The sequence below is a fragment of the Streptomyces sp. NBC_01808 genome, assembly GCF_035917395.1.
Classification (GTDB): Bacteria; Actinomycetota; Actinomycetes; order Streptomycetales; family Streptomycetaceae; genus Streptomyces.
The window spans coordinates 2,778,034-2,831,543 of the sequence record NZ_CP109072.1 but is presented as its reverse complement, the minus strand read 5'-3'; the positions used below and the strand labels follow the sequence as shown (position 1 = coordinate 2,831,543).

The window sequence follows — 53,510 nt, the reverse complement described above, 5'->3', positions numbered from 1 at the left end:
CCATGGTCTCCTCGTAGCCCTTCTGGTGGGCCTTCGCGCTCTTCTTGCCGCTGAGCCGCTTGCCGTCCTCGACGACCGTCTTGACGTCCTGCGTGCCCGTGATGATCAGGTCCGGTTTCTCGTCCTCGATCCGCTCCAGGGCGTTGTCGCGCCACTCGTCGCACTCGGTGTACGTGCGCTGGAGCTGGTTGTTGAAGACCGTGACCTGGGCCGGGGTACAGGCCGACTTCGTCAGGGTGACCAGCCGCAGGCCGCGCCGCTCGGTGATCTTCTCCAGCGCGGGCGCGTACTGGATGGCGTGCGAGTCGCCGAAGAGGACGACGGTGTCGCCGCCGCCCTTGTCGCCGTACGCGCAGTCCCCCGACTCCGTCTCCTGCTGCCCTGCCAGGCAGCCGTCGTCGTGGACCCTGCCGCGGTCGTCGGTGGCCTTCTCCGGGAGCGGGCGCAGCGCCTTCGCGGACTTCTGCGGCTGGTCCTCGTCGGCGAGGGCGGCGGCGCCGCGGGCCTGTTCCGCGGAGGCCAGCGCGATCGTCGGGGCGGAGATCCAGGAGCCGGCCGCGACGAGCACCGTGGCGGCCGTGCAGGCGGCGCCGACGGCCAGGGCGCGGGGGGTGGCCAACAGGACGCGGGCGCGGCGTACGGGCTCCTCCACGAGCAGGTGCGTGAGCGCCGCGGGCAGCGCGGCGGCGGCGACCACGACGAGCATCCAGCGCACGGACAGCTCGCGGTCGAGGGCGAGGGGCACGAAGACGACGGCGGGCCAGTGCCACAGGTACCAGGAGTACGAGATCCGCCCCGCGTACCGCAGCGGCGGTACCGACAGCAGCCGGCCCACGGGGTGGGCGGCGAGCCCGCATCCTGCGGCGATGACGGCCGCCGTGCCCAGCACCGGCAGCAGGCCCCACGGGCCCGGGAAGCGGGTGGCGTCGTCGAACCGCAGCCCGGCGTACGCGACCGCCGCAAGACCCGCCACCGCCAGCGCACCGGCGGCGAGCGCACCCCGCCGGGCGCCGGGACCGGCGGCGGGCAGGGCGCGGCGCCAGGCGGCGGCGGGGACCAGGGCGAGGAGCCCGCCGACGGCCAGCTCCCAGCCGCGGGTGAACGTCGAGAAGTACGCGACCCCGCCCTCCTCGGCGCTCAGCCGCACGGCGTGCACGAAGGACACCGCGGCCAGCGCCCCCAGCACCACCGCCAGCCGCGCCCGCAGCCCGCAGCGGCCCAGGAGCGGCGTACGGCCGGTGGCGCCCGCAGCCCGCAGCTCCTCACCCCCGCCCCGTACCTTCCGGAACGTCCACAGCACCGCCAGCACCAGCAGCGGCCACGCCAGATAGAACTGCTCCTCCACCGCCAGCGACCAGTAGTGCTGGAGCGGGCTCGCCTCCGCGTCCGCCGCCGAGTAGTCGACCGCCCGCCCCGCCTGCTGCCAGTTCGTCGCGTACAGCGCCGCGCCCACCGCGTCCGCCGCGACGTTCCGCCGCTCCAGCGGCGGCATCCACTGCACCGCCGCCAGGCACACCGCCAGCACCACGACCGCCGCCGCGGGCAGCAGCCGGCGCGCCCGGCGGCCGTAGAAGCGCAGCAGCGACACCTTGCCGTGCCGCTCCGCCTCGCGCAGCAGCAGGCCGGTGATGAGGAAGCCGGAGACGACGAAGAAGACGTCCACGCCGACGTATCCGCCGGGGAACCAGGGGACGCCCGCGTGATAGAGCAGGACAAGACCGAGCGCCACCGCCCGGAGCCCCTCCACGTCGGGGCGGAACGCCGGGCGGCGCCGCTCGTCTCGCTCGTCGTCTCGCGCAGCCTCCTGCTGCTCCCGCTCGATACGCATCACAATTGCGTATCATCCCTGTCGCGGAACGGCCAAGCCGGGGTGGGAAAACCGAGAGGGATGAGGCGGGAGTCACGCGCGGCTCAGAGGTTGCCGCGCTTGTCCTGTTCGCGCTCGATGGCCTCGAACAGGGCCTTGAAGTTGCCCTTTCCGAAGCCCATCGAGCCGTGCCGCTCGATGATCTCGAAGAACACCGTGGGCCGGTCCTGCACCGGCTTGGTGAAGATCTGCAGCAGGTAGCCGTCCTCGTCGCGGTCGGCGAGGATCTTCAACTCCCGCAGCTCGTCGATCGGTACGCGGGTGTCGCCGACCCACTCGCCGAGGGTGTCGTAGTACGCGTCCGGCACGCCGAGGAACGCGACGCCGGCCGCGCGCATGGTCCGTACCGTGCCGACGATGTCGTTGGTGGCCAGCGCGATGTGCTGCACGCCGGGGGAGTTGTAGAACTCCAGGTACTCGTCGATCTGCGACTTCTTCTTGCCCGGTGCCGGCTCGTTGATCGGGAACTTGACCTTCAGCGTGCCGTCCGCGACGACCTTGGACATGAGCGCGGAGTACTCGGTGGCGATGTCGTCGCCCACGAACTCCTTCATGTTCGTGAAGCCCATGACCTTGTTGTAGAAGGCCACCCACTCGTCCATCTTGCCGAGTTCGACGTTCCCGACGCAGTGGTCGACGGCCTGGAACGTGCGCCGCGCGGGCGGCGCGACCAGCGGCTCCGCGGCGGCGTAGCCGGGCAGGTACGGGCCGTCGTAGCCGGTGCGCTCGACGAGGGTGTGGCGGGTCTGGCCGTACGTCGCGATGGCGGCGAGCACCACGGTGCCGTGCTCGTCCTTCAGCTCGTACGGCTCCTGGAGGCCGGTGGCGCCCTGCGCGACGGCGTGCGCGTACGCGGCGCGGGCGTCGGGGACCTCCAGGGCGAGGTCGACCACGCCGTCGCCGTGCTCGGCGACGTGCGCGTCGAGGAGCCGGCCGCGGTCGGTGGCGGCCTTGATGACGGAGGTGAAGACGAAACGGGCGGAGCCGTTCTCCAGGACGTAACTGGCGGTCTCGCGGCTGCCGTTCTCCGGTCCGGAGTACGCGACCAGCTTCATGCCGAACGCCGTGGAGTAGTAGTGGGCGGCCTGTTTGGCGTTGCCGACCGCGAACACCACGGCGTCCATCCCCTTCACCGGGAAGGGGTCGTCCTGCCGGATCTGCGGAGCGGGCTGATCAAGGGTCTCGGTCATGCTCAAAAGGGTCTCTCTGGTTGGCAAGGTGTGCAATAGTTGCCGAAATCACTGGACAGAATGACCGGTGAGGCGCGGTTCGGTCCGGGCTATCTGTGCAAGCTGACCAACGAGGAGCGTGCGAGATGATCGATCAGCTCGACGGCCGGCTGCTGGAGCTGCTCGCGAACGAGCCGCGCATCGGCGTGCTGGAGGCGAGCCGCCGCCTCGGCGTCGCCCGCGGCACCACGCAGGCCCGGCTCGACCGGCTGCGCTCCGGCGGCGTCATCCGCGGCTTCGGCCCGGACGTCGACCCGGCGGCCCTGGGGTACCCGGTGACGGCGTTCGCCACCCTGGAGATCAAGCAGGGGCAGGGCACGGACGTCCGCAGCCACCTGGCGCGGGTCCCCGAGGTGCTGGAGCTGCACACGATCACGGGGCACGGCGACATGCTGTGCCGGCTGGTGGCGCGGTCGAACGCCGATCTGCAGCGGGTGATCGACCTGGTGGTGGGGTTCGACGGGATCGTGCGGGCGTCGACGGCGATCGTGATGGAGAACCCGGTGCCGCTGCGGATCGTCCCGCTGGTACGGCAGGCGGCGGGCGGCTCTGCGGGGGGCGGTGCTACGACGGGCGGTGCTACGGAGCGGCCGGGGCGGTGACCTTCGTCACGAAGTCCTCCAGGTTGCCCCACATGCGCGCGATCCGCTCGGCCTCGGTCAGCGACTCCTCCTGCGGCACGGTACGCAGCTTCGGCTGCCGCTTGCCGCGCAGATAGAGCGAGCAGGCGAGGTCGGCGCACACGTACACGCCGACCGTGTTCCCCTGCCGCCCGCGCGGGCCCGCCAGCGGGGCGGCGAGCAGCCGGACGCCGGAGGCGGAGTGGGCGGTCAGGCAGAGCTGGCACATGCGGGAGCGCACGGCGCTGGCGCGGCCGGCGGCCGGGACGCGCAGGGTGATCCCGAGGGGCCCGTCCGGGCGCGGGACGACGAGGTGGGCGCGGAGCGGGGCGCCGGGGTCCACCCAGCCGAGGAAGTCCAGATCCGGCCAGGGCAGGTCGGCGAAGTCGAGCGGCAGCTTGAGCCGGCCCGCGTCGCCTTTGGTGGCGTTCACGAAGGATGCGCGGATCTGTTTCTCACTGAGCGGTTCCACGCCGGTCGAGGTTACGGAGATCGCGTACGGACCGCACACGAATTCCGGGGCGGGCGGTGCGGGCCGTACGGGGAGCGCGTCAGCAGCTCGGTACGTCGCCGCCCGACTCCAGCGCCTTCAGCGACGTCACCGCGTCGGACAGCTTCTCCACCGGCACCAGCCGCAGCCCCTCCGGCAGCTCCGACTGCGCGTCGGCGCACTCCGCCTTCGGCACCAGGAACACCGTCGCGCCGTCCCGCTTGGCCGCCTGCGTCTTCAGCGGTACGCCGCCGACCGCGCCGACGGTGCCGTCCCGCGCGATCGTGCCCGTACCGGCGACGACCCGGCCGCCGGTCAGGTCGTCGGGGCCGAGCTTGTCGACGATCCCCAGGGCGAAGAAGAGCCCGGCGCTGGGCCCGCCGACGTCGGTGAGGCGCAGCTCGACGTCGACGCTGCCGGGCTTGCGGCCGAGGTGGTTCAGGGCGGCGGTGACGGCGGTGTTCTGGGACTCGCGCATCTGCTCCGCGTTGTACTCGCGGATCTCCTTGCGGGAGTCGCCCACCGGATACACCGCGTCCTTGGGCATCACGGCCTCGTCGGTGGCGAACCAGCCGGAGGCGATGTCCGCGAGCCGCAGGTCGACCTCGGGGCCGGTCGCGGCGATCGTCGTCATCCGCAACTCGCCGTCGGTGGCGTGCTGTTCCGCCCCGGAGACGGTGATGACGGGGCTGCCCTGGTGGTCGCCGAGGACGTCGGCGGTCATCCCGGGCTTGGCCAGCGAGAACGGCAGCGGAGCGAACGCCGCGGCGGCGATCAGCCCGGCAACGGGCGCGGCACAGAGCGCGAGGGTCACACGACGAGGTGGCACGCCCCCAATCTAAGGCCAGGGGACACCCGGCGTCGTACGGCCTCCCGGCTCGTACCGGCTACCGCAGCGCCTGGGCGACCTCGCGGGCCGCCGAGACCACGCGGGAGCCCACCTCGCCCGGGACGATCTCGTGCAGCATCACCACGCCCACGCTGCCCTCTATCCCCGACACCCCCAGCAGCGGGGCCGCCGCGCCGCTCGCGCCCGCCTCCAGCTCGCCGTGCGTCAGGGCCAGCGCCAGCTCCGCGTCCGTCTCGCACGCGCCCGGGCCGAGGCCGCGGCCCCTGAGTATCGCCCGGCCCGCCGCGCCCTGGTCCAGGGCGTGCCGGAAGCCGGCGCGGTAGGCGACGTGGTAGTCGGTCCAGCTCGGTTCGACGACCGCGACGGCCAGCGCCTCGCTGCCGTCGACCAGGGTCAGGTGCGCCGTCGCGCCGACGTCCTCGGCGAGCGCGCGCAGCGCCGGCAGTGCCGCCTCCCGTACCAGCGGGTGCACCTGCCGGCCCAGCCGCAGCACCCCGAGCCCGACGCGCGCGCGGCCCCCGAGGTCGCGGCGGACGAGGGCGTGCTGTTCCAGGGTCGCGAGCAGGCGGTACACCACGGTGCGGTTGACGCCCAGTTTGTGCGACAACTCGGTGACGGTCAGGCCGTGGTCGGTGTCGGCGAGCAGCTTGAGCACGCGGAGTCCACGGTCGAGGGTCTGGGAGGTCTCTGCGGGCACGCCGCCTCCTCAAGTGATGTGCGGCCCTTCCCGCGCCGGCGCACCCGTCCCTTGCAGCGCCGGCGTCTGGAGCCGCCGGCCGCAGGTGGCACCGGCTTGTGTCCGCGGCGGCTGTGCCGCGGATCTCGGAGCCCCGCCTCCGCCTGCTCGGCGGGGGTGTGCGGAAACCTAGCGAGCGGCACCGCTCAGCGGAAGACCCCGTCCAGAATCCGGTCAGGATCTTGCACGTCCGTCGCTTTCCGTGATCGTTGCGCCTGGCGCAATGCCCGTGAATGGCCGGATTAAGCGCACATGAAAGAATCGTGCCATGACCGGCTCCGCAGAGACTTCCCCCACCGGACCGCACCGCGTCGCCGTCCTCGTCCGGGACGGCGTGATGCCCCTCGAACTCGGCCTCGTCCACCAGATGTTCGGCTCCGCTGAGGCCGGGGGGCGGCGGCTGTACGAGGTCGTCACCTGCGCGCTGCGGCCGGGCCCGGTGCGTACCGACGCGGACTTCCCGGTGCTCGTCGAGCGCGGCCCGGAGGCGCTGGACGGGGCCGGGACCGTCGTGGTGCCCGCGTCGCACGCCGCAGACGCAGTCGAGAGCGCGGTCGAGAGCACGGGGGAGGGCGCGGGGGAGGGCCCAGTCGAGGGCGCCGGGTACGGGGAGCCGTCGGCCGCGCTGCGGGCGGCCCTCGGGCGGGTGCGGCCCGACGCGCGCGTGGCGTCCGTCTGCACCGGCGCGTTCGTGCTCGCCGCCGTGGGCCTGCTCGACGGGCGCCGCGCCACGACGCACTGGAAGTCCGCCGAACTGTTCCGCCGCCGCTTCCCCGCCGTACGGCTCCAGCCGGACGTGCTCTACACCGAGGACCGGGGTGTCCTCACCTCCGCGGGCGAGGCCGCGGGCATCGACCTGTGCCTGCACATGATCCGCGCCGACCACGGCGCCGCCGTCGCCAACGACGTCGCCCGCCGCACCGTCGTGCCCCCGCACCGCGACGGAGGGCAGGCGCAGTACGTGCCCCGGCCGGTGGCCGAGCCGGAGTTGGGCACCACCGGCCGCGCCCGCGCCTGGGCACTGGCGCACCTCGACCGCCCCATCGCCCTGCGGGAGCTGGCCGCGCAGGAGTCGATGAGCGTACGGACCTTCAGCCGCCGGTTCCGCGAGGAGACCGGCGTGACGCCGCTGCAATGGCTGACCCGGCAGCGCGTCGAGCGGGCGCGGCACCTGCTGGAGGAGACCGACCGCAGCGTCGACCGGGTGGCGGCGGACGCCGGGTTCGGCACGGCGGCGTCGCTGCGGCAGCACATGCAGGCGGCGCTGGGCGTCTCGCCGACCGCGTACCGGGGCACGTTCCGCGGGCCCGGCCAGCTTCCTGCGGGCGCGGCGGCGTAGCGCCGAACGGGGGCGGGGCGCCGCACGGTTGCGCGGGAGGGCGCGGGGGCGCGCGGTGGGGCGTGCGGGCGCTCACGTATCGCCGGACTCGTCCGACGGCCACGGGTCGCTCAGCCACAACTCGTCCCGCGTCGCGGGCCCCAGCAGTTCCGCCAGCCCCTCGTCCAGGCCGAGCCGCGCCACCTCAGAACCCGGGGGCACGGCCCGTAGCGTGCGCTCCAGCCAGGTGGAGACCGCGGCGCTCGGCGCCTCGATGAGCGCGTCCCCGTCCGAGGACGTCAGCGCCAGGCGGATGACGCTCCCCGACCCGGACTTCGTCGGCCAGACGCGCACGTCGCCGTGGCCGCACGGCCGGAACACCCCCTCCACCAGCAGCTCCCGGGCGAACGACCATCTGACCGGCGCCGCCCAGCCGATGTGGAAACTGATGTGGACGGCGTACGGGTCCGACGACCGGTATGTCAGTCTGGAGGGAACCGGAACGCTTCTCTCCGGCGACAGCACGAGCCGCAGCTCCAGTTCGCGTTCCACCACGGTCTGCATGGTGTGGCACCTCTCTTTCGAACGTCACGCAGGTCCGACGGGCCTGCCGGGGAAGAGAGGGCCAAACCGGCGCGCTCTTACGCGACTTCCGCAGACTTCCTCCCATCGTTCGACAAGTCACTTAAGGCGGAACGGGGGTGAGGCGGACCCGGCTGTCCGCCGGTTCTGGTAGATGTGGACCCCATGAGCGCCCCGACACCACCCTCCGGAGGCGGGATCCCCGGCCCCGGCTACTATCCCGACCCCTCCATCCCGGGCTACGTCCGGTACTGGAACGGTGCGGCGTGGGTCCCCGGCACCAGCCGCCGTGCCCAAGAGGGCGAGGAGCAGCCGGCCGCGGACGCGCAGGAGACCGCCGACGCGGAGCCCGCGAGCGCGGGCGGCGCGGAGAGCCCCGCGGACGCCGCGCCCGCGGAGCCCGCCGCCGCCTCAGGGCCGTCGCTGAGCGAGACCGGTCCGGTGTTCCTCGACGAGGAGGAGCCGCGGGACTCCGTGCCCGCCCCCCGCGGGCGGCACGCGCGCGGGAGCGACGACGCGGACGACGTACGGGACGCCACCGAGCGGGCGTGGTCCGGCGAGCCGTCGGCGTCCGCCGAGGAGCCGGCGGACGCGCAGGGCGCGTGGCAGGCGGTCGACGTCGTGGACGTGGCGGACCGGGCCGACAGCCGCGTCGCCTGGGGCGCGCAGGACCCGCCGGCGCTCACGGTGCCGGCCGAGCTGGACGGCGGCGCGCCGGAGCCGGGCCGCACCGAGGAGGAGCCCCGGCTGCCGGCCGCGCGCCGGGCGGAGGATGACGGGGCCGCGGACGGCGGCGCCGGGCAGGAGGGCGGACAGGCCGCGCCCGGGACGTACGAGCAGGACCGGCCGGGCGTGCCGCTCGGGCGCGACCCCCGCGTCGGGGGCGGCTCGTGGGGCGAGCAGGTGCGGCGGCTGTCGGGGCCCGCGCCCGTACCGGCACCCGGGACGCCGGAGGAGACGCGCGAGGAGGCCGACTCGGGGTCCGGGTCCGGATCCGGTGTGGGCTCCGGGGCTGCTGCCGCCTCCGGGTTCGGGCAGGGGGCCGCCGGGTCCGGGGCCGCGGATCCGCGGCAGGCCGCGGGGGCCTACGTGCCCGCGCCCACCACGCCCGGGGGACCGAGCGCCCTTCCCGCGCCCACCACCCCCGACCTGCCGCAGGCGCGGCCGGCGCCCACGACCCCGGACGTACCGGTGGCCCCGCCGACGCCGACGACGCCCGAACTGCCGCAGCCCCGCCCCGCGCAGCCGCAGCTCGCGCCGCAGGGCGGCCACGCGGCGCCGCCGCTGACCCCCGCCGCGCGCACGGCACCGCCCCCCACCCCGCAGCAGCCGCCCGCCGCGCAGCTCCCCGAGCGGCCCGCGGCCCGCGCCGAGCTGCCGCAGGGCGGAGCGGGCAGCGAGCCGCCCGTCGTGCCCTGGCGGCCGCCGGCCAGCGACCCCTTCCTCAGCGCCGCGCAGGGCACCGCGCCGCCCGCCGGGCTCGGCCGCAGGCTCGGCGCCCGGTTCGTGGACGCGCTGCTGGTCGGCGGTGTGCTCGCGGCGGTCGCGGTGCCGCTGGTGAGCAAGTCCGTGGACCACGTACAGGACAAGATCGACGCCGCCGAGGCGTCCGGCAAGACCGTGACGGTCTGGCTCATCGACGGCACCACGGGCCCCTATCTCGCGCTCGTCCTCGGCCTCTTCCTCGTGCTCGGCCTCGTCGTGGAGGCGCTGCCCACCGCGAAGTGGGGGCGTACGCCCGGGAAGAGGCTGTTCGGCGTACGGGTGCTGGACATCGAGTCGCAGGACCCGCCGGCGACCGGCTCGGCGCTGCGGCGGTGGCTGACGTACGCGGTGTTCCTGCTGCTGCCGCTGATCGGGCTGCTGAACGTCGTCTGGTGCGCCTTCGACAAGCCGTGGCGGCAGTGCTGGCACGACAAGGCGGGGCGCACGTACGTGGCGCGCGGCTGAGCCGTTCGGCGGCCCCCGGGATGCGGGGCGGTAGCCCCAGCGGTCGACTCGGTGCATGAGCTCCGACCACGGCGAGGGCGCCGACCCGCACCGCAGCAGGCCCACGCGCTCGCAGCCGCCGCAGAACGGCGCGCCTCCCGGCGGAACGCGGGGGCAGGAGGGGGAGGCAGAGTCGCCGCCGGGTGAGGAGCGCGGGTCTCAGGGGGCGCACGGGAGCGGCTCGACGGGGCCGGTGGCCAGCCCGACGACGCCGGAGGGGCACGGGGCTCCGCCCCCGCCGCCACCGCCCACGGAGGGCTCGGGCACACCGCCGCACGGCAGCGGGGGAGCGGAGCACGACGGCCTCCCGTCGAACGGAGACAGCGGCGGCGGGCAGCAACAGCCCGGCGCCGCACCGGACTCCGGCCAGGGCACCCCGGGCGCCACCCCGCCGCCCGGCTCCGGGCCCGGCTCCGGCGGTCCGCCGCACGGCTACGGCCCGCCGCCCCCCGGCGCCGGCTCTCCGTACGACCAGCCGCCCGGCGCCATGCCCCCACCCCCGCCGACGTACGGCGTCGACGACTCGGGCGGTACCGGCCACACCGGCTCGGCCTACGGCGCCCCCGATCCCCGGCTCGCCGGGATGCCCCCGCTCGGCGGCCTCGGCCGCCGGCTGCTGGCCCGCATCATCGACGGCCTGATCGTCTACATCCCGGTGTCGCTCTTCCTCACCCTCATCGGCCGCATCGACGAGTTCGCCGACTCCGACAACACCGGCACCCAGTACGCCTGGGGCATCTTCGGCATCCTCGTCTACCTCGTGTACGAGGGCCTGATGCTCACCCGCAGCGGGCAGACCGTCGGCAAGAAGCTCATGGGCATCCGCGTCGGCATGCTGGAGAACGGTGCCGTCCCCGCCGGAGGTCCGGGCTGGATCCGCGCCGCCGTCTACTCGCTGCCGGCGATCGCGCCGTGCATCGGCACCCTGTTCTGGCTCTACAACGTGCTGTCGTGCACCTGGGACAGGCCGTACCGCCAGTGCGTGCACGACAAGGCGGCCAAGACCGTCGTGGTCTCGACCGAGGGCCAGCGCTACACCCCCTGACCACCGCCTCCCGCCCCGCCCCGGGGACCGGCACACCGAAGCGGCCGGCGACCACGTGGTCGCCGGCCGCTTTCTGTTCGGTAGTGCCTCGGCCGTCCCCCGTAGGCGTCCTGGCGGGCGCCCCGTGCCGTCTCAGTGCGGCGCGGACTGCGCGCCGACCGGCCGCCGGTCCGCCGCGGGTGCGGCGATACCGTCCGGCCGCGCCGCCACCACGTGCTCCGCCGTCAAGGCGGGAGCGCGGCGGGAGCGCGGTACGGGAGCGGTCAGTGCGACGAGCACTCCGAGCGCCAGGGCGGTGACGCAGATCGCCACGAGGGCGATGGCTGCGCCTGCCTGCGAGAGCAGCAGCATGGCTGCGGCTGAGGCGATGACTGTGGCCGACCCGTACAGGATTTGGGTGAGAGTCGGACGCGGCATGGCAGCCCCCCTGGTGGGCTCAGCATCGGTGCGGACGGGTGAACGTGCCGAAGGGCGGCCCCGTGCGTGCAGCCGCCCCCCATTACCCAAGGCGTTGCCCGCCCGGGGATGCAAGTAAGCGTGACCTTACCCACTCGGAGGGTGCACGAGGGGGCGCACGGTGTCATGCCGGGGTGGGCAACGCCGTCACCAGGGGCTCCGGTGCCGTAGCCCTCTGAAGTGTCCAAGTCAAGACTGTCATTTCTTTGCTCACTCCGGTCGAATGCTGGCACACCTATTCGTGCGGCGACGCGGGAGGGACAGCTCAAACGTGAAGAGCAGGCAAAGAAAGTTGTCAAAAACTGCCGTTACCACGGTGGTTGCAGCCGCACTCGGGGCGGCTCTGCTCCCCCTGGGGCAGGCGGCCGCCGACCCCGGCGACGGCGCGGCCCAGATCGAACGCCGTGACCCGGCGCGGGCGCCGAAGCATCAGGAGCACGATCTCGACGGTCCGTTCAGCAAGGAGCAGGAGGCGCGCCAGGAGGCCGCGCTCCAGCAGTTGCTCTCCGGCGAGACCGAGGCGCAGCCGCGGGCGAAGAAGGACGGCTCGACCGTCGTCAAGCTCGACGACGGCAAGTTCGCCGAGCTGGGCCGGGGCGCGAAGACCGACAAGATCTTCACCGTGCTGGTCGAGTTCGGCGACGACGTCGACAACGAGACCATGTACGACCCGGACGGCCCCGAGGGCCCGAAGCCGCCCGTCGTCAAGTACGGCGGCGACGCCGGCCCGGCGCACAACCAGATAGCCGAGCCGGACCGGGCGGTGGACAACTCCACCGACTGGAAGGCCGACTACGACCGCCAGCACTACCAGGACCTCTACTTCTCCAAGGACGCGGACAAGGAGTCCGTGGCGAAGTACTACGAGAAGCAGTCCTCCGGGAAGTACACGGTGGACGGCGAGGTCAGCGACTGGGTCTCGGTGAAGTGGAACGAGGCCCGCTACGGCTCCAACTACTGCGGCGACTCCACCTGCGCCTCCGTCTGGGACCTGGTGCGCGACGCGACCGCCCAGTGGGCCGAGGACCAGAAGGCCGCCGGCAAGACCGACGCCGAGATCAAGGCGCAGCTCGCCGAGTACGACGTCTGGGACCGCTACGACTTCGACGGCGACGGCAACTTCGACGAGCCCGACGGCTACATCGACCACTTCCAGCTCGTGCACGCGGGCGAGGACGAGTCCGCAGGCGGCGGCGTCCAGGGCGAGGACGCCATCTGGGCGCACCGCTGGTACGCCTACGGCACCGACGCGGGCAGCGCGGGCCCCGGCGAGAACAAGGCCGGCGGCACCCAGATCGGCGACACCGGTGTGTGGGTCGGCGACTACACCGTCCAGCCGGAGAACGGCGGACTCGGCGTCTTCGCCCACGAGTACGGCCACGACCTCGGCCTGCCCGACCTGTACGACACCGCGGGCGGCGAGAACTCCACCGCCTTCTGGACGCTCATGTCCTCCGGCTCCTGGCTCGGCCGCGGCAAGGACGCCATCGGCGACCTGCCCGGCGACATGACCGCCTGGGACAAGCTCCAACTCGGCTGGCTGGACTACGAGACGGCCAAGGCGGCGACCCGCTCCAAGCACACCCTCGGCCGCGCCGAGGAGCAGGTGGACGGCAAGCCGCAGGCGCTCGTCGTCGAGCTGCCGGAGAAGGCCGTCACCACCACCATCACCGCGCCCGCCGAGGGCACCAAGCAGTGGTGGAGCGGCATGGGCGACGACCTGTCCAACTCCCTGACCCGTACGGTCGACCTGACCGGCAAGTCCAGCGCCTCGCTGGGCCTCGCGGGCTGGTGGGACATCGAGGAGAACTACGACTTCCTCTACGCCGAGGTCTCCACGGACGGCGGCGCCAGCTTCACCCCGCTCGACGGCACCGCGGACGGCGCGCAGATCCCGCGCGACGGCGGCGACCGGCCCGCGCTGACCGGCGTCTCCGGCGAGTACCGCGACCTGGAGTACTCCCTCGACGCCTACGCGGGCCAGGAGGTCCAGCTCCGCTTCCGCTACCAGACCGACGGCGGGGTGGCGCAGAAGGGCTTCGCCGCCGACGCGTTGACGATCACGGCGGACGGCGCGGAGGTCTTCGCGGACGGCGCCGAGGGCGACGACGCGGGCTGGACGGCGGACGGCTTCTCGCGCGTCGAGGAGTCCTTCACCAAGGACTACCCGCAGTACTACATCGCCGAGAACCGGCAGTACGTGTCGTACGACAAGACGCTCAAGAGCGGCCCGTACAACTTCGGTTGGGTCACGGACAAGCCGGACTGGGTCGAGCACTTCCCGTACCAGAACGGCCTGGCCGTGTGGCTGTGGGACACCTCGCAGCTCGACAACAACACCAGCGGCCACCCCGGCGAGGGTCTGGTGCTGCCGGTCGACGCGCACCCGAAGCCGGAGAAGTGGGCGGACGGCTCGGTGATGCGGAACCGCATCCAGGCGTACGACGCCACCTTCAGCACCCAGCGGACCGACGGCTTCACCCTGCACAAGGACGGGAAGCCGGCGAAGATCACGTCGAAGCAGGGCGTTTCGGTCTTCGACGACCACAAGGGATCGTACTGGGATGAAGGGAACCCGGGCGGCAGCGTGAAGGTGCCGGACACCAACACCAGGATCTCCATCGTCCAGGAGCCCGATCATGGCCGGACCATGACAATCCAGGTGGCGCCCTCCGTCAGGTGATTCGGTAGAACCGCAGGTCAGAGACGTATCGGCCGCTGCCCCTGGCGGGGCGGCGGCCGATCGCGTAAAGATGGCGTGAGTAGGCTGGCCGACGGACGACCACGTGAGGAGCGCCATGGGCGGAGGAGGATTCACCAAGCTGCCGGACGGCAGCATGGTGGTCGCCGTCTCCCTGCCGGCCCCCGTGGAGGGCCGGCGGATACGTGTGCTCGTCCACGCCGCGAACCGCGCCAGGGCCCTGACGCGGCTGCGGAACCTGGGCCTGCGCTCCGTCTACCTCCGCGGCAACGCGCACCCGCCCACGCCCGACGAGGTGACCGCCGTGCTGTGCCATCCGGACGGCCTGGTCTGGCGCGGCTCGCTCGACGACGATACGGAGCCCTGGCGCCCGATAGCGGCGCTGTTCCGGCTGGCGACGTAGGCGTACGGGCGGACGCCGCGGCGGGCCCGAGGGACCCGGGGCGCCGCCTGAGGGATGCGCGGGCTCCGGGGGGCCCGCGACGGCCCGCAGACCGCCGCGGGCGGGCCTGAGGTGCCCCTCGGGCCCCGTCGCGGAAGCGCCCGCGGGTGGCTTGCGGACGCCCGGACGTGCGCCGGGGCCGCCGCTGACGGCGCCGTCGGCGCAGCGCCGCGACCGCTGGCGGGCCGCCCCCGCGGTACGGCGTCGCGCCGGCCGGCAGGCCGCTCCTGCGGTCACCAGCCCTCCGCAGACGGCCGCACACGGCTCCGCAGCCCGCGCCGGCGGCGGTCCGCGTCAGCCGACGACCGGCTTGCCCGTCAGCTCCACGCCCGCCTCCGCCAGCTCCCCCAGCGCCCGCTGGGTGCTGTCCTCGGCCACCCCCGCCGTCAGGTCCAGCAGCACCTGGGTGCGGAAGCCCTCCGCCGCCGCGTCCAGCGCCGTCGCCTTCACGCAGTGGTCGGTGGCGATGCCCACCACGTCGACCTCCGTGACCTCCCGGGCGCGCAGCCAGTCCGCCAGCGGCACGCCGTTCTCGTCCGCCCCCTGGAAGCCGCTGTACGCCGCCGCGTACGCGCCCTTGTCGAAGACCGCCGAGATCGCGCCGGAGGCGACGGTCGGGGCGAAGTTCGGGTGGAAGCCGACGCCCTCCGTGCCGGCCACGCAGTGCCGCGGCCAGGAGTGCACGAAGTCCGGGTGCGCCGCGAAGTGGTCGCCCGGCTCGATGTGGTGGTCGCGGGTGGCGACGACGTGCTGGTAGCCGGCGGTGGACCGGCCGATCAGGTCCGTGATCGCGGCGGCGACGTCCGCGCCCCCGGTCACCCCCATGCTGCCGCCCTCGCAGAAGTCGTTCTGCACGTCAACGACGATCAGTGCACGATGCATGGTGCGATGCCCTTCGTGAGTCGGCGTCGGACGGGCGGACCGCTGGGGAGCCAAGCCGCCGCGCGTCCCGGATCTCTGCCCGCTGGGCCGGGCGTCATACGTACTCCGTCGGCAGGACCGGCTCGCCCCTGGAGAGCTGGGTGGCGGACAGCGGCAGCCCGTCCCTGGCCACGACGTGCCGGGCCCTGGCGTCGTCCATGGGCTCCCGGCCCACGATCTTCCCGCCGCGCACCAGCGGGACCAGCAGCTCCCGGCCCGCCAGCTCCGCCGGCACCTCCCCGGTGCCGACGACCTCGGCCTCCGCGACCCCGTACGCGTCCAGCCGCCGGGCCGCCCACTTCCGTCCGCCGATCGACGTCTTCCCGCCCGTCGACCGCTTCGCCACCGGCACCAGCGGGGCGTCCGGGGCGCCGGAGGCGGCGCGGGCGACCAGCTTGTAGACCATCGAGCACGTCGGGTGCCCGCTGCCGGTGACCAGCCGGGTGCCCACGCCGTACGCGTCCACGGGGGCGGCGGCGAGCGAGGCGATGGCGTACTCGTCGAGGTCGCTGGTGACGATGATCCGGGTGCGCTCCGCGCCCAGCTCGTCGAGCTGCTGGCGCACCCGGTGCGCGACCAGCAGCAGGTCGCCGGAGTCGATGCGCACCGCGCCCAGCTCCGGGCCCGCGACCTCCACGGCGGTACGGACGGCGGCGGCCACGTCGTACGTGTCGACCAGCAGCGTCGTCCCCACGCCCATGGACTCCACCTGCGCGGTGAACGCCTCGCGCTCGCTGTCGTGCAGCAGCGTGAAGGCGTGCGCGGCGGTGCCGACGGTGGGGATGGCGTAGCGGAAGCCGGCGGCCAGGTCGGAGGTGGAGGCGAAGCCGCCGACGTACGCGGCCCGGGAGGCGGCCACCGCGGACAGCTCGTGCGTGCGCCGGGCGCCCATCTCGATCAGCGGCCGGCCGCGGGCGGCGACGGCCATCCGGGAGGCCGCGGCGGCGATGGCGGAGTCGTGGTTGAGGATCGACAGCACCACCGTCTCCAGCAGCACGCACTCGGCGAAGCTCCCCTCGACGCGGAGCACGGGGGAGCCGGGGAAGTACACCTCGCCCTCGGGGTAGCCCCAGATGTCGCCGGTGAACCGGAAGTCCGCGAGCCAGTCCAGCGTCGGGGCGTCGACCACGTCGTGCGCGCGCAGGAAGCGCAGCACCTCGGGCTCGAAGCGGAAGCTCTCCAGCGCGTCCAGGACGCGTCCTGTGCCGGCGACGACGCCGTAGCGGCGGCCCTCGGGCAGCCGGCGGGTGAAGGTCTCGAAGACCGAGCGCCGGCCGGCGGTGCCGGCGTGCAACGCGGCCTGGACCATGGTCAGCTCGTAGTGATCGGTGAAGAGGGCCGTCGAGGGGACGGTGACCGGCAGCTTCAGTTCCGACATGCACCTGATCCTACGCCCATACTCGTCACTCTGACGATTTCCGGTGTCCGAATGGCTGCGGCACCGCCTCGGGTGGCAGCATGGGGACCGTCAGGGCTGCGATCGCAGCCGGAGCTATCGAGGAGTTGCCGCCAACCGTGAGCGTCGCACCCACGGAGATCGAGCGCCCGGAGACCGTCGAGTCCCAGTCACCCGCGGCGGTGCCTGAACCGGACGTCCCCTGGGTGACGATCGTCCACAACGACCCGGTGAACCTCATGAGCTACGTGACGTACGTCTTCCAGGCGTACTTCGGATATCCGAGGGAGAAGGCCCGCAAGCTCATGATGGACGTACACACCAAGGGGAGGGCCATCGTCTCCAGCGGAAGCCGCGAGGAGATGGAGCGGGACGTGCAGGCGATGCACGGCTACGGCCTGTGGGCCACCCTCCAGCAGGACCGCTGATGGCAGGGCACTTCGAAGCGGTTCCGGGCGGCGGCGCGGCCGTCGCGCTGGACGAGCTGGAGATCTCCATCCTGCGCACCCTGACCGTGCAGTTGCTGGAGCTGATCGGCCCCGGCGACGCCCCCGCGGACGCCCCGCCGCCCGCCGACCCGCTGGACGCGCTCTTCGCCGAGGGCCCCAGCAAGCCGCCGTCCGACCCGGCGCTGGCGCGGCTCTTCCCCGACGCGTACGGCGAGCCGGGCAAGGGCCCGGACGACGAGGAGCGGGCCCGCTCGGCGGAGTTCCGCCGCTACACCGAGCCGGAGCTGCGGGAGAGCAAGCGGGAGAACGCGCTGGCGGTCGTCCGCGGGCTGGACCTGCTCTCCGTGCAGGGCGAGGGCGGCGCGGTGCTCAAGGTCGGCCCGGAGGAGTCGCGGCAGTGGCTCGCGACGCTGAACGACCTGCGGCTGGCCATAGGCGCGCGGCTCGACATCCGGGACGACGACGACGGCGAGGTGCTGTTCCGGCTGCCGGACGAGGACGAGCGCAAGCCGATGGTGATGGCGTACCTCTGGCTGGGCGGGCTCCAGGAGACCCTGATCGAGACGCTGATGGGCTAGGCCCGCGGGCCCCTGTCAGGGCCCGTTCGGGTGAATGTGTACATAATCACCCTTTTCCCGTGGTAAAGCTGCAGACGGGGGACTGCACGGGAAAGGGCACAACTCCACATGACCACTGCGAAGGTGCCGGAGGGCGGCGGCGCGGCTCCGTCCTCCGAGGAGGGCTACGAGCGCGGGCTCGGCAGCCGCCAGATCCAGATGATCGCCATCGGCGGCGCCATCGGGGTGGGCCTCTTCCTGGGCGCCGGCAAGATCATCGAGAAGGCGGGGCCCAGCCTCATCTTCCTGTACGCGCTCGCCGGCGTCGTCATCTTCTTCATCATGCGGGCCCTGGGCGAACTGCTGCTCTACCGCCCCGTCTCCGGCAGCTTCGCCGAGTACGCCCGCGAGTTCCTCGGCCCCTACTTCGGCTACGTCACGGGCTGGACGTACTGGCTGATGTGGGCCGTCACCGGCATGACCGAGCTGACCGCCGCCGCCATCTACATCAACTACTGGTGGCCGGCCATCCCGCAGTGGGTCAGCGCGCTCGGCTTCCTCGTGCTCCTCTTCGGCGTCAACCTGATCTCGGTGAAGATCTTCGGCGAGCTGGAGTTCTGGTTCTCGATGGTCAAGGTCACCGCGATCATCGGCATGATCGTCATCGGCGTCGGCGTCCTCACCCTCGGCTTCTCCGCCGCCGGCAACACCGCCACCACCACGAACCTCTGGAACCACGGCGGCTTCTTCCCCAACGGCATCGGCGACAGCCTCATGACCCTCCAGGGCGTGATGTTCGCCTACCTCGCCGTCGAACTCGTCGGCGTCACCGCGGGCGAGAGCGCGAACCCCGAGAAGACCCTGCCCAAGGCGATCAACACGCTGCCCTGGCGGATCGTCATCTTCTACGTCGGCTCGCTGATCGTCATCCTGTCGGTGGTCCGGTGGACGGAGTTCAGCGAGGGCATCAGCCCGTTCGTCGCCGCCTTCGGCAAGATCGGCATCCCCCTGGCCGCCGGCATCGTCAACTTCGTCGTGCTCACCGCGGCCCTGTCGTCGTGCAACTCCGGCATGTACTCCACCGGCCGGATGCTGCGCGCCCTGGCCGCCAACTCCGAGGCGCCCAAGGTCTTCGGCCGGCTCAGCCCGCGCCGGGTGCCGGCCGCGGGCATCGCCATGTCGGTCGTGGTCATGTCCGTCGGCGTGGTGCTCAACTACCTCGTGCCGGAGAAGGCGTTCGGGTACGTCATGTCCGTGGCCACCGCCGCCGGCATCTGGACCTGGGCGATGATCCTCGTCAGCCACATCCGCTACCGCCGGCGGGTCGCCGCGGGACACCTGCCCGCCTCGTCGTTCCCGGCGCCCGGCGGGGTGGTGTGCAGCTGGCTGGCGCTGGTGTTCCTCGCCTTCGTCACCGTGCTCACCGCCCTCGACGCCGACGCCCGCGTCTCGCTGTACGTGGGCGCGGGATGGGCGGTGCTGCTGTCGGGCGGCTGGGCGGTGAGCCGGCGGCGGGCCGCGGCCCGGGAGGCGGCACCGGAGTACGTCGCGGGGGCGCAGTAGCCGGCCGCGCCCCCGTTCCCGCCGCGCGCCCGGCGCCTACGCCCAGAGCTGGCCGTGCAGCGCGGCGACGGCCTCTTCCGTGGTCTCCGCGGTGTAGATGCCCGTCGACAGGTACTTCCAGCCGCCGTCCGCGACGAGGAACGCGATGTCCGCGCTCTCCCCGGCCCGTACCGCCTTGCGGCCCACGCCGATCGCGGCGTGCAGCGAGGCGCCGGTGGAGACGCCCGCGAAGATGCCCTCCTCGCGGAGCAGTTCGCGGGTCCGGGTCACGGCGTCCTCGGAGCCGACGGAGTAGCGGGTGGTGAGCACCGACTCGTCGTACAGCTCGGGGACGAAGCCCTCGTCGAGATTGCGCAGCCCGTAGACGAGGTCGTCGTAGCGCGGCTCGGCGGCCACGATCTGCACGCCGGGGCGGTGCTCGCGCAGGAACCGGCCGGCGCCCATGAGCGTGCCCGTGGTGCCGAGGCCGGCCACGAAGTGGGTGATGGACGGCAGGTCGGCGAGGATCTCGGGGCCGGTGGTGGCGTAGTGCGCGCCGGCGTTGTCGGGGTTGCCGTACTGGTAGAGCATCACCCAGTCCGGGTGCTCGGCGGCCAGCTCCTTGGCGACCCGTACGGCCGTGTTGGAGCCGCCGGCCGCGGGCGAGGAGATGATCTCGGCGCCCCACATGGCGAGCAGTTGGCGGCGCTCCGCGCTGGTGTTCTCCGGCATCACGCAGACGATGCGGTAGCCCTTGAGCCTGGCCGCCATGGCCAGCGAGATGCCGGTGTTGCCGGAGGTGGGCTCCAGGATCGTGCAGCCGGGGGTGAGCCGGCCGTCCTTCTCCGCCTGCTCGACCATGAAGAGCGCCGGGCGGTCCTTCACGGAGCCGGTGGGGTTGCGGTCCTCCAGCTTCGCCCAGATCCGCACGTCGGGGGCGGGGGAGAGGCGGGGCAGGTGGACCAGGGGCGTGTCGCCGACGGCCGCGAGGGTGCTCTCGTAGCGCATCAGACCGAGCCGCCGGCGACCGCGGGCAGGATCGTCACGCTGTCGCCGTCGGTGAGCTTGGTGGCGATGCCGTCGAGGAAGCGGACGTCCTCGTCGTTGAGATAGACGTTGACGAAGCGGCGCAGGTCGTCGCCGTCGACCAGGCGTGCGCGGATCCCGGTGTGCCGGGACTCCAGGTCGTCGATCAGCTCGGCCAGCGTGGTGCCGTCGCCCTCGACGGCCTTCTCGCCGTCGGTGTAGCTGCGGAGGATGGTCGGGATGCGGACCTCGATGGCCATTTCGGGGCTCCTGTGGGATGCGGGGAGTCGGGCTGCGGGCGCTTGCGGAGCGGGCCGGCCGCGCCGCAGGCGGGCGGGGACGTACGCGGCCGGGGGCCGCCGGACACCGGGGCCGGCGACTCCCCCACAGCGCTTACGCGCGTGGGCGGTGCCCCCAGGCGCGGCCGGCCGCGCGGGGTGGCGCGGGCCGACAGGCGGCGCTGGCGAGACGGCAGAGGTCGACGTGCAGACGGGCGACGAGCAGCACCTGCCCGCCCGGGGGCTTCCGGGTCACGTCGTGGACAACCATGGGCTCATCGTATCGATTCCCCGTCCGCCTGCCGGATCGCCGTTTCATGATGCGGACCGGGGTCTCAGCCCGCGGGGGCGTCGTCGTACGAGGCGATCACGGTGACGTCCTCCTCGGTGATCACACCGTCCACGATGCGGAACGAGCGGAAGGAGACCGGCCCTTCGTCGTTGCCGGACTCGGCGGTGGAGACCAGGACGTAGTGGGCGCCGGGCTCGTTGGCGTAGGAGACGTCGGTGCGGGAGGGGTACGCCTCGGTGGCGGTGTGCGAATGGTAGATCACCACCGGCTCCTCGTCGCGGTCGTCCATCTCCCGGTAGAGCCGGAGCAGGTCCTGCGAGTCGAACTCGTAGAACGTGGGGGAGCGGGCGGCGTTGAGCATGGGGATGAAGCGCTGCGGCCGGCCGTCGGCGGGCGCCGGCGCCGGGCCCGCGACCACGCCGCACGCCTCGTCGGGGTGGTCCTTGCGGGCGTGGGCGACGATCTGCTCGTACAGCTCCTCCGTGATGGTCAGCATGGGGGAAGGATGGCACGGCCGCGGCGGGCCCACCTCGTACGGTCCGAACACCGAGACGAATCCGCTCGGATGCCGGGCAGGGTGTCCGGGAGGTTCGGGGACATCAGATGTCGGACAGGTGGCGGACTTGGTCCCACACCGCCGGGTCCACGGGACCGGCGCTGCGGCGGAGGTCCCGGAGGGCGACCTCGTGCAGCTCGTCCGTCTCCAGGATCGCCGGGCGGTCCTCCCCGGCGCCGGCGGAGCCGGGCGGCAGCGGGATCCGGTCCGGCCGGCCGCCGTCCTCCCGGGCCGTGATCCAGGCCACCGTCACCGTCTCGCCCGCGGTCTTCAGCACCAGGCAGGGGCGCTCCTCGCCGTCCGCCGTCCCGGCGTTCCCGTACGGCACGAGGGCCCACCACACCTCGCCGGGCTCCGGCCCGGCCGGGCGCCGGTGCGCGCGCCGCACCCGGCCGAAGCTGTCGACGAGCCCGGCGATCACGGCCAGCACCACCACGGCCACGATGGCCGGCCACCACGAGGCGTCCATGCGCCCGATCGTAGATGCCGCCCGCGCGCGCGGGCGGCATCTACGCCCGCGTGCGGGGGCGGCGCCGCGCAGGTCGGCACGCGGGCCTTACCCCGTCGCCATACTGGTGATTCCGCCCACAACCGCGATGGCCGGGGGACCGCTGCGGCCCGTCCCGGCTTACCCTCGGCAGAGCCGGCGGGGCATCGTCGCCCCGTCCCGACCGTGCCGGAGGTCCCTCCCCGATGAAGCTCACCGTCGTCGGTTGCTCGGGCTCGTTCCCGTCCGCGGACTCCGCGTGTTCGAGCTACCTGGTCGAGGCGGAGGGCTTCTCGCTCCTGCTCGACATGGGCAACGGCGCGCTGGGAGCACTGCAGCAGCACTGCGGACTGTACGACCTCGACGCCATCCTGCTGAGCCACCTGCACGCGGACCACTGCATCGACATGTGCGCGTACTTCGTCGCGCGCTACTACCGCCACGACGGCGGCCCCGCCGACGTGCTGCCCGTCTACGGCCCCAAGGGCACGGAGCAGCGGCTGACCACGGCGTACGCGGACACCCCCTCGGAGACGTCGATGAGCGAGGTCTTCGACTTCCGGGCGCTGGAGCGCAGCGCGTTCGAGATCGGCCCGTTCACGGTGCACGCGGACCGGGTGAGCCACCCCGTCGAGGCGTACGCCTTCCGCATCGAGCACGACGGCCGCAGCCTCGTCTACTCCGGCGACACGGGCCCCTGCGGGGCGCTGACCGAGCTGAGCGCGGACGCCGATCTGCTGCTCTGCGAGGCGGCGTTCACCCACGGCCGCGAGCAGATCCCCGACCTGCACCTCAACGGCCGCGAGGCGGGCGAGGCCGCCGCGGCGGCGGGGGTGGGGCGGCTGGTGCTGACGCACATCCCGCCGTGGACGGACCCGCAGGTGAACCTGCGGGACGCGAAGGGCGTGTACGGAGGGCCCGTCGACCTGGCGCGCGCGGGCGCGGTGTACGAGGTCTGAGGGCCCCCCTCACGCCTTGTACTGGGCCTTCTCCTCCTCCGCTATTTCCTCGTCGGTCTCCCGGCCCGGGGTGGGCTGGTTGATCCGGATGCCTGCGGAACTTGGCCATGTCCTGCGCGTAGCCGGAACGGAGCGTTTGGATATGCCGGTTCCGGCAACTCTCATCCTGCGGAATGCAGAATGGAATTCCAGTTGCCTGGTCGGGGCGGCAGCGGAACGCGCCTCTGACTTCACGTTATCCACAGGCTCAGATCCGGGGTGGTGTGGGCCAGCAGCGGCTCCGATAGCGTCGTCTGCCTGACGTATCGTCACCGCTACCGGGAGTTGATCGTGTCCCCCCGCGCCTTTTCCGCCGCCGCCCTGGCGGCCACCGCTGCCCTGAGCCTGCTGCTGACCGCCTGCGGCGGCGACGAGGACGGTGACCCCCCTTCGGACGACAAGATCCAGGGCGCGGACAAGGGGGAGGAGTCGCCGTCGCCGAGCGCTTCGGAGGAGGCGGCGGGCAGACCGGAGATCAAGCTGCCTGGGGACGTCCGGGTCATCGCCGACTGGTCGCAGACCGGCGACCCGGACGAGGACGCCATCCTGCGGGACACGGAGCAGCGCATTGCAGCGATCGAGATGGCGCTCGCCGAGCAGGATCCTACGCACGAGGCCTTCCGCTTCTACTCGGAGGGAGAGGCTGCCGCCGAGACCGAGGCGTACGTGACGGCATACGTGCATGAGGAGGCACGTATCACCGGAACGATCCGGTTGTACGAGCCGACCGTGACGATCAGGGACGACGGCACGGCCACACTGGCGTATTGCGAGGACCAGAGCAAAGCATTCGACAAGTATCTGAAGACCGGCGAACTCAACAAGACTCCGGTCACGAAGAACAGCTACTTCAGCCACGGCGCCACGCTTCGGAAGGACGGGCAGGGCACGTGGATCACGATGAAGGACATCGCCACGCAGGGGGCTTCACCATGTCAGCCCTGAAACATGTGCGCAGGACATTAGCCGTGGCATTGCTCGTCACAGCCGTCATGAGCAACGGCTTGGTGGCTCACGCGGAAGGGAAGATCGGCAGCGGTACCGGCAACGTGGAAGAGCCACCGAGTGCCCAGGATGCTGGCGCCGAAGGGCAGAACCTGTACGCCGAGGCCGGTGGGGTGGTGATCGATGAGTCGGAGAACGGGTCTGGGGGTGGCGGCAACTCGCAGTGGACGGGAAGTCCCTGCGCGGCGCTGTCCGCGCCGACGGCCGCCGCGTCCACCTGATCTCCGCACTCCGCGGCGACGGCATCGTGCTCGCCCAGCGCGAGGTCGACGCCAAGAGCAATGAGATCACCGCGTTCCGGCCACTGCTGGACCCCCTGGACCTGACCGGTGCAGTGGTGACATTCGACGCGCTGCTGACCCAGACCGACCACGCGAAGTACCTGGTCGAGGAGAAGAACGCGCACTACATCGCCGTACTCAAGGGCAACCACCCGACCTTGCACGCACTGGTGAAGGATCTTCCCTGGAAAGAGGTGCCTGTGATGGACCGCACCCGGGCCACCGCCCACGGCCGCGACGAGATCCGTCGTCTGAAGGCCGTCACGGTGCCGCGACTGCCGTTCCCCTACGCCGGCCAGGCACTGCAGATCGTCCGCCGACGGCGCACGGTAGGCATCGGCAAGGTGTCCCTGGAACGCATCTACCCGGTCACCAGCCTGACGGCCCACCAGGCAACAGCCGCTGACCTGGCAGAACGCGTGCGCGGGCACTGGGCAATCGAGAATCGTGCGCACCACGTCAGGGACGTGACGTTCAGGGAGGACGCCTCGCGGGTGCGGACCGGCAGCGCGCCCCGGGCGATGGCCTCCCTGCGGAACCTGGCCATCGGCGCACTCCGCCTGACGGGGCGGGACAACATCGCCGAGGGCCTGCGCCATCACGGGCGGGACATGACCCGGCCACTGGCGACCCTCGGACTCACGTGACCATTCCCGGCCGATCACGAGAACGACGGAGCCCTGGGTTGGGGGTGGAGATCGACGGTGCTGAGACTCATCTGACGTGCCGGGGGCGGGCCCGCGATCTGCGGCGCTTCAACGAGCTGGCCGGCTGCCCGGAGCTGCGTGCCGTCCTCCGGTTCACCTGGGAGGACGTGTTTGTCCGGCCGGTTGCCATGCTGGCGGTCATCCGCCGCCACGTGGACCGCCTGCGACGGAGGGAGTGATGTGGCGGGTCTATAAGGGCGAGGGGTGAGGAATCGGGCCCACATGTGCGCCCGGTCAGGCGCGTCCGTATCGGGGAGGGGAGCGTCTCTGTCATGCCAGACGGGCCGAGAGCGCATCAACGCTTTCTCTTGTTGGTGGTCGATTGACTCTGCTGGTCCTGCGGGGCGCTACTGCTGGCTGCGGCCGTGGCGTAGCCAGCCGACTGGCGCTGCCCGGAGGTTCCGGAGGGGAGGGAACGGGCGTAGTTCTGATCTACCGGGTTCTGTGCGAGGTAGTGGCTGTAATCCGTCGGCTGGAGGGGTTGTGCGGGCGGCGAGTTGTACGGGCCGGCAACGAGGTCGGCCGGGTTCACGGTGCGCGACTTGGTCGCTGCGGAGGGGTGGTACGGCCTCTTCGCGTGCCTGGCGTCCTCCCCGTATCCGAACCAGGCATCGGCGGGCGCGTCCGGAAAGCTGCCGTACGATCCGGATGCTGACGTGGGTGCGGTGAGGGACGTCGTGTCGAGCCCCCGCGTGATCGCAGAAACCCGGGCCGCCTCATCTCCGGCCCCGGACCGGTACGCCGCACTCTGCGGGGCAGCTTGCTGGAGAACAGCGCCGGCCTGGGCGTAGTCGGCAGCGGTGGCCATGGTCCCTTGGTCGGTACCGCCCTGCGGTACCGACGCGGGTGGTTCGGGACGGGCGTCGATGGGGTCGTAGGGCGCTTGGCGGGGCGGGTTGTTCGCCTGATAGGCGGCTGAACTGCCGGCGGATGAGACTTGCCCGCCCGGCTTCCACCGACCTTGACCATCCGGCGCATAGCCGTGCCGTTCCAGCGCCTCCCCCAGCTCCGGCGGGACTTCTTGGAGCCCTCGATTTCTAACATTCTTCAAGAAGTTACTGAGTCGGTGCTCCACGACTGCCGGGTCATGCACGTTTCCTCCAGCCTCGCGAAGCCTGTCCTGTGTATTCGTCTTCTTTTTCAGCCGGGGCAGGTCTCTTTCGCGTCGGCTATTCAATATGCCTGCCCAGTCGATGCTTCTTGTCTGCGTGGTCGTCAGTAGCCACCTCTTCTTCTCCTCGTCGTACTCGAACTTAAGGTGGCGCTTACTGAACTCCTCCTTCAGTGCATCGCTTGGCTCAGTACTGGTGCCTTTAATATGCAGATTTTCTATCTTCTTCCCCAGGTTGAATTGTTCCCCTTCCGACTTGCTTGTTGATGAGGGTATTTCACCCTCGGGCAGCGCTCTCAGCGCATTCAGCAGGTCCTCGTCGGGGATCTTCTTCGCCACAGGGTCCTCCTCCAGTTGGAACCGACACCGGTACTACGGTGCTACGGGGCCAGCGCCCCGACGGTTCAACCAGCCGGGTGTGCACAACAGACGGATCTGTCTCAGACCGCGACGCCGATCTCCGCCGGCTCCACCCCCAACTCAGGGCTCCGTCGTTCTCGTGATCGGCCGGGAATGGTCACGTGAGTCCGAGGGTCGCCAGTGGCCGGGTCATGTCCCGCCCGTGATGGCGCAGGCCCTCGGCGATGTTGTCCCGCCCCGTCAGGCGGAGTGCGCCGATGGCCAGGTTCCGCAGGGAGGCCATCGCCCGGGGCGCGCTGCCGGTCCGCACCCGCGAGGCGTCCTCCCTGAACGTCACGTCCCTGACGTGGTGCGCACGATTCTCGATTGCCCAGTGCCCGCGCACGCGTTCTGCCAGGTCAGCGGCTGTTGCCTGGTGGGCCGTCAGGCTGGTGACCGGGTAGATGCGTTCCAGGGACACCTTGCCGATGCCTACCGTGCGCCGCCGGCGGACGATCTGCAGTGCCTGGCCGGCGTAGGGGAACGGCAGTCGCGGCACCGTGACGGCCTTCAGACGACGGATCTCGTCGCGGCCGTGGGCGGTGGCCCGGGTGCGGTCCATCACAGGCACCTCTTTCCAGGGAAGATCCTTCACCAGTGCGTGCAAGGTCGGGTGGTTGCCCTTGAGTACGGCGATGTAGTGCGCGTTCTTCTCCTCGACCAGGTACTTCGCGTGGTCGGTCTGGGTCAGCAGCGCGTCGAATGTCACCACTGCACCGGTCAGGTCCAGGGGGTCCAGCAGTGGCCGGAACGCGGTGATCTCATTGCTCTTGGCGTCGACCTCGCGCTGGGCGAGCACGATGCCGTCGCCGCGGAGTGCGGAGATCAGGTGGACGCGGCGGCCGTCGGCGCGGACAGCGCCGCGCAGGGACTTCCCGTCCACTGCGATCGCCGCCCGCACCGGGCGGGACGGCGGGCGTTCGTCCTCCTGGGCGCTGCGGCAGGCGTCCGCACGCGCGGTGAGCCAGCCGCCGATCGCCGCGTCGAGCGCGTCGCCGTCGATGCGCTGCAGTACCCGGCGAACGGTCGCCTCGCTGGGCGCCCGGTAGGGCCGGTCCGGATCGCGCAGCGTGGCCCCGCAGTGGAGAAGGAACTGGTCAGGGGCGTCGGCGGCCCACTCGGCGACTGCGGTCAGGGACTTCGCCCCGGCCAGGACCCCGCAGGCGGCCAGGGCCAGCACATACGACAGCGGGTGACGCCGGCCCCGCAGCCGGCGCGGGTCGGGAAGGCGCCGCAGCCACTCCAGCAGATCGGGCAGTTCATCGGGGCGGGCCGGATCAGAACCAGCGAGTTGGCCCAGCCCCGCAGGGATGGGCGATGATGACGCAGCAGGCACGGTCTTCCGTTGTGGTGATCAGAGAACTCGACACTCCATGATCACCGGGAACCGTGCCTGCGCGTCTACCTGCCCACCCGGCACACCACCATCACGGCCCAACTCGGGTCCCCACACCCATACCGGCTACGACGGACCGATCACGAGAACGACGGAGCCCTGGTGGTTCACAGGTGATGGGAAAGCCGTTCGACCTGCCGTGTGGGAAGGCCGCTGTGTTCACCGGCGAGTTTCCGTACGTTATCCCGGGAAGTGATCTATCTCAGGGGGAGGATATATCCATCGTTCTGCAGCAGTTGCAGGCGTTCATTCCTATACCGCGAGAGGCGGCTGGCGGACAAGAGGCGATGACTGTTGTCACGGTACTGACGCCATCCCGAGTGCATTGGAAATTGTATGCGCGTCACGCGGTAGAGGTTCTGCGGAGTCTGGAATTCGATGAGGTGGACAGTCGGCCGGTATGAAGGACGGAGAAGTCATCGCCTACTTCGACCGGCGGCCGACCGCGGAGATCACGATTCACGCAGTCTGGGACATCCCCCGGATGGCCGATATGGCCTATGAGTTCGGTTATGTGCTGTGTCGCGTCTCTCATTGGCAGGGCACGACAAGGCTCGTATTCGAGCGCGATGACACAGATCACGCAAGGCGTAGAGCCGAATGGTCTGTGAACTACTATCGAGCGTATGGAAGATGGGGTCGCCAGCAGCCCCAGTTTCAACTTCCTGGCTATATGGGTCGTCGTATCGAACCGCTGGAAGCGGCGCAAGCACGCTATGCCTTGGCGCTTTTTCGGAACAAGGCATGGGCCATAGGCATGTCCGCGCTGATGGCGGTACTGATCGCGATCATTGTCTGGCACCTTCGTGGTAGGGCGGAGGTCATCGTCCCGATCTTGCTAGTCGGGATCCCCTTTGTACTCGCCGGCGCTATCTCACCCTGGCTGCCCAGCAAGCGTCTCAGGCGGTATCAGCAGACGGTGGATACGTTCGAACTACAGCAGGCGGTTGAGCGAGGATTCATCCCGCCTCCGCCGCCCGGTAACGGAGATTGAGGGCGTGTCTCATGCTGTTGATGACCTTCGAGGTTCCTGCGGCGTCCCTCGCACGACAGATCGGCCTGCCGGTGGAGGGGGAGTGGTCCGCCGCTGAGGGCGGTGCTGTGGTGCCGGTCCGTGAACACCAAGCGTTCGTACAGGTGCCCCGGGAGCTGTCGGCCGGCCGTGAGGAGATGGTCTGCCGCCTTCCAGGCGCCGGATCTGGACCACTGGGACACGTACGCGCGGCACCTCGTGTCCCTGCTGAAGGGCATCGAGTTCGACGAGGAGCCGGGGGACGGCTAAGCGGGTCACCCGCCGGAGTGGTGCTGGAGCGGGAGGGAGTGTCTCCGGTGAACGGTGCTGAGATTGCTGCTCACTTCGACGGGCGGCCCACAGTGACGGGGTGGGTCAGGCGGTGGGGAACTCGTTCGCCTTGACCGCTGTCACGAAGGACCGCCAGGCGTCGCCGGTGAAGACGAGGGCGGGGCCGTGGGGGTCCTTGGAGTCGCGTACGGGGACGGTGGGGTGGCCGTCAGCGACCTCGATGCAGCTCCCGTTGCTACCCCCGCTGTAGCTGGACTTGCGCCACGACGTCAACGTCGACGCCACGGCGATGACATGATCACGCATTCCGGAACTCCTCTGCTGCTGTCTCTAGGAGAGAAATGGACGCACGGTGAGACAGTGCATCACCCAGTGCGAGACCGTAGTACGTGTTGCACGTCGCGACCCTCCCCGGGTCGTCGAGCAACTGCCCTGTGGTCACGCCCTCAACGTACGACACCGGCGCCATGGCGTCGAACGACATAAGGCTCATCATTCCCTCCATCAGCGAGTGCGCCCCGGCAGAGAAGGGGACCACGTGTAGCCGGATGCGCCCGGCGTCAGCCAGGCTCGCGATGTGCTCTACCTGCGACGCCATGACGTCCGGGCCTCCGACCGCGCGCCGGATGACGCCCTCGTCAAGGACCGTCCACAGGGCCGGAGACTTCGGATTGTCGAGGATCCGAGCCCGTTCAAGCCGATTGACGACCCGCCGGTCAAGCTCTTCCAGCGTGTGGTTGGGCTGCACGGCCCGGAAGACCGCGCGGGCGTAGTCCGCTGTCTGGAGCAGCCCGGGCACCGCAGAGACGGCAAACTCACGGATGACAACGGCTAGTTGCTCCAGTTCCGCCGCCTCCGCGAAGTGGTCGGCGTAGGGGCCCTCAAGGTTCACCAGCCAGCGCGCGAAGAACCCGTCCGTGCCCAGCGCCTGGTCGATCCGCTGGGCGTCGTCCATCCGAGGCAGCCGCCGTCCCGCCTCGAAGTGGCTGATCAGCGTGGGAGAACACACCACCACGTCAGCCAGCGCCTCCTGCGTCATCCCCTTCGCCAGCCGCCGGAGCCGCAGCTCCTCGCCGTACTTCTGGCGCGGGGTTTTGCACGTCTCCATGTTGCCTCCCACTTGAACGACGCACCGTCAGCCGAACAACTCTGGTGCACCGTAGTCGCACCAAGTCACGCTTGATGCACGGAAAGCGATGATTCGACAGAAGGAGCGAATTCATGGGTGAGGAAGGCCAGTGCAGGGAATGCCTGCGACTCGCCGTGCATCTGCGCAACGCCATCACCACGCGGGACGGCTCCAAGGAGACGGACGCGCGTGTACTCATCAAGCGCCACAAGCGAGAAGAGCACTCGGCAGAGGGCTACGGGCCCGAGGACGAGGTCCGCGCGGACGTCATCCTGGGCCACGTCCTCCGGCGCGACTCCAAGCTCCTGCCCTTCACCGCCGACGACGGTGCGCGCGTGGTCGTCCCCCTCCGGGGTGAGCCCGGCCACACCAGCAACCTGGAACTGAGCCGCTGCGACGCCGAGCACCTGTGCGCGCGGTTGCAGTTCCTTCTCGACGGAGGACGGAGCCTTGACAGGTACGCGCAGCGCTACGGCGTCTGAGCGGCGCCGCATCGGACACCGGGGAGCATCCCGTCGGCGTACGCGACGCGGTCGGGCTGCCGCGGCCCGGTGCCGGTCCCGGTACGGGCGCGCAAGCCGGGTCCGTACCCAGTGGGGACCGGGGATTGGCCTGCACGGCGGGCGGATAGGGTCGGGGCATGGTTACCTCTGAGACCTCCGGCGGCCTCGGCCGTATCGACGGACGTACCCCCGCGGAACTGCGTCCCGTGGCGCTGGAACGCGGCTGGAGCATGCACGCCGAGGGGTCGGTGCTGGTGTCCTTCGGCGACACGCGGGTGCTGTGCACCGCCAGCTTCACCGAGGGCGTGCCGCGCTGGCGCAAGGGCAGCGGGCAGGGGTGGGTCACCGCGGAGTACGCGATGCTGCCGCGGTCCACGAACACCCGGGGCGACCGCGAGTCCGTCCGCGGCAAGATCGGCGGGCGGACGCATGAGATCTCCCGGCTGATCGGCAGGTCGCTGCGCGCCGTCATCGACTTCAAGGCCCTGGGCGAGAACACCGTCGTCCTCGACTGCGACGTCCTCCAGGCCGACGGCGGCACCCGTACCGCCGCCATCACCGGGGCGTACGTCGCCCTCGCCGACGCCGTCGCGTGGGGCCGGCGGAACAAGCTGATCAAGTCCAAGGCGACACCGCTGACCGGCACCGTGGCCGCCGTCAGCGTCGGCATCGTGGGCTCCGTGCCGCTGCTCGACCTCTGCTACGAGGAGGACGTGCGGGCCGAGACCGACATGAACGTCGTCTGCACAGGCGACGGACGTTTCGTCGAGGTGCAGGGCACCGCCGAGGGCGAGCCGTTCGCCCGCGCCGAACTCGACGCGCTGCTCGACCTCGCGGTCGGCGGCTGCGCTCAGCTCGACGGGCTGCAGCGCACGGCACTGGAGGGAGACCAGTGATGGGGAAGAGGCTCTGGACCCGCGCGGGCGTCGCGCTGGCGGCGGGGGCCGCCGCGGTGACGCTCACCGGCGCGTGTGACGCGGTGAGCAAGGCCATAGACTGCGGCCAACTCGCCACCAGGATCGCGGCCGACGTCGACCAGTTGCAGGAAGCCGTCTCCGGCGCGGGCGAGAGCCCGCAGGCCGCCGCGGACGCCCTCAACGAGATCGACAAGAACCTCGACGACTTCGGCGACCAGGCGGACAACGCCGACGTCGGCAAGGCGGTCGACGACCTCCAGCGCGCGGTCGACAACGCCCAGCAGGCCACCGACCGCGGCGACGTACCCGACTTCCGGCCGGTCGGCGACGCCGCCGGCGAACTGACGAACGTCTGCACCTCGTGACCGCGCACCGCCTCGTCCTCGCCACCCGCAACGCGGGCAAGATCACCGAGCTGCGCGCCATCCTCGGCGAGGCGGGCATCGACGCCGAACTCCTCGGCGCCGCCGACTTCCCCGACGTCCCGGACGTACCCGAGACCGGCGTCACCTTCGCCGAGAACGCGCTCCTCAAGGCGCACGCGCTGGCCCGGGCCACCGGGCTGCCCGCGGTCGCCGACGACTCCGGGCTCTGCGTCGACGTCCTCGGCGGTGCCCCCGGTATCTTCTCCGCCCGCTGGGCGGGCCGGCACGGCGACGACGCCGCGAACCTCGCCCTGCTCCTTGCCCAGCTCTCCGACGTCGGCCCCGGGCACCGGGCCGCGCACTTCGCCTGCGCCGCGGCGCTCGCGCTGCCGGACGGCACGGAGCGGGTCGCGGAGGGGAAGCTGGAGGGCACGCTGCGGTACGAGCCGGCGGGCACCGGGGGCTTCGGGTACGACCCGGTCCTCCAGCCGCTCGGCGAGGACCGCACCTGCGCCGAGCTGACCCCTGAGGAGAAGAACGCCATCAGCCACCGCGGCAAGGCGTTCCGCGCGCTGGCCCCGGCGGTGCGGGAGCTGCTCAGGGGCTGAGCGCCGCGTACGGGCCGCCGCACGCGGCTCGTACGGACGCCGCCGTACGGACACCGAGGGCGCCGCCGGATCCTTCCGGCGGCGCCCTCGGTGTCGTCCTGCGCCTACGCGCCCTTGATCTCCTGCCGCTGCCGGCCGAGGCCGTCGACCTCCAGTTCCACGACATCGCCCGCGCGCAGATACGGCTTCGGCTCCGCCATGCCCATCGCGACCCCCGCCGGCGTACCGGTGTTGATCACATCGCCCGGGTACAGCGTCATGAACCGGCTCAGATACCGCACCACATGGGCCACCGGGAAGATCTGGTCCGCCGTCGTGCCGTCCTGCCGCTTCTCGCCGTTCACCCACAGCCGCAGCCCCAGGGCCTGCGGGTCCGGCACCTCGTCCGCCGTCACCAGCCACGGGCCCAGCGGGTTGAACGTCTCGCAGTTCTTGCCCTTGTCCCACTGCCCGCCGCGCTCCAACTGGAACTCGCGCTCGGAGACGTCGTGCGCCACGGCGTAGCCCGCGACCGCGGCCAGCGCGTCCGCGTCGGACTCCAGGTAGCGGGCCGTACGGCCGATGACCACCGCCAGCTCCACCTCCCAGTCCGTCTTCTCGCTGCCGCGCGGCACGAGCACCGTGTCCTCGGGGCCCACCACCGTGTCCGGGGCCTTCATGAAGAGGATCGGCTCCGCCGGGATGGCCGCGCCGGTCTCGGTCGCGTGGTCGTGGTAGTTCAGCCCGATGCACACGATCTTGCCGATCCCGGCCACCGGCGGACCCGTGCGCAGCCCCTCGGCGTCGAGCGCCGGCAGGTCGCCGGCCGCGGCGGCGTCCCGTACGCGGGCGAGCGCCGCGTCGTCGGACAGCAGCGCTCCGTTCACGTCGGACACGACTCCGGACAGGTCCCGCAGGGTCCCTCCGTCGTCGAGCAGGGCCGGGCGCTCGCTCCCCGACGGTCCGACACGCAGCAGCTTCATGTGATGACTCCCCTCTCCACAGTCGATCGATCATCCGTTGACCGCTGTTCATTCCGCAAGACCCTGTTCAGCCCGTAGACCGGAGTGCCGGTAGAGGAGGGTGCGTTCCGCGGCGGTCCAGGCGGTGGTGGTCGCCAGGTAGAGGCCCGCGGCGAGCGGCACGATCGCGGCCGTGACCAGGGTGCCGAAGGAGAGCAGGGGCAGCCAGCGGGTCAGTCCGGCGGCGGGGCCCGGGAGTTCGGGCGGCGGCGCGGCGGGCTGCGCCTTCTTGCCCTGCTTCCCGTTCTTCCCGTTCTTCCCGTTCCTCGCGTCCTTCGCGGTCGCCGCCTTCCGTATGGCCTCCGCCTCCGCCTTGCGCTCGGCCATCATCCGGCGGCTGCGCCAGAACGTGTACGCGGCCACTCCCGCGATCACCGCGAAGAGCCCCGCGTAGACCATCCCGTGCGTTCCGAACACCCCGCCGTCCGCGAGCGCGTCGGACCACCGCCCGCCCAGCGGGGCGCCGAGCAGGGTGTGGGTGAGCAGGTCGTGGTCGTGACCGGTGAAGAGCCGGTACATCACCATGAACACCGGGATCTGCAGCACCATCGGGCCGCAGCCCGCCAGCGGCGAGGCGCCGGCCTCCGCGTATGTCTCGGTGAGCGCGCGGCGCAGCCGCTCGGGGTCGTGGCGGTGCTTGCGCTGGATCTCCGCCACCTGCGGCGCGAGGTCCCTGCGCACCCGGTCGCCGCGCGCCGCGGCACGCGCGAGGGGGTGCAGGGCGAGGCGTACGCACAGGGTGAAGACGATGATCGCGACGCCGGTGGCGGAGGCGCCGAAGAGAGGGTCGAGGGTGTCGGCGAGGCTGGACAGGAGGGCGGAGAGCGCCCCGAATACGGACATGGAAGGGCTCCACAGGTCTCGTCGTACCGGAAGAAGGGCGGCGTGACGAGCCGTGCGGGGCGCCCAGCGGGCGAGGCGCCGCGGGGCAGCGCGCGGCGACAAGGGCTGCGGGCTGCGGGCGGACTGCGCCGGAGGCGCCTACACGGCCGTCGGCAGGCGACGGCCGGGTGCCCGGGGCCGCGGGCGGCCCGCGGCGTCGGGGTCCCGCTGGGGCAGGAAGGCGGTGCGCAGCGCGCGTTCGCGCAGCGCGGTGCGGATTCCGGCGGCGGACGCGGGCGGCGCGGCGGCGGCGCAGAGGGCGAGCCCTGCGAGCAGCGTCAGGGCGGCGGACGCGGCGGAGGCCGCGGCGCCGGCGAGGCCGGTGGCGACGCCCGTCTCGTCGAGCACGACGTCGGCGGCGAGGAGGAGCAGGGCGACGGCGACCATGCGCAAGCGCGTGGCGGCATCGAGGATGCGGAGCATCGGGGCCGTCCTCCCTTCGGTTCGCCGTCCCGTACGGGTGTATGCAACGTCTGCGCGCATCCTAACGCGGCGCCGCCCCGCCCGGCCCCGGCGGCGACCGCCCCGCTCAGCCCGCGACCGCCCGGTACACCGTGTAGATGACCAGCCCCGCGAGCGAGCCCACCACCGTGCCGTTGATGCGGATGAACTGCAGGTCCCGGCCGATGTTGGCCTCGATCTTGCGCGACGTCTGGTCCGCGTCCCAGCCCGCGACCGTGTCCGAGATCAGCGACGTGATCTGGTGCTGGTACGTCGTCACCACGTGCGTCGCGACGTCCTCCGCCCAGCCGTCGACCTTCGCCTGCAGCCGCTCGTCCGCCGCCATCCGCTGCCCGAACGACAGCAGCGCCGCCCGCGCCCGCAGCCGCAGCTCGCTGCGCTCGTCCTCGGCCGCGCCGACGATCATGCCGCGCAGCGACGTCCACGCCGCGGCGATGAAGTCCTGGAGCTCGTCGCGGGCCAGAAGCTCACCCTTGAGCCGCTCGACGCGCGCCCGGGTCGCGGTGTCCCCCTGGAGGTCGGCGGCGAAGTCGGAGAGGAACCGGTCGAGCGCGCCGCGCGCCGGGTGCTCAGGCGACTCCCGCATCTCGCCGATGAACCGCAGCAGTTCCTTGTAGACCCGCTCGCCGACCCGGCGGTCGACGAACCTCGGGGTCCAGCCGGGCGCGCCGCCGGTGACGGCGCCGACGACCGAGGGGCCGTTGAGGATCAGCCAGGACTCGGCGCGCTCGCAGACCAGGTCGACGACGCGGCGGTGGCCGTCGTCCGCGACGATCCTCTCCAGCAGCTTGCCGAGCCCGGGGCCGACCTCCAGGGCGGCGGCCCGGCGGTTGACGGCCTCGCCGACGACGGCCTGGACGTCGTTGTCCCGCAGGACGGTCAGCGCGCCGCGCAGCACGGTCGACGCCTCGGCGGTGACGCGGTCGGCGTTGGCGGGCTCGGCGAGCCAGCCGCCGACGCGGCTGCCGAGGCCGAGCGCGTGCAGCCGGCTGCGTACGACGTCGGCGGAGAGGAAGTTCTCGCCCACGAAGTCGCCGAGGCTCTGGCCGAGCTGGTCCTTCTTGGTGGGGATGATCGCGGTGTGCGGGATGGGCAGCCCGAGCGGCCGCTTGAAGAGCGCCGTGACCGCGAACCAGTCCGCCAGCGCGCCGACCATGCCCGCCTCCGCCGCCGCGGCGACGTAGCCCGACCAGGCGCCGGCGCCGTTGTGCTGCGCCCAGCGGGCGAGCGTGAAGACCACGGCGGCCAGCAACAGCAGGCCGGTGGCGATGGTCTTCATCCGGCGCACGCCGCGCCGCTTCTCCGCGTCGGCGTCCGTATAGGCAAAGCCACCCGGTCCGTCCGCTGCCGGCAGATCCATCGCGCTCCGTCCGCTCACGCCGTTCCCGAGGGCCATTGTCCCCGGGCTCGGCACCATCTTTCACTTCGGGAACGGATCGGGGGTTCCCGGTGTCCCGGGCGCGGCCGGGCGGCGCGGGCCGTAACTTTACCTTCCGGATGGTAAAGTTACGGCCCATGCGACCCAGCTCGCGTACCCAGCTCCTCGAAGCCGCCGTCCGCGTGGTCGAACGCGCGGGGATCACCGCCCTCACCCTCGACGCCGTCGCGGCCGAGGCCGGGCTGACCAAGCCCGGGCTGATGTACCACTTCCCCAACCGCGACGCGCTGCTGCTGGCCATCCAGCGGCACCTGACCGAGACCCTGGACGAGCACCTCCGCGCCGAGCTGGGCAAGCCGTTCGAGGAGGCCACCGCCCGCGAGCGGGCCGCGGCCTACGTGCGGTGCTGCGGGCAGAGCGGCGGGACGGCGGACTTCGTCTTCATGGTCGCGTCCGCGACCCGGCCGGAGCTGGCGCGGATCTGGGACGAGTTCGCGGACCGCTGGGCGCCCGAGCCGCCGGGCCCGGACCCGGACCCGGAGGCCGTCGACCTGTTCCTGGCCCGGGTGGCGGCGGACGGGCTGTGGCTGTTCCACGCCACCGCGCAGTCCACGCTCGGCCCCGAGGTGGAGGAGGCGGTGCGCCGGCGGCTCGCCGCGTTGACCGACCCGGCGTCCTGACGCCCGCCCGCGCACGTACACGCACACGTACACACAGGCAGTGGTCGCCAGCTCGGCCGTCGGCGCGATCCCGGCGGGCGTCGTCGTCGGCGGCCTCGTCTACCGCGTACCCGCGCGGCACCTCATCGGCGGCGGCCTGCTCGTCGGCGCCCTGGGCGCGGTGCTGACCCTGCTGCTCACGCCGGACATCGGCCCGTTGCTGGGCGCCGGGCGCGCCGCGGGCTGGGTCGTGCCCGGCGTGATCCTGACCGGTCCGGGGCTCGGCGCGGTCATGACCGCGGCCTCCGCCGCGATCACCGGCGGCGCGCCGCCGCACCGGGCCGGCATGGCGTCGTCGGTGGAGGAGGTCTCGTTCGAACTGGGCGGCCTCACGGGCGTCGCCGTCCTGGGCAGCGTCCTGACCGCCGTCTACACCGCCACCGTCGACCTGCCCGCGGGCGCCCCCGAGGCCGCCTCCGACAGCATCGACGAGGTCCGCGCTGTCGCCGGTGAACTCCCGCCGGACGGCTCGCGGTCGCTGCTGGAGAGCGCCGCCTCCGCCTTCGACAACGGCTACACGCTCACGCTGGTCATCACCGTCGCCGTGCTCGCCGCCGGCGGCGTCGCCGCCCGCCTCCTCCTCGGCCACCGCGCCGCCGCCGCCGCGCCGGAGGACGAGACCGCCGGCGACGGACCGGGCGTCGCCGGGGCTGTGACCGGAACGCCTCCCTCCCCTCGCTAGGATGGCGGACCGCCCAAGACGGCGCGTACGACGAACTCCCGGGGGGGCAGGCTGACGTGAGGAACAGGACGGGCTACGCCGTGCTCGCCGCCCTGGTGGCGGTCGTGGTGCTGCTCGTCGCCGGCGTCCACGCCCTCACCGACCGCCCGGACGCGCCCGCGGCCGCGGGCGCCGGCGGCAGCGCGGACGCCGCCGCCCCCGCCTCCGTCGGCGGCTGGGCCGGCACGTGGGCCGCCGCGCAGGCCGCGGCGGAGCCGGGCACCCGGGGCGGCTTCGCCGGGATGTCCATACGCAACGTCGTGCACACCTCCATCGGCGGCGCCCGGGCCCGGATACAACTGTCCAACGAGTACGGCGAGACGCCGCTGACCCTCACCCGCGCCAGCGTCGCCGTCGCCGCCGGGGCGGGCGCCCCGGCGGCGCAGCCGGAGACGATGCGGCCGCTGACCTTCGCCGGCGCCGGCGCGGTGACGATCCCCGCCGGCCGGACGGTGACCAGCGACCCCGTACGGCTGCGGGTGCCGGCCGACACCGACCTGCTGGTGACGACGTACGCGTCGGCGCCGGCCGGCCCGGTCACGTACCACCCGCACGCGTTGCAGACCTCCTACCTGGCCGCCGGCGACCACACCACGGATGCCGAAGGGACGGCGTACGACCGGGAGTTCCGGTCCTGGCGCTACGTCACCGCCGTCGACGTCTGGAGCGAGCACGCCACCGGCGCCGTCGCCGTCCTCGGCGACTCGCTCACCGACGGCACCACCTCCACGCCCGGCGCCAACCGCCGCTGGACCGACTACCTCGCCGTCCGTCTGCGCGAGGAGCCCGGCGCGCCGCGCTACGGGGTGCTCAACCTCGGCCTCAGCGGCAACCGGATCCTCACCGACGGCGGCACCGAGTTCCCCGGCAACGGCCCCTCCGGGCTCAACCGCCTCGACCGCGACGTGCTCTCCCGCACCGGCGTCAAGGCCGTCGTCGTCGAACTGGGCATCAACGACATCCTCAAGTCCCCCGCGACCGCCGACGCGGACGCCATCGTCGCCGGCCTGCGCGAGACCACCCGGCAGTCCCGCGACCGGGGCCTGCGGGTGCTCGGCGCGACGCTGATGCCGTTCCGGGGGCACCCGGCGTACACGCCGCGGGCGGAGCGCGTACGGCAGGAGGTCAACGAGCTGATACGCGCGGGCGGCGTCTTCGACGCGGTCCTCGACTTCGACGCCGCCCTGCGCGACCCGGACCGGCCCGCGCGCCTGCACCCGGCGTACGACTCGGGCGACCATCTGCACCTGACGGACCTGGGCTTCCACGAGATGGCCCTGACCCTGGACCCCGCGGACCTCAAGCCCCGCGCCCAGGCCGTGCTCTGACCCGGCGGCCGGGGCACCTCCCGTGCTACTCCAGCCGCTTGCGGCGCTCCTCGCGCGCCAGCCGCCGCTCCCTGACCCGACAAGACCCAAACGACAGACCCTATGCATACATGCGCGCGATGACGTCTTCGATGTCGGGCTCCCGCACCGAGAGATCGACCAGCGGACACCGCGCGGCCACCTCCGCGACGAGCGGCGCCGCGCTGGCCCCGGCCGGGAACGCGAGCCACTGCCGCGGGCCCTCCACCTTCACCGTGCGGCAGCCGGCGAGGTCGATGGGCGGCAGCTCGCGCTCCAGATCGACGACGAGCATCCGCTCGCTCTCGCCGACCGCGTGCAGCCCGTCGAGGCCGCCGTCGTACATCAGCCGGCCGTGGTCGATGACCATGACCCGCTTGCAGAGCTGCTCGATGTCGGACAGGTCGTGCGTGGTGAGCAGCACGGTCGTGCCGCGCTCCGCGTTCAGCTCGCGCAGGAACTCCCGCACCTTCGCCTTGCTCAGCACGTCCAGGCCGATCGTCGGCTCGTCGAGATACAGCACCTCGGGGTCGTGCAGCAGGGCGGCGGCGATGTCGCCGCGCATCCGCTGGCCGAGCGAGAGCTGCCGGACCGGCACCTCCAGCAGGTCGCCGAGGCCCAGCAGTTCGGTGCAGCGCTCCAGGTTCTCGCGGTAGCGGTCGTCGGGTATGCGGTACATGCGGCGCATCACCCGGTACGAGTCGAGCAGCGGCAGGTCCCACCACAGGGTGGTGCGCTGGCCGAAGACGACGCCGATGCGCCGGGCCAGCTTCGTCCGCTCGCGCGCCGGTTCGATGCCCGCGACGCGCAGCCTGCCGTCGCTGGGGGTGAGGATGCCGGTGAGCATCTTGATGGTGGTGGACTTGCCCGCGCCGTTGGGGCCGATGTAGCCGACCATCTCGCCGCGCGGCACGGAGAAGCTGATGCCGCCGACGGCGCGCACCTCGTGCCGCGTACGGCGCAGCCGGCCCGCCCGGCGGCGTACGACGAAGACCTTCTCCAGGTCCTCGACCTCGATCACGTGCCCCTCCTTCGCGTCGTGTGCACCGTCGCGTCAGCTCCCCGTGCTGCGGTACCCGCGCAGCCCCGTGCGCCACGCCAGCCCGGCCAGCGCGCAGCACGCGGCGGCCACCAGCGGCGAGGCGAAGTCCACCCAGCCGGGCAGGCCCAGCGGGTCGTCCCGGCCGAGGATGTGCAGGGCCGGCAGCCAGTTGACGAACGCCAGCGGCACGGCGAACGTCACGCCGCGCACCAGCTCCTTGCTGAAGATCGTCGGCGGGTACTGGGTCAGCGTGTTGCCGCCGTACGTGAAGGAGTTCTGCACCTCGGCCGCGTCCGTGGCCCAGAACTGGAACGCCGCGCCGCACGCGAAGACCGCCCCGTAGATCGCCGCCCCCGACAGCACCATCACGGGGACCAGCAGCACCGCGACCGGCGTCCACGCCACGCCGTCCAGCGCCGTCAGCGACCAGACCAGCACGATCAGCCCCTGGAGCACCCGCCCGATCCGGCGCAGCGCGAAGCGGTCCGCGGCTATCTGCGCGAACACCGGCACCGGCCGGACCAGCAGCGTGTCCATCGTGCCGTCGCGGATCCGGCGGCCGACCCGGTCCAGGTTGCCCAGCAGCAGGTCGGCCAGGCCCAGGGAGGTGGAGGTGGTGCCGTAGAGGAGCCCGACCTCGGCGAAGGTGAAGCCGCCGAGCACGTCGGTGTGCGAGAACATGATCGCGATCGCGGCGAAGTCGGCGGCGGTCATCAGCAGGTTGCCGAGCGCGGTCATGGCGAACGACATGCGGTACGTCATCGTCGTACGCACCCACATGGCGACGATCAGCCCGTACCCCCGCACCCCCGCGGCCAGATCAGCCACCCTGCACCACCACCTTGCGGGTCGCGAGCGCCTGCATCGCCCGCCCGGCGGCCAGCAGCGCCACCGCCCACGCCACCTGGAACGCCAGCGCCCCGGCGAGGCCCGCGCCGGTGTGCCGGCCGAGCAGCACGTCGGCGGGGACCTGGAGCATCGCCGCCCACGGCAGCGCCTGCGCGATGTCGCCGGCGGCGCCGGGGAAGACGGTCAGCGGCAGCAGGGTGCCGGACAGGAGCATCGCCACCAGTGAGTTCATCAGGTTGATCCCCTGGCCGTCGAGCAGCCAGAACGCGGCGAGGCCGACCAGGTAGCGGATGGCGAAGCTCACCACGCAGCCCAGCGTCACGGAGAGCAGGAAGAGCAGCCAGGTGTGCGCCGCCGTGGGCAGCGCCAGCTCGAACGCCAGCGCGCCCACCGCCATCGGCACGATGCCCCGGCCGAGCAGTTGGAACGCGGCCCGGCCCAGGTCGTGGGCGCACCACCAGAGCTGCAGGTCCGCGGGCCGGTAGAGGTCCACGGCCACGTCGCCGGAGCGGATGCGCTCCTGCAGGTCCTCCTGGAAGCCGTAGCCGAGGAGGGCGGCGGGCGCCAGCAGCGCCTGGCCGATCCAGACGAAGGTGAGCGCCTGCGCCTGGTCGTAGCCGCCGAGTTGCGGGCGCTCGTGCCAGAGCGCGATGAAGGTGTACGCCAGGATGAAGCCGAAGACGGTGTTCGTGAAGACGCCGGCGGCGGTGGACGCGCGGTACGTCGAGAACCGGCGGAAGCCGCCGGCGGCCACCAGCCCGTAGAGCCGCAGCGCCTGCACGGCGGGCGCGTCCCGCAGGGCCTCGGACCCGCGCATGCTCCCGCCACCCCCGCTCTCCCAGGGGGCTCCGCCGATGAGCCCCGCGCACAAAGAGCCCGACTCTAGTCCAGTCGGGTTGAGGACTGCGACCGATTATCCACACCTACTGGATATCTGCATTCTTAATGACAAACTGCTCGCAAGTGTCATATCAGGCGACGGATCGAGCCCACGGACGGCAGATGAGCCACACGGAGATGCGACAGGGCACCCGGAGCTTCGGCCCCCAGGCGGAGCCGGAGGACGGCGAGCGCACGGACCTCGAACCGGCGCCCCCGCCCGCCGGCCGCCCCGCGCAGGACCGCCGGCGGCGCGCGTACCGCAGGACCTGGTGGAAGGTGCTGCTGGGCGCCGCGATGCTGACGGTGGCGCTGGCTTCCGGGGCGTTCGCCGTCGGCTACCTGACCGTCGACATCCCGCGGCCCAACGACATGGCGACCGCGCAGAGCAACCACTACTTCTACGCCGACGGCACCAAGCTCGCCGACAAGGGGGAGGTCGACCGCGAGAGCGTGGAGTTGCAGCGCGTCCCCGACCACGTGCGGATGGCCGTCCTGGCCGCCGAGGACCGCGAGTTCTACTCCGACTCCGCGGTCAACCCGATGGCGATGGTCCGGGCCGGCTTCAACACCCTGACCGGCAAGGGCACCCAGTCGGGCTCGACCATCACCCAGCAGTACGTGAAGAACTACTACCTCGACCAGGAGCAGACGATCAGCCGCAAGCTCCGCGAGGCGTTCATCGCCGTCAAGCTGGACCGCGAGGTCACCAAGGACGACGTCCTGGAGGGCTACCTCAACACCAGCTACTTCGGCCGCAACGCCTACGGCGTGCAGGCCGCCGCCCGGGCGTACTACGACAAGGACGTCGAGGAACTGACCGTCGCCGAGGGCGCGTTCCTCGCGACGCTGCTCCAGGCCCCGAGCACGTACGACGTGGCCGTGCACCCCGACAACCGGCCCGCCGCCGAGGCCCGCTGGAACTACGTGCTGGACGGCATGGTCAAGGAGGGCTGGCTCGCGCCCGGCAGCCGCGGCAGCCTCACGTTCCCCGTGCCCGAGCCGTCCCGGCTCGACCCCGGCCTGTCCGGGCAGCGCGGCTATCTCGTCGAGGCCATCAACAGCTACCTCACCGAGCGCCGCATCATCGACGAGAAGACCCTCGCCGCCGGCGGCTTCCGCGTCGTCACCACGCTCCAGCCCCAGAAGCAGGACGCCTTCGTCGGCGCCGTGGAGGAGCAACTGACGTACCAGCTCAACCCGGAGTCCAACCCGGCTGACGCCTACGTGCGCGTCGGCGGCGCCTCCATCGACGTCGCCAGCGGCAAGGTCGTCGCGCTCTACGGCGGCACGGACTACACCCAGCAGTACGTCAGCAACGCCACCCGCCGCGACTACCAGGCCGGCTCCACCTTCAAGCCGTTCGTCTTCACCGCCGCCGTGCAGGCGAAGGCGAAGAACTGGGAGGGCAAGCGGATCACGCCGCGGACGATGTACGACGGCGACACCGACCGCCGGGTGATCGGCAAGAAGGGCAAGGCACTCCGCTACGCGCCGAGCAACCAGGACGACGTCTCGTACGGCCGCCTCAACGTCGCCGACGCCACCAACGAGTCGGTCAACTCCGTCTACGCGCAGATGGCCCAGGACGTCGGCCCCAAGAAGGTCCGCGGCACCGCCGTCCGCCTCGGCCTGCCGTCCGCCACCCCGGAGCTGAAGGCCCATCCCTCCATCGGCCTCGGCACCGCCACCCCCAGCGCGCTCGACCTCGCGCAGGCGTACGCCACGCTCGCCGGCCACGGCGACCACGGCGGCTACCGGCTCGTGGACAACCTCAGCCGCAACGGCGAGATCTTCCAGCTCCCGCCGCGGCGCCCGCACCCCGTGGTCTCCCGCGACGCGGCGGACGCGACGACCGCGATGCTGCAGAGTGTCGTCGAGAACGGCTCCGGCGAGGAGGCGCAGATCGCCGAACGCCCCGCGGCCGGCAAGACCGGCACCGGCGAGCACGACCGCTCGGCGTGGTTCGCGGGCTACACCCCGGAACTGGCGACGGTGGTCGGCGTGATGGGGCAGGACCCGGAGACCGGCGCGCAGAAGTCGCTGCACGGGGTGCTCGGCGAGGACCGGATCAGCGGCGGCGGAGTGCCGGCGAAGATCTGGGGCGCGTACACGAGGGACGCGCTGTGGGACGTGCCCCCGAGCGACTTCGACCTGGAGGTCAGCCACCGGCAGCGGATGCCGTACGTCCCGCCCCCGGCGCCCGACCCGGCCCCCGTACCGATGCCCGCCCCCGCCCCGGCGGCGCTCCCGGCCCCGCCCGTACCGGCCGCGCCGCCGGTCCCGGCGGCACCGGTACCCGCCGCGCCCGCGGGCGCGGCACCGCCGGTGCCGCAGTAAGGAGCGGCCGGGGGAGCGGGGCAGGGAAGCGGGGCAGGGGCGGGGGTCGTACGGGGATCAGTGCCCCGACGTCGCCTTCAGCCCGACCACCGCGACCAGCAGCAGGGCGACGAAGAACACCCGCGCCACCGTCGCGGGCTCGCCCAGCACCACCATGCCGAGCAGCGCCGCACCGCCGGCGCCGATGCCCACCCACACGCCGTACGCGGTGCCGATGGGCAGGGTCTTCGCGGCCTGCGCGAGCAGCATCATGCTCGCGGCGATGCCGGCGACGGTGAACACGCTGGGCCACAGGCGGGTGAAGCCTTCGGTGTACTTCATGCCGATCGCCCAGCCCACTTCGAGCAGACCGGCGACGAGCAGCAGAATCCAGGCCATGAGACGGACCTCCGTAGTCGGACTGACGGGGGTGCGTCGTCTTTGCGTGACCCGGTACGGCGCGTCTCGTCGGGTTACTCCAACCGTAGCAAGCCGCGGGAGAAGAACGCCGGGGGCGCCGCTGCTGCCTCTGCCGGAGGCGGCGGAGGGGGCCGTTACAGATACAGGCCGGTCGAGTCCTCCGTGCCCTCCAGCCGTTCCGAGGCGACCGCGTGCAGGTCGCGCTCGCGCAGCAGCACGTAGCCCACGCCCTGCACCTCGACCTCGCCGCGGTCCTCCGGGTCGAACAGCACCCGGTCGCCCGGCTCGACCGTCCGCACGTTCTGCCCCGTGGCCACCACTTCGGCCCAGGTCAGCCGGCGGCCCACGGCCGCGGTCGCGGGGATGACGATGCCGCCGCTCGACCGGCGCTCGCCCTCCGCGGTGTCGGTGCGGACGAGCACCCGGTCGTGGAGCATCCGGATGGGCAGCTTGTCGTGGGGCGTATTCACGGACTCGACGGTACCCGCGCCGCTAGCGGCGGCGTCGCCTGCCCCGGGACTTCCCCGGCCGGCGCGAGCCCAGCGCCAGCAGCCCGGCCACCGCCACAAGGGTCACCGCGACCGGCACGATGCGCTCCATCCGGGGGCCGCCGTCGGGTGAGACGAGCACGCCGCGGGCGCTGTCGACGGCGCGGTTCGCGACCACGAACGCCTGCCCCGCGGTGCGGTCCACCGCACCCTTGGTCCGGGCCTTGGCCTCGTCCACCAGGTTCTTGGGGCTCACCCGCAGCGAGATCTCGTCGAGCGTCGCGGCGAGATCCTGCCGCCGGCGGGCGATGTCCGCCTCGATCTGCGCGGGAGTCCTGCCGTCCGACACCGCGGTGCCTCCGTCCTCGCCGTCCGTCTGCTTTTCGACAGTCTGTCAGCCGTTACGCTCGGGTGCGACATCCGCCCCGCACCGAGGAGTAGGGAAAGCACCATGAGCGAGCGACTGCAGCCCGGCGACACCGCCCCCGACTTCACCCTGCCCGACGCGGATGGCAAGGATGTGTCCCTCGCCGACCACCGCGGCCGCAAGGTCATCGTCTACTTCTACCCGGCCGCCCTCACCCCGGGCTGCACCAAGCAGGCGTGCGACTTCACCGACAACCTCGACGTGCTCGCCGCCGCCGGCTACGACGTCATCGGCGTCTCGCCCGACAAGCCGGCCAAGCTGGCGAAGTTCCGGGAGAAGGAGTCGCTGCGGGTGACGCTCGTGGGCGACCCCGACAAGGCGGTGCTGGAGGCGTACGGCGCCTTCGGCGAGAAGAAGCTCTACGGAAAGACGGTGACCGGCGTCATCCGCTCCACCGTCGTCGTGGACGAGGACGGCAAGGTCGAGCGGGCGCTGTACAACGTCAAGGCCACCGGTCATGTCGCAAAGCTCCTCAAGGATCTCGACGTCACTTCGCCCGCGTGAGATAGCCGGAGACCACCAGGTTGCCCGTGTAGCTCCTGGCCATCGACTCGTACGCGCCGCCGCAGGTGAGCAGGCGGATCTCGGCCCGGCCGCGCTTGTGCTGCCCGTAGACGCGCTGGGCGTCGAAGTCGTCCTTGCCGACGGTCTCCACCCGCTCCACCGTGAACACCGCGGTCCTGCCGTCCGCGCGCGACACCGCGACCTCCTCGCCGGGGCGCACGTCGCCGAGGCGGTAGAACACCGCCGGCTTGGCGCGGGTGTCCATGTGCCCGACGAAGACCGCGACGCCGGGCGCGCCGGGCCGCGCGCCGCCGCGGTACCAGCCGATCTCGTTCGCGTTGCCGAACGGCGGGGCCGCCACCGCGCCGTCCCCGTCGAGCCCGCGGCCGATCACCGGGCCCTCGACCCCCACCGACGGCACCGCGACGCCCGCGGGCACCGAGCCGGGCAACGGGCGGGCCGCCGGGGGTCCGTCGCGTAGCACCTGCGCGGCGGCGGCGCCGTCGGAGACCGCGCCGCCGCCGTCCTCTTCGCTCAGGTCGCGGCCCCAGAGCGCCAGGCCGAGCAGGAGCACGGCCCAGGCGGCGGCGGTGACGAGACCCGGGCGGCGGGCGGGCCTAGATGAATGAGTCCGATCCCCCGCCTGCGCCGCGACGCCTGGCACGCACGCTCGCTGCGTTGTCGGGATCGACCGAATAGGCCCACTATGCGGTCGACCCTCCGCCTTGCGATCGCACGCACCAGACGCCGCGGCGCCCGCCCTGCGGGCGAACGACGGGGGATCGGACTCATTCATCTAGCGGCCCTCGCGGGTGCCGGCGTCCGGGTCGCCGGACGCGGTGGTGCGCGTCCGGCGGCGTACGAAGCCGAGGGCCAGGACCGCCGCGCCGCCGCCGACGAGGGCGAGGGGCAGGGCGGGCACGGAGCCGTTCTCCTCCTGTGCCTGCGCCTGCGTCGTGTCCGTCTTCTTCGCCGTGCCGCCGCCGCCCGCGGTCACCGGCGACCAGGGCTGGTGGTGCCAGTTGTTCTTCCAGTGTTCTGGACGCTGGTGCCGCTGCTCCACCACCACCTGGCCGCGCGCCACCCGCTTGCCGCCGTCGCAGTCGACCCACACCGGATACGTACCGGGCTGGGCGGACCACTTGATCTTCCCGCGCCCGGTGAGCCCGCCGAAGTTCTCCGGCCGCAGGTTCACCGGCGCCTCGAACGCCTCCGAGTTCGCCGACGCGAAGTCGCCGCGGCAGGCGCCGGTGCTCACCTGGACCGGATCGCCGCGCTGCACGCGGTACGGGGTCACCGTCACCTCGCCCTGCGCGTACGCGTCGGTGGCACAGGAGACGGCGCCGCCGCTCAGCAGCAGAAGCACGGCGGCGAGGCAGACACGGACCGGGCGCATGGGACCTCCGGGAGTTCTCACTCCCAGGGTCGCGACGCGCGCGCCCCGCGCATCCGCACGGCGGCGGCGCTACGCCGATCCGGTCGCCGCCCACCCGAACGGCGGGTGCGGGCTTGCCCGCAGCGCGCCGCGCGCCGGGTCAGATCAGCGCGACCAGGTCGGCGATCGAGTCGACGATGTGCGAGGGCCGGTACGGGAAGCGCTCCACCTGGTCCGCCCGGGTGAGCCCGGTCAGCACCAGATACGTCTCCATCCCCGCCTCAAGACCGGCCAGCACGTCGGTGTCCATCCGGTCGCCGATCATCGCGGTCGACTCGGAGTGGGCGCCGATCTGGTTGAGCCCGGCGCGCATCATCAGCGGGTTCGGCTTGCCGACGAAGTACGGCTCCTTGCCGGTGGCCTTGGTGATGAGCGCGGCGACGGCGCCGGTCGCGGGCAGCGGGCCCTCGGCGGACGGGCCGGTCTGGTCCGGGTTGGTGGCGATGAAGCGGGCACCGTTCTCGATCAGCCGGATGGCCTTCGTCAGCGCCTCGAAGCTGTACGTGCGGGTCTCGCCGAGGACGACGTAGTCGGGGCGGTGGTCGCTGAGCACGTAGCCGTGGTCGTGCAGCGCGGTGGTCAGCCCGGCCTCGCCGATGACGTACGCGGTGCCGCCGGGGCGCTGGTCGTCGAGGAACTTGGCGGTGGCGAGGGCGGAGGTCCAGATGTTCTGCACGGGCACGTCGAGGCCGATGCGGGAGAGGCGGGCGTGCAGGTCGCCGGGGGTGTAGATGGAGTTGTTGGTGAGCACGAGGAAGGGCTTGCCGGAGTCGCGCAGCCGCTTGATGAAGGCGTCGGCGCCGGGGATCGGGATGCCTTCGTGCATGAGCACCCCGTCCATGTCCGTCAGCCAGGACTCGACCGGCATGCGCTCCGCCATCTGCTCTCTCCAACCGGTGCCTCGGGGACGGGGTCACCAGCCTAGACGCAGGAGCGGCGGGGCTGAGGGGGCGGAGGGAGAAGAGTGGGGGAGGGGACTGGCTCGTGGGGAGGGAGGGGTGAGGGGGCGGGGGTCACGGGTGGGGGGAGTCGGGTGGGTTTCGGGGGGTGCGGCGTCGGCGGTGGGTGGTGAGGAGGAGGGCGGTGCCGAGGAGGAGGGTGCCGGTTGCCGCGGCGGCCGCGGCGGTTGCCGCCCCGCCCGTAGCCGCGAGGCTCTCCGGCATGGGGGCGGCGCCGGGCAGCCGGGGCGGGGCCGGCGGTGCGTCGTTGGGCCACTGCGGTACGGGGGTGCCCTGCGGCGCCGGGGGTGCGGTCGGCGTACCCGGTGGGCCAAGTGTCGGTGGTACGTCCGGCGCTCCCGCTCTCGGCGGTGTGCCCGGCGCTCCCGGAGTTGCCGGAGCCCCCGGTGCTGCTGGGCTCCCCGGCGCTCCCGTCCCCGGCGCGCCCCGCGTGCCCGGCGCTTCCGGCGGGCCGCTCTCCGCCCGGGGCCCTCGTCGCTCCGGGCCCCCGCTCTCCCGCGCCCCTGGCTGTTCCGGGCGGCGTCGGGGGCGTTCCGGGGTCGCCCCCTCCCTCGGCTCCGCGGGGCGCTCCGTCGCCTCCTCCGGTTCCCCCGTCTCGCCGCAGCACCGCCGTCCCCGCTCGATGCCCGTCTCGTAGTCCTTCGACTGCCCCACCCACTCGCCGTCGTCCCCGCGCCGCTGCACCGTCGTCACGTTCACCGTCACCCGCCCCGGCGGGGCGCCCTCCGCGAAGCCGACCCGTAGCCGCACCTCCCGGCTCTCGCCCGCCCGCAGCACGAAGCCGCGGGAGCCGCCCGCGAACACCCCCGCGCTCTCGTCCGCGCCCGTCCGCTCGAAGGCCACCGACCGCCAGCGCCGCGCCTGCCCGTCGTGGAACTCCAGCCGGATGTCGGCAGGGCGCAGCCGCCCGCCGGTCTCGTGGCTGACCACGGCCACGGGATGCACGTCGCGGCAGGCCCCGGCCGAGGTGTTGTGCAGCCGCAGCGTCAGCTCACCCCGCGCGCCGCCGGCCCGGAGCGCGGCGCCGTCGCCGTGCAGCGCCGTCCGCACGGGGAAGCGCCCGGCCCCGGGATCGCCGCAGCGCGGCGCGAACGCCCGTCCCGGCGGCGGTTCCTGCACCGCCGCGGCAGGGGAGACGGGACAGAGGAAGAGGGCTGCGGTGGCGGCCGTGACGGCGAGGGCGGAGCGCGGTCCCATGCTCGCGACCGTGCCACGGTCCCCGTACCGGCGAGCGGCGAGGCGACTCCGAACGGCTCAACGCCCGCCCGCATGACGCCCGTCCGGGGCAACCGCCCCGGCCCGTACGGACAGCGCACGCCAACCCCCCGCCCGCCCCTGGCGCGCCGCGGGCCGTGTGGTTGAGTGACGGCCATGGATGGCACCCCTGGCACCCCCCTGCGCGTCGGTCTCTTCGGTTACGGACTCGCCGGGTCCGTCTTCCACGCCCCGCTCGTCGCGGCCACGGACGGGCTGGTCCTGGACACCGTCGTCACCGGCGACCCCGAGCGGCAGAAGCAGGTGCGCGCCGCGTACCCGGGCGCCACCACCGTCGCCACCGCCGACGACCTCCTCGCCCGCGCCGAGCGCCTCGACCTCGCCGTCGTCGCCTCCCCCAACCGCACCCACGTGCCGCTGGCCACCGCCGCGCTGGAGGCCGGTCTGCCCGTCGTCGTGGACAAGCCGCTGGCCGCCACCGCCGCCGAGGCCGACGAACTGGCCACCCTCGCCGACGCCCGCGGGCTGCTCCTCTCCGCCTTCCACAACCGCCGCTGGGACAACGACTTCCGCACTCTCGCCGCGCTCCTCGCCGACGGCTCCCTCGGCGACGTCCACCGCTTCGAGTCCCGCTTCGAGCGCTGGCGCCCCGCGCTGCGCGGCGGCTGGCGCGACTCCGCCGACCCGGCGGACGTCGGCGGGCTGCTGTACGACCTGGGCAGCCACCTCGTCGACCAGGCGCTGACCCTCTTCGGCCCGGTGACCTCCGTCTACGCCGAGTCCGACGCCCGCCGGGCCGGCTCGGTGGTGGACGACGACGACTTCCTCGCGCTGGTGCACGCCGGCGGCGTCCGTACGCACCTGTGGATGACCGCGATGGCCCCGCAGCTCGGGCCGCGCTTCCGGGTGCTGGGCAGCCGGGCCGGCTATGTGAAGTACGGGCTCGACCCGCAGGAGGCCGCGCTGCGCGACGGCCGCCGCCCGGGGGACGGGGACGGGACCTGGGGCGCGGAGCCGGAGTCCGCGTGGGGCCGCCTCGGCGCGGGGGAGTCCCCGCTCACCGGCGGCGGCGAACCGGTGCCCACCCTGCCCGGCGCCTACCCCGCGTACTACGCGGGCATCGTCGAGGCCCTGCGCACCGGCACGCCCCCGCCGGTCACCGGCGCGGAGGCCGCGGCGACGCTGCGGGTGCTGGAGGCGGCCCGCCGCTCGGCGGCGGAGGGCCGGGTCGTACGGCTCGCGGACGGTGCCTGAGCACCCCCGCGGAGCCGGTATGCTTGACGGCGTCGTGCATGACGACCTGCGCCGCTAGCTCAGTTGGTTAGAGCAGCTGACTCTTAATCAGCGGGTCCGGGGTTCGAGTCCCTGGCGGCGTACGCACCCCGAAGAGCCCGGGCCGGAAGGCCCGGGCTCTTCGCGTGTCCGTGTGCCCTCGGCCGGGGTACGCCCTCAGCCGAGGCGGTACGCACCGGCCGCGACGGCGTCGCGCACGGCGGCGGCGGTCGCCTCGGGCGGCTGGCCGCCGGTGTCCAGCGCGTGGGTCTCGTACGGGCCGAGGTCGGCGAACTCCCGGTGCATCGCCCGTACCGGCTCGGGGTCGGTCAGCGCATCGGGTCCTGTGCGGGCGGTGGCGCGGGCCAGGGTCGTCCGCTCGTCGGGGCGCAGGACGACGTAGTGCAGCGGGACGCCGGCGGCGCGGGCGGCGGCGCGGTAGGCGTCGACGAACCAGGGGCCGACGACGCCGTCGAGCACGACGCGGTAGCCGCCGGCGGCGTACCGGGCGGCGGCACCCGCGGCGACGGCGACGACCGTCTCGTTCTGGCGCCGGGCGGCGGGGAGGTAGGGGGCGATGCCGCCGCGGGCGATGAAGGCCCAGAAGTCGTCGGAGTGGAGGTGGACGCTGGGTCCGGCCTCCCGGGCGAGGAGCCGGGCGACGGTGGTCTTGCCGGCCCCGGGCGGCCCGCTGACGACGAGGAGGTCGCCGAGCGGGTGGCCGGAGTCGTGCGCGGTTCCGGCGGGGCCCTCGGCCGGGTCGTCCGTCACCACCACGCGGTCGCACCGCCCGCGGGATGCCTTCACCAGGTCGGCGTTGGGTGCGTCGTTCCCGTCGATCCAGGCGCGGGAGGCGGCCGCGGTCCGGCCGAAGCCCACGTGCCGCGCCATCAGCCGCGCGTCGCGTACCGCGTCGGGGGCGTCGACGTACCAGACCTCGGCCATCAGCTCCCGCGCCGCGCGCCAGCCGGGGAGGTCGCAGGCGAGGTAGTTGCCCTCGGTGACGATCAGCCGGGTGCCGGGCGGGACGTGGTGCCGGGCGGCGATGGGCTCGTCCAGGGCGCGGTCGAAGTCCGGCACGTACACCTCGGCGTCGGGCTCCTGGGCGAGCCGGCGCAGGAGGGCGGCGTAGCCGGCGGCGTCGAAGCTCGGCTCGGAGCCCTTGCGGTCGCGCAGGCCGAGGCGGTCGAGCTGGGCGTTGGAGAGGTGGAAGCCGTCGAGCGGCACGTACGCGGCGGCGTCGGCCCCGTGCCGTGCGCGCAGCGCGGCGACGAGTGCGCGGGCCAGCGTCGACTTCCCGGCCCCGGGCGCGCCCGCGAGCCCCAGCACGGCCCTTCGCCCCCCGCGGAGGAGAGCCCACGCATCGTCGGCCAGCAGTTCGCTACGCATTGCCGCACCCTACGACGCCGGGCCCAACCCGCCGTATCCGGGCCGCGATCGGGGGGCGGGTAACATTCCGGGCGGAGCGGCGGTGGCGCAATGGCTGACGCAGCAGACTTAGGATCTGTGGCCCCTGACAGGGCTTGAGGGTTCGAATCCCTCCCGCCGCACATAACCGCTGCGCGGGGCACGGCGGGGTGGACGGTGCGGTGCCGCGCGGCGACGCCGGGCCCGCTGCGCGGGTGCTGAGGCGGCGCCTGCGGCGCAGTGAGCGCACGGACGAAGGCGGGGCCGACCACGCCGGTCGCGTCGGCGAAGCAGGGTGGTCCGCGCGCCGTACGGCCCTCGGCCCGTTGCGCGGAGGCGCTCGGCACCCGGGCGCCGGTCCGCGGGCTCGGATCCGGCCAGTCGCCCGGTCCGCTCGCCGGCTGCCCCGTCCCCGGCTGCCCGCGGCTGCGTAGCCGGCCCTACAGTGACAGGGCCAGCAGCAGGTTTGCCGCCTCTCTGTTCAGTCTTTCCGCTGCCGCGCGCAGGCGGTGGGTCTGGTTCACCGGGAGGGACAGGGCCACGCAGCCTATGTCCAGGCCCGCCGTGAGGGGGACCGCCGCGCAGACCGTGCCGACCGCGTACTCCTGGAGGTCCAGGGTCGGGACCGTGGCCACCTGGCGGTCCAGGGCGGCCAGGACCGCCGCCTCGCTCGTGATCGTGCGGGACGTCAGACGCGCCGCGCGGTGGCGCGACAGGTGGTCGCGGCGGGCGTCGTGGTCCAGTTGGGTCAGGAGGCACTTGCCGATCGCCGTCGCGTGCGCCGCCGAGCGGAAGTCCACCCACTCGTTGACCCGCGGCGTCCCCGGCGCGTCCGCGACCTGCGTGACGCGGACCTCCCCGTCCTCGTACCGGCCGAGGTATATCGCCGCCCGCGTCGCCTTCCGCAGCTCGTTCATCTCCCGCCGCAGCTTGTCGTGCACCGCCCGCGTCCGGCTCCCGCCCGCGCCGAGCAGTGCCACGGCCTCGCCGATGGTGTACGAGCCGTCCTCCAGCCGCTCCAGGTACCGCTGCCTGCGCAGCGTCAGCAGCAGGTGCGCCAGGGGCCCCGGCGGCAGGCCGGTCTCGCGGGCGAGCCGGGCGACGGGCACCCCCTCGCCGCCGTGCCGGGCCGCGGACTCCAGCATGCGGAGGGCGTGCCCTACGGAGGGGAAGGGTGCCGCGGGTTCGTCCCTCGGCTCGGGTCGCCGGCCCGGGGGCTGGTCCCCGGGAGGCG

General features: G+C 72.7%; 59 protein-coding genes, 2 tRNA genes and 1 riboswitch (2 of these 62 only partly in view). Of the genes, 27 read left to right on the top strand and 34 right to left on the bottom strand.

Annotated features, from left to right (window positions below; genetic code table 11):
* Nucleotides 1-1,828 carry the 5' portion of an acyltransferase family protein gene (locus tag OG946_RS12035; RefSeq protein WP_326796117.1) on the bottom strand. The gene continues 338 nt to the left of window position 1, outside the view, so 1,828 of the gene's 2,166 nt are visible here — the first part of the coding sequence; its start codon is at nucleotides 1,826-1,828; the stop codon falls past the left edge of the window.
* 83 nt (nucleotides 1,829-1,911) lie between these two features.
* Complete coding sequence (gene hppD / locus OG946_RS12030; protein ID WP_326796116.1) at nucleotides 1,912-3,057, bottom strand: 4-hydroxyphenylpyruvate dioxygenase; 1,146 nt, start codon at nucleotides 3,055-3,057, stop codon at nucleotides 1,912-1,914.
* Nucleotides 3,058-3,182: 125 nt separating this feature from the next.
* Between hppD and OG946_RS12025 the strand changes: the two genes are divergently transcribed.
* Nucleotides 3,183-3,698 carry an Lrp/AsnC family transcriptional regulator gene (locus tag OG946_RS12025; RefSeq protein WP_326796115.1) on the top strand — a complete coding sequence of 172 codons (516 nt, stop codon included), beginning with the start codon at nucleotides 3,183-3,185 and terminating at the stop codon, nucleotides 3,696-3,698.
* Here the strand turns inward: OG946_RS12025 and OG946_RS12020 are convergent.
* From OG946_RS12020 to OG946_RS12010, 3 genes are all read right to left on the bottom strand, one after another.
* The gene (locus OG946_RS12020; protein WP_326796114.1) at nucleotides 3,676-4,188 is read right to left on the bottom strand and encodes an FBP domain-containing protein; all 513 of its coding nucleotides are present in this window, start codon (nucleotides 4,186-4,188) and stop codon (nucleotides 3,676-3,678) included. The two genes, OG946_RS12025 and OG946_RS12020, sit on opposite strands and share 23 nt — an antisense overlap.
* A gap of 79 nt (nucleotides 4,189-4,267) precedes the next feature.
* The gene (locus tag OG946_RS12015) at nucleotides 4,268-5,020 is read right to left on the bottom strand and encodes a S16 family serine protease (RefSeq protein WP_326800225.1); all 753 of its coding nucleotides are present in this window, start codon (nucleotides 5,018-5,020) and stop codon (nucleotides 4,268-4,270) included.
* A 73-nt stretch (nucleotides 5,021-5,093) separates the two neighbouring features.
* On the bottom strand, nucleotides 5,094-5,753 hold the full coding sequence (locus tag OG946_RS12010; protein WP_326796113.1) for an IclR family transcriptional regulator: 660 nt from the start codon (nucleotides 5,751-5,753) through the stop codon (nucleotides 5,094-5,096).
* Between the two features lie 307 nt (nucleotides 5,754-6,060).
* Here OG946_RS12010 and OG946_RS12005 point away from each other — a divergent pair, with 307 nt between their 5' ends.
* The gene (locus tag OG946_RS12005) at nucleotides 6,061-7,131 is read left to right on the top strand and encodes a GlxA family transcriptional regulator (protein WP_326796112.1); all 1,071 of its coding nucleotides are present in this window, start codon (nucleotides 6,061-6,063) and stop codon (nucleotides 7,129-7,131) included.
* Between the two features lie 72 nt (nucleotides 7,132-7,203).
* Here the strand turns inward: OG946_RS12005 and OG946_RS12000 are convergent, their stop codons facing one another.
* Nucleotides 7,204-7,674 (bottom strand): SsgA family sporulation/cell division regulator, encoded by a 471-nt coding sequence (locus OG946_RS12000; protein ID WP_326796111.1) that lies wholly within the window; start codon nucleotides 7,672-7,674, stop codon nucleotides 7,204-7,206.
* Between the two features lie 183 nt (nucleotides 7,675-7,857).
* Between OG946_RS12000 and OG946_RS11995 the strand changes: the two genes are divergently transcribed.
* Entirely contained in the window at nucleotides 7,858-9,642 is a 1,785-nt protein-coding gene (locus OG946_RS11995) for an RDD family protein (RefSeq protein WP_326796110.1), read from the top strand.
* Between the two features lie 55 nt (nucleotides 9,643-9,697).
* Nucleotides 9,698-10,726, top strand: coding sequence for an RDD family protein (locus OG946_RS11990; RefSeq protein WP_326796109.1), 1,029 nt, complete (start codon nucleotides 9,698-9,700; stop codon nucleotides 10,724-10,726).
* 132 nt (nucleotides 10,727-10,858) lie between these two features.
* On the opposite strand, the gene OG946_RS11985 is transcribed toward OG946_RS11990, so the two are convergent.
* Nucleotides 10,859-11,143, bottom strand: a complete 285-nt coding sequence (locus OG946_RS11985; protein ID WP_234380447.1) for a hypothetical protein — start codon at nucleotides 11,141-11,143, stop codon at nucleotides 10,859-10,861.
* Between the two features lie 538 nt (nucleotides 11,144-11,681).
* Here OG946_RS11985 and OG946_RS11980 point away from each other — a divergent pair.
* Both OG946_RS11980 and OG946_RS11975 read left to right on the top strand, forming a co-directional pair.
* The gene (locus OG946_RS11980) at nucleotides 11,682-13,865 is read left to right on the top strand and encodes an immune inhibitor A domain-containing protein (RefSeq protein ID WP_326800224.1); all 2,184 of its coding nucleotides are present in this window, start codon (nucleotides 11,682-11,684) and stop codon (nucleotides 13,863-13,865) included.
* Between the two features lie 115 nt (nucleotides 13,866-13,980).
* Complete coding sequence (locus OG946_RS11975; RefSeq protein WP_326796108.1) at nucleotides 13,981-14,286, top strand: hypothetical protein; 306 nt, start codon at nucleotides 13,981-13,983, stop codon at nucleotides 14,284-14,286.
* Between the two features lie 333 nt (nucleotides 14,287-14,619).
* Here the strand turns inward: OG946_RS11975 and OG946_RS11970 are convergent, their stop codons facing one another.
* The gene (locus tag OG946_RS11970) at nucleotides 14,620-15,207 is read right to left on the bottom strand and encodes an isochorismatase family protein (RefSeq protein ID WP_326796107.1); all 588 of its coding nucleotides are present in this window, start codon (nucleotides 15,205-15,207) and stop codon (nucleotides 14,620-14,622) included.
* A gap of 94 nt (nucleotides 15,208-15,301) precedes the next feature.
* Nucleotides 15,302-16,624: a nicotinate phosphoribosyltransferase gene (locus OG946_RS11965; protein ID WP_326796106.1), complete on the bottom strand. Its 1,323-nt coding sequence runs from the start codon at nucleotides 16,622-16,624 to the stop codon at nucleotides 15,302-15,304.
* Nucleotides 16,625-16,761: 137 nt separating this feature from the next.
* Between OG946_RS11965 and clpS the strand changes: the two genes are divergently transcribed.
* From clpS to OG946_RS11950, 3 genes are all read left to right on the top strand, one after another.
* Nucleotides 16,762-17,070, top strand: coding sequence for an ATP-dependent Clp protease adapter ClpS (clpS, locus tag OG946_RS11960; protein ID WP_018834043.1), 309 nt, complete (start codon nucleotides 16,762-16,764; stop codon nucleotides 17,068-17,070).
* Entirely contained in the window at nucleotides 17,070-17,669 is a 600-nt protein-coding gene (locus OG946_RS11955) for a DUF2017 domain-containing protein (protein ID WP_326796105.1), read from the top strand. Before clpS ends, OG946_RS11955 begins: the two co-directional genes overlap by 1 nt.
* Before the next feature lie 108 nt (nucleotides 17,670-17,777).
* Nucleotides 17,778-19,211, top strand: a complete 1,434-nt coding sequence (locus OG946_RS11950) for an amino acid permease (RefSeq protein ID WP_326796104.1) — start codon at nucleotides 17,778-17,780, stop codon at nucleotides 19,209-19,211.
* Nucleotides 19,212-19,247: 36 nt separating this feature from the next.
* Here the strand turns inward: OG946_RS11950 and OG946_RS11945 are convergent, their stop codons facing one another.
* The 5 genes from OG946_RS11945 to OG946_RS11925 all read right to left on the bottom strand — a co-directional run bounded on the left by OG946_RS11945 (nucleotide 19,248) and on the right by OG946_RS11925 (nucleotide 21,811).
* A complete protein-coding gene (locus OG946_RS11945) occupies nucleotides 19,248-20,198 on the bottom strand; it encodes a PLP-dependent cysteine synthase family protein (RefSeq protein ID WP_101424335.1) in 951 nt (316 codons plus the stop codon).
* Nucleotides 20,198-20,476 carry a MoaD/ThiS family protein gene (locus OG946_RS11940; protein ID WP_047015961.1) on the bottom strand — a complete coding sequence of 93 codons (279 nt, stop codon included), beginning with the start codon at nucleotides 20,474-20,476 and terminating at the stop codon, nucleotides 20,198-20,200. Before OG946_RS11940 ends, OG946_RS11945 begins: the two co-directional genes overlap by 1 nt.
* A 133-nt stretch (nucleotides 20,477-20,609) precedes the next feature.
* Complete coding sequence (locus tag OG946_RS11935) at nucleotides 20,610-20,765, bottom strand: putative leader peptide (RefSeq protein ID WP_326796103.1); 156 nt, start codon at nucleotides 20,763-20,765, stop codon at nucleotides 20,610-20,612.
* 64 nt (nucleotides 20,766-20,829) lie between these two features.
* Nucleotides 20,830-21,282, bottom strand: a complete 453-nt coding sequence (locus tag OG946_RS11930) for a M67 family metallopeptidase (protein ID WP_326796102.1) — start codon at nucleotides 21,280-21,282, stop codon at nucleotides 20,830-20,832.
* 103 nt (nucleotides 21,283-21,385) lie between these two features.
* On the bottom strand, nucleotides 21,386-21,811 hold the full coding sequence (locus OG946_RS11925) for a type II toxin-antitoxin system PemK/MazF family toxin (protein ID WP_326796101.1): 426 nt from the start codon (nucleotides 21,809-21,811) through the stop codon (nucleotides 21,386-21,388).
* A gap of 224 nt (nucleotides 21,812-22,035) precedes the next feature.
* On the opposite strand from OG946_RS11925, the gene OG946_RS11920 reads away from it, so the two are divergent.
* The 5 genes from OG946_RS11920 to OG946_RS11900 all read left to right on the top strand — a co-directional run bounded on the left by OG946_RS11920 (nucleotide 22,036) and on the right by OG946_RS11900 (nucleotide 24,999).
* Nucleotides 22,036-22,788, top strand: a complete 753-nt coding sequence (locus OG946_RS11920) for an MBL fold metallo-hydrolase (RefSeq protein WP_326796100.1) — start codon at nucleotides 22,036-22,038, stop codon at nucleotides 22,786-22,788.
* 261 nt (nucleotides 22,789-23,049) lie between these two features.
* Nucleotides 23,050-23,772: a hypothetical protein gene (locus tag OG946_RS11915; RefSeq protein WP_326796099.1), complete on the top strand. Its 723-nt coding sequence runs from the start codon at nucleotides 23,050-23,052 to the stop codon at nucleotides 23,770-23,772.
* The gene (locus OG946_RS11910; protein ID WP_326796098.1) at nucleotides 23,760-24,053 is read left to right on the top strand and encodes a hypothetical protein; all 294 of its coding nucleotides are present in this window, start codon (nucleotides 23,760-23,762) and stop codon (nucleotides 24,051-24,053) included. The genes OG946_RS11915 and OG946_RS11910 overlap by 13 nt, the downstream gene beginning before the upstream one ends.
* Entirely contained in the window at nucleotides 23,996-24,760 is a 765-nt protein-coding gene (locus OG946_RS11905; protein WP_326796097.1) for an ISAs1 family transposase, read from the top strand. Before OG946_RS11910 ends, OG946_RS11905 begins: the two co-directional genes overlap by 58 nt.
* Before the next feature lie 44 nt (nucleotides 24,761-24,804).
* Entirely contained in the window at nucleotides 24,805-24,999 is a 195-nt protein-coding gene (locus tag OG946_RS11900) for a hypothetical protein (RefSeq protein ID WP_326796096.1), read from the top strand.
* Between the two features lie 116 nt (nucleotides 25,000-25,115).
* Here the strand turns inward: OG946_RS11900 and OG946_RS11895 are convergent, their stop codons facing one another.
* Complete coding sequence (locus OG946_RS11895; RefSeq protein ID WP_326796095.1) at nucleotides 25,116-26,270, bottom strand: hypothetical protein; 1,155 nt, start codon at nucleotides 26,268-26,270, stop codon at nucleotides 25,116-25,118.
* 178 nt (nucleotides 26,271-26,448) lie between these two features.
* Nucleotides 26,449-27,666: an ISAs1 family transposase gene (locus OG946_RS11890; RefSeq protein ID WP_326796094.1), complete on the bottom strand. Its 1,218-nt coding sequence runs from the start codon at nucleotides 27,664-27,666 to the stop codon at nucleotides 26,449-26,451.
* Nucleotides 27,667-28,126: 460 nt separating this feature from the next.
* Here OG946_RS11890 and OG946_RS11885 point away from each other — a divergent pair, with 460 nt between their 5' ends.
* Complete coding sequence (locus OG946_RS11885; RefSeq protein WP_326796093.1) at nucleotides 28,127-28,720, top strand: hypothetical protein; 594 nt, start codon at nucleotides 28,127-28,129, stop codon at nucleotides 28,718-28,720.
* Between the two features lie 393 nt (nucleotides 28,721-29,113).
* Here OG946_RS11885 and OG946_RS11880 read toward each other — a convergent pair whose 3' ends face one another.
* Both OG946_RS11880 and OG946_RS11875 read right to left on the bottom strand, forming a co-directional pair.
* Nucleotides 29,114-29,335 (bottom strand): DUF397 domain-containing protein, encoded by a 222-nt coding sequence (locus OG946_RS11880; protein WP_326796092.1) that lies wholly within the window; start codon nucleotides 29,333-29,335, stop codon nucleotides 29,114-29,116.
* Nucleotides 29,328-30,137 carry a helix-turn-helix domain-containing protein gene (locus OG946_RS11875; RefSeq protein ID WP_326796091.1) on the bottom strand — a complete coding sequence of 270 codons (810 nt, stop codon included), beginning with the start codon at nucleotides 30,135-30,137 and terminating at the stop codon, nucleotides 29,328-29,330. Before OG946_RS11875 ends, OG946_RS11880 begins: the two co-directional genes overlap by 8 nt.
* A gap of 113 nt (nucleotides 30,138-30,250) precedes the next feature.
* Here OG946_RS11875 and OG946_RS11870 point away from each other — a divergent pair, with 113 nt between their 5' ends.
* The 4 genes from OG946_RS11870 (at nucleotide 30,251) to rdgB (ending at nucleotide 32,551) form a co-directional block, all read left to right on the top strand.
* Nucleotides 30,251-30,640, top strand: a complete 390-nt coding sequence (locus OG946_RS11870; RefSeq protein WP_326796090.1) for a hypothetical protein — start codon at nucleotides 30,251-30,253, stop codon at nucleotides 30,638-30,640.
* Nucleotides 30,641-30,798: 158 nt separating this feature from the next.
* A complete protein-coding gene (rph, locus tag OG946_RS11865; protein ID WP_326796089.1) occupies nucleotides 30,799-31,557 on the top strand; it encodes a ribonuclease PH in 759 nt (252 codons plus the stop codon).
* A complete protein-coding gene (locus OG946_RS11860; protein WP_326796088.1) occupies nucleotides 31,557-31,943 on the top strand; it encodes a hypothetical protein in 387 nt (128 codons plus the stop codon). The genes rph and OG946_RS11860 overlap by 1 nt, the downstream gene beginning before the upstream one ends.
* A complete protein-coding gene (gene rdgB / locus OG946_RS11855; RefSeq protein WP_326796087.1) occupies nucleotides 31,940-32,551 on the top strand; it encodes an RdgB/HAM1 family non-canonical purine NTP pyrophosphatase in 612 nt (203 codons plus the stop codon). The genes OG946_RS11860 and rdgB overlap by 4 nt, the downstream gene beginning before the upstream one ends.
* A gap of 104 nt (nucleotides 32,552-32,655) precedes the next feature.
* On the opposite strand, the gene OG946_RS11850 is transcribed toward rdgB, so the two are convergent.
* The 4 genes from OG946_RS11850 to OG946_RS11835 form a co-directional block, all read right to left on the bottom strand.
* Nucleotides 32,656-33,513 carry a fumarylacetoacetate hydrolase family protein gene (locus tag OG946_RS11850; RefSeq protein WP_326796086.1) on the bottom strand — a complete coding sequence of 286 codons (858 nt, stop codon included), beginning with the start codon at nucleotides 33,511-33,513 and terminating at the stop codon, nucleotides 32,656-32,658.
* A 48-nt stretch (nucleotides 33,514-33,561) separates the two neighbouring features.
* Nucleotides 33,562-34,395, bottom strand: a complete 834-nt coding sequence (locus OG946_RS11845; RefSeq protein WP_326796085.1) for a YidC/Oxa1 family membrane protein insertase — start codon at nucleotides 34,393-34,395, stop codon at nucleotides 33,562-33,564.
* Between the two features lie 138 nt (nucleotides 34,396-34,533).
* Nucleotides 34,534-34,857 carry a DUF6412 domain-containing protein gene (locus OG946_RS11840; RefSeq protein ID WP_326796084.1) on the bottom strand — a complete coding sequence of 108 codons (324 nt, stop codon included), beginning with the start codon at nucleotides 34,855-34,857 and terminating at the stop codon, nucleotides 34,534-34,536.
* Nucleotides 34,858-34,963: 106 nt separating this feature from the next.
* On the bottom strand, nucleotides 34,964-36,256 hold the full coding sequence (locus OG946_RS11835; RefSeq protein ID WP_326796083.1) for a DUF445 domain-containing protein: 1,293 nt from the start codon (nucleotides 36,254-36,256) through the stop codon (nucleotides 34,964-34,966).
* 155 nt (nucleotides 36,257-36,411) lie between these two features.
* On the opposite strand from OG946_RS11835, the gene OG946_RS11830 reads away from it, so the two are divergent.
* From OG946_RS11830 to OG946_RS11820, 3 genes are read left to right on the top strand one after another with little or no spacing between them, the layout of a single operon-like run.
* On the top strand, nucleotides 36,412-36,954 hold the full coding sequence (locus tag OG946_RS11830) for a TetR/AcrR family transcriptional regulator (protein ID WP_326796082.1): 543 nt from the start codon (nucleotides 36,412-36,414) through the stop codon (nucleotides 36,952-36,954).
* 40 nt (nucleotides 36,955-36,994) lie between these two features.
* The gene (locus OG946_RS11825) at nucleotides 36,995-37,675 is read left to right on the top strand and encodes a hypothetical protein (RefSeq protein WP_326796081.1); all 681 of its coding nucleotides are present in this window, start codon (nucleotides 36,995-36,997) and stop codon (nucleotides 37,673-37,675) included.
* A 56-nt stretch (nucleotides 37,676-37,731) separates the two neighbouring features.
* A complete protein-coding gene (locus OG946_RS11820; protein WP_326796080.1) occupies nucleotides 37,732-39,042 on the top strand; it encodes an SGNH/GDSL hydrolase family protein in 1,311 nt (436 codons plus the stop codon).
* Between the two features lie 100 nt (nucleotides 39,043-39,142).
* Here OG946_RS11820 and OG946_RS11815 read toward each other — a convergent pair whose 3' ends face one another.
* From OG946_RS11815 to OG946_RS11805, 3 genes are read right to left on the bottom strand one after another with little or no spacing between them, the layout of a single operon-like run.
* On the bottom strand, nucleotides 39,143-40,081 hold the full coding sequence (locus OG946_RS11815) for an ABC transporter ATP-binding protein (protein ID WP_326796079.1): 939 nt from the start codon (nucleotides 40,079-40,081) through the stop codon (nucleotides 39,143-39,145).
* Nucleotides 40,082-40,114: 33 nt separating this feature from the next.
* Nucleotides 40,115-40,930: an ABC transporter permease gene (locus OG946_RS11810; RefSeq protein WP_326796078.1), complete on the bottom strand. Its 816-nt coding sequence runs from the start codon at nucleotides 40,928-40,930 to the stop codon at nucleotides 40,115-40,117.
* Complete coding sequence (locus OG946_RS11805) at nucleotides 40,923-41,768, bottom strand: ABC transporter permease (protein WP_326796077.1); 846 nt, start codon at nucleotides 41,766-41,768, stop codon at nucleotides 40,923-40,925. Before OG946_RS11805 ends, OG946_RS11810 begins: the two co-directional genes overlap by 8 nt.
* Before the next feature lie 185 nt (nucleotides 41,769-41,953).
* Here OG946_RS11805 and OG946_RS11800 point away from each other — a divergent pair, with 185 nt between their 5' ends.
* A complete protein-coding gene (locus OG946_RS11800) occupies nucleotides 41,954-44,170 on the top strand; it encodes a transglycosylase domain-containing protein (protein ID WP_326796076.1) in 2,217 nt (738 codons plus the stop codon).
* 57 nt (nucleotides 44,171-44,227) lie between these two features.
* Here OG946_RS11800 and sugE read toward each other — a convergent pair whose 3' ends face one another.
* From sugE to OG946_RS11785, 3 genes are all read right to left on the bottom strand, one after another.
* Nucleotides 44,228-44,548, bottom strand: a complete 321-nt coding sequence (sugE, locus tag OG946_RS11795; protein WP_326796075.1) for a quaternary ammonium compound efflux SMR transporter SugE — start codon at nucleotides 44,546-44,548, stop codon at nucleotides 44,228-44,230.
* A 30-nt stretch (nucleotides 44,549-44,578) separates the two neighbouring features.
* A riboswitch (guanidine-III (ykkC-III) riboswitch) is annotated at nucleotides 44,579-44,643 on the bottom strand.
* A 60-nt stretch (nucleotides 44,644-44,703) separates the two neighbouring features.
* Nucleotides 44,704-45,006, bottom strand: coding sequence for a GroES family chaperonin (locus tag OG946_RS11790; protein ID WP_326800223.1), 303 nt, complete (start codon nucleotides 45,004-45,006; stop codon nucleotides 44,704-44,706).
* A gap of 55 nt (nucleotides 45,007-45,061) precedes the next feature.
* Nucleotides 45,062-45,406: a DUF3618 domain-containing protein gene (locus OG946_RS11785; protein WP_326796074.1), complete on the bottom strand. Its 345-nt coding sequence runs from the start codon at nucleotides 45,404-45,406 to the stop codon at nucleotides 45,062-45,064.
* A gap of 102 nt (nucleotides 45,407-45,508) precedes the next feature.
* Here OG946_RS11785 and bcp point away from each other — a divergent pair, with 102 nt between their 5' ends.
* Nucleotides 45,509-45,988 (top strand): thioredoxin-dependent thiol peroxidase, encoded by a 480-nt coding sequence (gene bcp / locus OG946_RS11780; RefSeq protein WP_326796073.1) that lies wholly within the window; start codon nucleotides 45,509-45,511, stop codon nucleotides 45,986-45,988.
* On the opposite strand, the gene OG946_RS11775 is transcribed toward bcp, so the two are convergent.
* From OG946_RS11775 to OG946_RS11760, 4 genes are all read right to left on the bottom strand, one after another.
* Nucleotides 45,972-46,652: a class F sortase gene (locus tag OG946_RS11775; protein WP_326796072.1), complete on the bottom strand. Its 681-nt coding sequence runs from the start codon at nucleotides 46,650-46,652 to the stop codon at nucleotides 45,972-45,974. The two genes, bcp and OG946_RS11775, sit on opposite strands and share 17 nt — an antisense overlap.
* Nucleotides 46,653-46,784: 132 nt before the next feature.
* The gene (locus tag OG946_RS11770; protein WP_326796071.1) at nucleotides 46,785-47,384 is read right to left on the bottom strand and encodes a hypothetical protein; all 600 of its coding nucleotides are present in this window, start codon (nucleotides 47,382-47,384) and stop codon (nucleotides 46,785-46,787) included.
* 139 nt (nucleotides 47,385-47,523) lie between these two features.
* Complete coding sequence (locus OG946_RS11765; RefSeq protein ID WP_326796070.1) at nucleotides 47,524-48,303, bottom strand: HAD-IIA family hydrolase; 780 nt, start codon at nucleotides 48,301-48,303, stop codon at nucleotides 47,524-47,526.
* Between the two features lie 133 nt (nucleotides 48,304-48,436).
* Nucleotides 48,437-49,579, bottom strand: coding sequence for a hypothetical protein (locus tag OG946_RS11760; RefSeq protein ID WP_326796069.1), 1,143 nt, complete (start codon nucleotides 49,577-49,579; stop codon nucleotides 48,437-48,439).
* Nucleotides 49,580-49,753: 174 nt separating this feature from the next.
* Here OG946_RS11760 and OG946_RS11755 point away from each other — a divergent pair, with 174 nt between their 5' ends.
* Together OG946_RS11755 and OG946_RS11750 are read left to right on the top strand one after the other, a co-directional pair.
* Nucleotides 49,754-50,851 (top strand): Gfo/Idh/MocA family oxidoreductase, encoded by a 1,098-nt coding sequence (locus OG946_RS11755; RefSeq protein WP_326796068.1) that lies wholly within the window; start codon nucleotides 49,754-49,756, stop codon nucleotides 50,849-50,851.
* Nucleotides 50,852-50,899: 48 nt separating this feature from the next.
* Nucleotides 50,900-50,973, top strand: a tRNA-Lys gene (locus OG946_RS11750).
* Nucleotides 50,974-51,046: 73 nt separating this feature from the next.
* Here the strand turns inward: OG946_RS11750 and OG946_RS11745 are convergent.
* On the bottom strand, nucleotides 51,047-52,258 hold the full coding sequence (locus OG946_RS11745; RefSeq protein WP_326796067.1) for a nucleoside/nucleotide kinase family protein: 1,212 nt from the start codon (nucleotides 52,256-52,258) through the stop codon (nucleotides 51,047-51,049).
* A 76-nt stretch (nucleotides 52,259-52,334) separates the two neighbouring features.
* Here OG946_RS11745 and OG946_RS11740 point away from each other — a divergent pair.
* Nucleotides 52,335-52,419: transfer RNA gene (locus OG946_RS11740), tRNA-Leu, on the top strand.
* Between the two features lie 297 nt (nucleotides 52,420-52,716).
* Here the strand turns inward: OG946_RS11740 and OG946_RS11735 are convergent.
* On the bottom strand, nucleotides 52,717-53,510 hold the 3' portion of the coding sequence (locus OG946_RS11735) for an IclR family transcriptional regulator (RefSeq protein ID WP_326796066.1). Its footprint extends 16 nt past the window's final position; the window shows 794 of its 810 coding nt (coding positions 17-810); its start codon lies off the right edge, out of view; it ends in the stop codon at nucleotides 52,717-52,719.

What these genes read in the sequence shown, in the direction of transcription:
- OG946_RS11880 (WP_326796092.1), bottom strand. Translation starts at nt 29,335, where the DNA reads ATGCGTGATCATGTCATCGCCGTGGCGTCGACGTTGACGTCGTGGCGC.
- OG946_RS11850 (WP_326796086.1), bottom strand. Translation starts at nt 33,513, where the DNA reads ATGAAGCTGCTGCGTGTCGGACCGTCGGGGAGCGAGCGCCCGGCCCTG.
- OG946_RS12025 (WP_326796115.1), top strand. Translation starts at nt 3,183, where the DNA reads ATGATCGATCAGCTCGACGGCCGGCTGCTGGAGCTGCTCGCGAACGAG.
- OG946_RS11755 (WP_326796068.1), top strand. Translation starts at nt 49,754, where the DNA reads ATGGATGGCACCCCTGGCACCCCCCTGCGCGTCGGTCTCTTCGGTTAC.
- bcp (WP_326796073.1), top strand. Translation starts at nt 45,509, where the DNA reads ATGAGCGAGCGACTGCAGCCCGGCGACACCGCCCCCGACTTCACCCTG.
- OG946_RS11930 (WP_326796102.1), bottom strand. Translation starts at nt 21,282, where the DNA reads ATGCTGACCATCACGGAGGAGCTGTACGAGCAGATCGTCGCCCACGCC.
- OG946_RS11925 (WP_326796101.1), bottom strand. Translation starts at nt 21,811, where the DNA reads ATGGACGCCTCGTGGTGGCCGGCCATCGTGGCCGTGGTGGTGCTGGCC.
- sugE (WP_326796075.1), bottom strand. Translation starts at nt 44,548, where the DNA reads ATGGCCTGGATTCTGCTGCTCGTCGCCGGTCTGCTCGAAGTGGGCTGG.
- OG946_RS11760 (WP_326796069.1), bottom strand. Translation starts at nt 49,579, where the DNA reads ATGGGACCGCGCTCCGCCCTCGCCGTCACGGCCGCCACCGCAGCCCTC.
- OG946_RS11995 (WP_326796110.1), top strand. Translation starts at nt 7,858, where the DNA reads ATGAGCGCCCCGACACCACCCTCCGGAGGCGGGATCCCCGGCCCCGGC.
- OG946_RS11830 (WP_326796082.1), top strand. Translation starts at nt 36,412, where the DNA reads ATGCGACCCAGCTCGCGTACCCAGCTCCTCGAAGCCGCCGTCCGCGTG.
- hppD (WP_326796116.1), bottom strand. Translation starts at nt 3,057, where the DNA reads ATGACCGAGACCCTTGATCAGCCCGCTCCGCAGATCCGGCAGGACGAC.
- OG946_RS11920 (WP_326796100.1), top strand. Translation starts at nt 22,036, where the DNA reads ATGAAGCTCACCGTCGTCGGTTGCTCGGGCTCGTTCCCGTCCGCGGAC.
- OG946_RS11800 (WP_326796076.1), top strand. Translation starts at nt 41,954, where the DNA reads ATGAGCCACACGGAGATGCGACAGGGCACCCGGAGCTTCGGCCCCCAG.
- OG946_RS11940 (WP_047015961.1), bottom strand. Translation starts at nt 20,476, where the DNA reads ATGGCCATCGAGGTCCGCATCCCGACCATCCTCCGCAGCTACACCGAC.
- OG946_RS11745 (WP_326796067.1), bottom strand. Translation starts at nt 52,258, where the DNA reads ATGCGTAGCGAACTGCTGGCCGACGATGCGTGGGCTCTCCTCCGCGGG.
- OG946_RS11975 (WP_326796108.1), top strand. Translation starts at nt 13,981, where the DNA reads ATGGGCGGAGGAGGATTCACCAAGCTGCCGGACGGCAGCATGGTGGTC.
- OG946_RS11840 (WP_326796084.1), bottom strand. Translation starts at nt 34,857, where the DNA reads ATGCTCCGCATCCTCGATGCCGCCACGCGCTTGCGCATGGTCGCCGTC.
- OG946_RS11805 (WP_326796077.1), bottom strand. Translation starts at nt 41,768, where the DNA reads ATGCGCGGGTCCGAGGCCCTGCGGGACGCGCCCGCCGTGCAGGCGCTG.
- OG946_RS11945 (WP_101424335.1), bottom strand. Translation starts at nt 20,198, where the DNA reads ATGCGCTACGAGAGCACCCTCGCGGCCGTCGGCGACACGCCCCTGGTC.
- OG946_RS11885 (WP_326796093.1), top strand. Translation starts at nt 28,127, where the DNA reads ATGAAGGACGGAGAAGTCATCGCCTACTTCGACCGGCGGCCGACCGCG.
- OG946_RS11985 (WP_234380447.1), bottom strand. Translation starts at nt 11,143, where the DNA reads ATGCCGCGTCCGACTCTCACCCAAATCCTGTACGGGTCGGCCACAGTC.
- OG946_RS11845 (WP_326796085.1), bottom strand. Translation starts at nt 34,395, where the DNA reads ATGTCCGTATTCGGGGCGCTCTCCGCCCTCCTGTCCAGCCTCGCCGAC.
- OG946_RS11935 (WP_326796103.1), bottom strand. Translation starts at nt 20,765, where the DNA reads ATGGTTGTCCACGACGTGACCCGGAAGCCCCCGGGCGGGCAGGTGCTG.
- OG946_RS11955 (WP_326796105.1), top strand. Translation starts at nt 17,070, where the DNA reads ATGGCAGGGCACTTCGAAGCGGTTCCGGGCGGCGGCGCGGCCGTCGCG.
- OG946_RS11965 (WP_326796106.1), bottom strand. Translation starts at nt 16,624, where the DNA reads ATGTCGGAACTGAAGCTGCCGGTCACCGTCCCCTCGACGGCCCTCTTC.
- rph (WP_326796089.1), top strand. Translation starts at nt 30,799, where the DNA reads ATGGTTACCTCTGAGACCTCCGGCGGCCTCGGCCGTATCGACGGACGT.
- OG946_RS11870 (WP_326796090.1), top strand. Translation starts at nt 30,251, where the DNA reads ATGGGTGAGGAAGGCCAGTGCAGGGAATGCCTGCGACTCGCCGTGCAT.
- OG946_RS12005 (WP_326796112.1), top strand. Translation starts at nt 6,061, where the DNA reads ATGACCGGCTCCGCAGAGACTTCCCCCACCGGACCGCACCGCGTCGCC.
- OG946_RS11790 (WP_326800223.1), bottom strand. Translation starts at nt 45,006, where the DNA reads ATGCTCCACGACCGGGTGCTCGTCCGCACCGACACCGCGGAGGGCGAG.
- OG946_RS11970 (WP_326796107.1), bottom strand. Translation starts at nt 15,207, where the DNA reads ATGCATCGTGCACTGATCGTCGTTGACGTGCAGAACGACTTCTGCGAG.
- OG946_RS11875 (WP_326796091.1), bottom strand. Translation starts at nt 30,137, where the DNA reads ATGGAGACGTGCAAAACCCCGCGCCAGAAGTACGGCGAGGAGCTGCGG.
- OG946_RS11990 (WP_326796109.1), top strand. Translation starts at nt 9,698, where the DNA reads ATGAGCTCCGACCACGGCGAGGGCGCCGACCCGCACCGCAGCAGGCCC.
- OG946_RS11765 (WP_326796070.1), bottom strand. Translation starts at nt 48,303, where the DNA reads ATGGCGGAGCGCATGCCGGTCGAGTCCTGGCTGACGGACATGGACGGG.
- OG946_RS11950 (WP_326796104.1), top strand. Translation starts at nt 17,778, where the DNA reads ATGACCACTGCGAAGGTGCCGGAGGGCGGCGGCGCGGCTCCGTCCTCC.
- OG946_RS11770 (WP_326796071.1), bottom strand. Translation starts at nt 47,384, where the DNA reads ATGCGCCCGGTCCGTGTCTGCCTCGCCGCCGTGCTTCTGCTGCTGAGC.
- OG946_RS11910 (WP_326796098.1), top strand. Translation starts at nt 23,760, where the DNA reads ATGTCAGCCCTGAAACATGTGCGCAGGACATTAGCCGTGGCATTGCTC.
- OG946_RS11835 (WP_326796083.1), bottom strand. Translation starts at nt 36,256, where the DNA reads ATGGATCTGCCGGCAGCGGACGGACCGGGTGGCTTTGCCTATACGGAC.
- OG946_RS12000 (WP_326796111.1), bottom strand. Translation starts at nt 7,674, where the DNA reads ATGCAGACCGTGGTGGAACGCGAACTGGAGCTGCGGCTCGTGCTGTCG.
- OG946_RS11860 (WP_326796088.1), top strand. Translation starts at nt 31,557, where the DNA reads ATGGGGAAGAGGCTCTGGACCCGCGCGGGCGTCGCGCTGGCGGCGGGG.